This is a genomic window from Pseudonocardia sp. HH130630-07 (genome assembly GCF_001698125.1).
GTDB lineage: Bacteria > Actinomycetota > Actinomycetes > Mycobacteriales > Pseudonocardiaceae > Pseudonocardia.
In genome coordinates this window covers 5690409-5748079 of record NZ_CP013854.1, presented here as the reverse complement: position 1 = coordinate 5748079, position 57671 = coordinate 5690409, and the positions used below count along the sequence as shown (strand labels likewise).

The 57671-nt window shown below is 74.3% G+C and carries 44 protein-coding genes (1 of these 44 only partly in view); 35 read left to right on the top strand and 9 right to left on the bottom strand.

What is annotated here, in order from left to right:
• The 3 genes in view from AFB00_RS27120 to AFB00_RS27110 are tightly spaced (each overlapping or abutting the next) and all read right to left on the bottom strand, a layout consistent with a single transcriptional unit that may run on beyond the window.
• Nucleotides 1–1311, bottom strand: partial view of a hydantoinase B/oxoprolinase family protein gene (locus AFB00_RS27120; RefSeq protein WP_068799537.1) — the 5' portion only. 438 nt of this gene lie to the left of the window's left edge; the window shows 1311 of its 1749 coding nt (coding positions 1–1311); it begins with the start codon at nucleotides 1309–1311; its stop codon lies beyond the left edge, outside the window.
• Nucleotides 1304–3349 carry a hydantoinase/oxoprolinase family protein gene (locus tag AFB00_RS27115; protein WP_068799536.1) on the bottom strand — a complete coding sequence of 682 codons (2046 nt, stop codon included), beginning with the start codon at nucleotides 3347–3349 and terminating at the stop codon, nucleotides 1304–1306. Before AFB00_RS27115 ends, AFB00_RS27120 begins: the two co-directional genes overlap by 8 nt.
• A complete protein-coding gene (locus AFB00_RS27110; RefSeq protein WP_068799535.1) occupies nucleotides 3346–4533 on the bottom strand; it encodes an FAD-dependent oxidoreductase in 1188 nt (395 codons plus the stop codon). Before AFB00_RS27110 ends, AFB00_RS27115 begins: the two co-directional genes overlap by 4 nt.
• A 98-nt stretch (nucleotides 4534–4631) precedes the next feature.
• Between AFB00_RS27110 and AFB00_RS27105 the strand changes: the two genes are divergently transcribed.
• The 4 genes from AFB00_RS27105 (at nucleotide 4632) to AFB00_RS27090 (ending at nucleotide 8525) form a co-directional block, all read left to right on the top strand.
• A complete protein-coding gene (locus AFB00_RS27105) occupies nucleotides 4632–5540 on the top strand; it encodes a MurR/RpiR family transcriptional regulator (protein ID WP_068799534.1) in 909 nt (302 codons plus the stop codon).
• Nucleotides 5537–6694 carry an NAD(P)/FAD-dependent oxidoreductase gene (locus AFB00_RS27100; protein ID WP_156819741.1) on the top strand — a complete coding sequence of 386 codons (1158 nt, stop codon included), beginning with the start codon at nucleotides 5537–5539 and terminating at the stop codon, nucleotides 6692–6694. Before AFB00_RS27105 ends, AFB00_RS27100 begins: the two co-directional genes overlap by 4 nt.
• Before the next feature lie 94 nt (nucleotides 6695–6788).
• Complete coding sequence (locus AFB00_RS27095) at nucleotides 6789–7391, top strand: GNAT family N-acetyltransferase (protein WP_068800721.1); 603 nt, start codon at nucleotides 6789–6791, stop codon at nucleotides 7389–7391.
• 120 nt (nucleotides 7392–7511) lie between these two features.
• Entirely contained in the window at nucleotides 7512–8525 is a 1014-nt protein-coding gene (locus AFB00_RS27090) for an alpha/beta hydrolase fold domain-containing protein (protein ID WP_068799533.1), read from the top strand.
• A 47-nt stretch (nucleotides 8526–8572) separates the two neighbouring features.
• On the opposite strand, the gene AFB00_RS27085 is transcribed toward AFB00_RS27090, so the two are convergent.
• Nucleotides 8573–10063 (bottom strand): aldehyde dehydrogenase, encoded by a 1491-nt coding sequence (locus tag AFB00_RS27085; protein WP_068799532.1) that lies wholly within the window; start codon nucleotides 10061–10063, stop codon nucleotides 8573–8575.
• 225 nt (nucleotides 10064–10288) lie between these two features.
• Between AFB00_RS27085 and AFB00_RS27080 the strand changes: the two genes are divergently transcribed.
• The 11 genes from AFB00_RS27080 to AFB00_RS27030 all read left to right on the top strand — a co-directional run bounded on the left by AFB00_RS27080 (nucleotide 10289) and on the right by AFB00_RS27030 (nucleotide 21338).
• Nucleotides 10289–11164 carry an ABC transporter permease gene (locus AFB00_RS27080; protein ID WP_197519672.1) on the top strand — a complete coding sequence of 292 codons (876 nt, stop codon included), beginning with the start codon at nucleotides 10289–10291 and terminating at the stop codon, nucleotides 11162–11164.
• Nucleotides 11165–11229: 65 nt separating this feature from the next.
• Complete coding sequence (locus AFB00_RS27075; RefSeq protein ID WP_068799531.1) at nucleotides 11230–12120, top strand: ABC transporter permease; 891 nt, start codon at nucleotides 11230–11232, stop codon at nucleotides 12118–12120.
• A complete protein-coding gene (locus AFB00_RS27070) occupies nucleotides 12117–13691 on the top strand; it encodes an ABC transporter substrate-binding protein (RefSeq protein ID WP_068799530.1) in 1575 nt (524 codons plus the stop codon). Before AFB00_RS27075 ends, AFB00_RS27070 begins: the two co-directional genes overlap by 4 nt.
• Complete coding sequence (locus AFB00_RS35200) at nucleotides 13684–14514, top strand: ATP-binding cassette domain-containing protein (RefSeq protein ID WP_068799529.1); 831 nt, start codon at nucleotides 13684–13686, stop codon at nucleotides 14512–14514. Before AFB00_RS27070 ends, AFB00_RS35200 begins: the two co-directional genes overlap by 8 nt.
• Nucleotides 14511–15302 (top strand): ATP-binding cassette domain-containing protein, encoded by a 792-nt coding sequence (locus tag AFB00_RS35195; RefSeq protein WP_068799528.1) that lies wholly within the window; start codon nucleotides 14511–14513, stop codon nucleotides 15300–15302. The genes AFB00_RS35200 and AFB00_RS35195 overlap by 4 nt, the downstream gene beginning before the upstream one ends.
• A complete protein-coding gene (locus AFB00_RS27055; protein WP_068799527.1) occupies nucleotides 15299–16429 on the top strand; it encodes a C45 family autoproteolytic acyltransferase/hydolase in 1131 nt (376 codons plus the stop codon). Before AFB00_RS35195 ends, AFB00_RS27055 begins: the two co-directional genes overlap by 4 nt.
• Nucleotides 16426–17565 carry a CaiB/BaiF CoA transferase family protein gene (locus AFB00_RS27050; RefSeq protein ID WP_197519671.1) on the top strand — a complete coding sequence of 380 codons (1140 nt, stop codon included), beginning with the start codon at nucleotides 16426–16428 and terminating at the stop codon, nucleotides 17563–17565. Before AFB00_RS27055 ends, AFB00_RS27050 begins: the two co-directional genes overlap by 4 nt.
• On the top strand, nucleotides 17562–18311 hold the full coding sequence (locus tag AFB00_RS27045) for an IclR family transcriptional regulator (RefSeq protein ID WP_083275861.1): 750 nt from the start codon (nucleotides 17562–17564) through the stop codon (nucleotides 18309–18311). Before AFB00_RS27050 ends, AFB00_RS27045 begins: the two co-directional genes overlap by 4 nt.
• Nucleotides 18312–18326: 15 nt before the next feature.
• Nucleotides 18327–19457, top strand: a complete 1131-nt coding sequence (solA, locus tag AFB00_RS27040) for an N-methyl-L-tryptophan oxidase (protein ID WP_068800718.1) — start codon at nucleotides 18327–18329, stop codon at nucleotides 19455–19457.
• Nucleotides 19454–20929: an amidohydrolase gene (locus AFB00_RS27035; RefSeq protein WP_068799526.1), complete on the top strand. Its 1476-nt coding sequence runs from the start codon at nucleotides 19454–19456 to the stop codon at nucleotides 20927–20929. The genes solA and AFB00_RS27035 overlap by 4 nt, the downstream gene beginning before the upstream one ends.
• Nucleotides 20930–20969: 40 nt before the next feature.
• A complete protein-coding gene (locus AFB00_RS27030; protein WP_068799525.1) occupies nucleotides 20970–21338 on the top strand; it encodes a cupin domain-containing protein in 369 nt (122 codons plus the stop codon).
• Nucleotides 21339–22124: 786 nt separating this feature from the next.
• Here AFB00_RS27030 and AFB00_RS27025 read toward each other — a convergent pair.
• Both AFB00_RS27025 and AFB00_RS27020 read right to left on the bottom strand, forming a co-directional pair.
• Nucleotides 22125–22355 (bottom strand): DUF397 domain-containing protein, encoded by a 231-nt coding sequence (locus tag AFB00_RS27025; RefSeq protein ID WP_068799524.1) that lies wholly within the window; start codon nucleotides 22353–22355, stop codon nucleotides 22125–22127.
• A gap of 26 nt (nucleotides 22356–22381) precedes the next feature.
• Nucleotides 22382–23161 carry a DUF5753 domain-containing protein gene (locus tag AFB00_RS27020; RefSeq protein WP_231974096.1) on the bottom strand — a complete coding sequence of 260 codons (780 nt, stop codon included), beginning with the start codon at nucleotides 23159–23161 and terminating at the stop codon, nucleotides 22382–22384.
• Nucleotides 23162–23589: 428 nt separating this feature from the next.
• Here AFB00_RS27020 and AFB00_RS33595 point away from each other — a divergent pair, with 428 nt between their 5' ends.
• Nucleotides 23590–23853 carry a hypothetical protein gene (locus AFB00_RS33595; protein WP_068799522.1) on the top strand — a complete coding sequence of 88 codons (264 nt, stop codon included), beginning with the start codon at nucleotides 23590–23592 and terminating at the stop codon, nucleotides 23851–23853.
• 269 nt (nucleotides 23854–24122) lie between these two features.
• On the opposite strand, the gene AFB00_RS27010 is transcribed toward AFB00_RS33595, so the two are convergent.
• Nucleotides 24123–26093, bottom strand: a complete 1971-nt coding sequence (locus tag AFB00_RS27010; RefSeq protein WP_068799521.1) for a M13 family metallopeptidase — start codon at nucleotides 26091–26093, stop codon at nucleotides 24123–24125.
• 98 nt (nucleotides 26094–26191) lie between these two features.
• On the bottom strand, nucleotides 26192–27703 hold the full coding sequence (locus AFB00_RS27005; RefSeq protein WP_068799520.1) for a PucR family transcriptional regulator: 1512 nt from the start codon (nucleotides 27701–27703) through the stop codon (nucleotides 26192–26194).
• Nucleotides 27704–27776: 73 nt separating this feature from the next.
• Between AFB00_RS27005 and AFB00_RS27000 the strand changes: the two genes are divergently transcribed.
• From AFB00_RS27000 to AFB00_RS26920, 17 genes are all read left to right on the top strand, one after another.
• Nucleotides 27777–28883 carry a DUF917 domain-containing protein gene (locus tag AFB00_RS27000; RefSeq protein WP_068799519.1) on the top strand — a complete coding sequence of 369 codons (1107 nt, stop codon included), beginning with the start codon at nucleotides 27777–27779 and terminating at the stop codon, nucleotides 28881–28883.
• Entirely contained in the window at nucleotides 28880–30460 is a 1581-nt protein-coding gene (locus AFB00_RS26995; protein ID WP_083275857.1) for a hydantoinase/oxoprolinase N-terminal domain-containing protein, read from the top strand. Before AFB00_RS27000 ends, AFB00_RS26995 begins: the two co-directional genes overlap by 4 nt.
• Entirely contained in the window at nucleotides 30460–32052 is a 1593-nt protein-coding gene (locus tag AFB00_RS26990) for an ABC transporter substrate-binding protein (protein WP_068799518.1), read from the top strand. Before AFB00_RS26995 ends, AFB00_RS26990 begins: the two co-directional genes overlap by 1 nt.
• A 4-nt stretch (nucleotides 32053–32056) precedes the next feature.
• Nucleotides 32057–33067, top strand: a complete 1011-nt coding sequence (locus AFB00_RS26985; RefSeq protein WP_231974095.1) for an ABC transporter permease — start codon at nucleotides 32057–32059, stop codon at nucleotides 33065–33067.
• A gap of 4 nt (nucleotides 33068–33071) precedes the next feature.
• Nucleotides 33072–34817: a dipeptide/oligopeptide/nickel ABC transporter permease/ATP-binding protein gene (locus AFB00_RS26980; RefSeq protein WP_068799517.1), complete on the top strand. Its 1746-nt coding sequence runs from the start codon at nucleotides 33072–33074 to the stop codon at nucleotides 34815–34817.
• Complete coding sequence (locus tag AFB00_RS26975) at nucleotides 34814–35611, top strand: ABC transporter ATP-binding protein (protein WP_068799516.1); 798 nt, start codon at nucleotides 34814–34816, stop codon at nucleotides 35609–35611. The genes AFB00_RS26980 and AFB00_RS26975 overlap by 4 nt, the downstream gene beginning before the upstream one ends.
• Nucleotides 35612–35641: 30 nt before the next feature.
• Nucleotides 35642–36505 carry an alpha/beta fold hydrolase gene (locus AFB00_RS26970; protein WP_068799515.1) on the top strand — a complete coding sequence of 288 codons (864 nt, stop codon included), beginning with the start codon at nucleotides 35642–35644 and terminating at the stop codon, nucleotides 36503–36505.
• A 117-nt stretch (nucleotides 36506–36622) separates the two neighbouring features.
• The gene (locus AFB00_RS26965) at nucleotides 36623–37816 is read left to right on the top strand and encodes an ROK family transcriptional regulator (protein ID WP_068799514.1); all 1194 of its coding nucleotides are present in this window, start codon (nucleotides 36623–36625) and stop codon (nucleotides 37814–37816) included.
• A 176-nt stretch (nucleotides 37817–37992) separates the two neighbouring features.
• A complete protein-coding gene (locus AFB00_RS26960; protein ID WP_068799513.1) occupies nucleotides 37993–39465 on the top strand; it encodes a sugar porter family MFS transporter in 1473 nt (490 codons plus the stop codon).
• A gap of 13 nt (nucleotides 39466–39478) precedes the next feature.
• Entirely contained in the window at nucleotides 39479–40477 is a 999-nt protein-coding gene (locus tag AFB00_RS26955) for a carbohydrate kinase family protein (protein WP_068799512.1), read from the top strand.
• On the top strand, nucleotides 40474–42840 hold the full coding sequence (locus AFB00_RS26950) for a glycoside hydrolase family 65 protein (protein WP_068799511.1): 2367 nt from the start codon (nucleotides 40474–40476) through the stop codon (nucleotides 42838–42840). Before AFB00_RS26955 ends, AFB00_RS26950 begins: the two co-directional genes overlap by 4 nt.
• 513 nt (nucleotides 42841–43353) lie before the next feature.
• A complete protein-coding gene (locus AFB00_RS26945; RefSeq protein WP_083276167.1) occupies nucleotides 43354–45999 on the top strand; it encodes a Pls/PosA family non-ribosomal peptide synthetase in 2646 nt (881 codons plus the stop codon).
• The gene (locus AFB00_RS26940) at nucleotides 45996–48512 is read left to right on the top strand and encodes a non-ribosomal peptide synthetase (RefSeq protein ID WP_068799509.1); all 2517 of its coding nucleotides are present in this window, start codon (nucleotides 45996–45998) and stop codon (nucleotides 48510–48512) included. Before AFB00_RS26945 ends, AFB00_RS26940 begins: the two co-directional genes overlap by 4 nt.
• Before the next feature lie 29 nt (nucleotides 48513–48541).
• Nucleotides 48542–49516 carry a TauD/TfdA family dioxygenase gene (locus AFB00_RS26935; protein WP_068799508.1) on the top strand — a complete coding sequence of 325 codons (975 nt, stop codon included), beginning with the start codon at nucleotides 48542–48544 and terminating at the stop codon, nucleotides 49514–49516.
• Nucleotides 49516–50544, top strand: coding sequence for a 2,3-diaminopropionate biosynthesis protein SbnB (sbnB, locus tag AFB00_RS26930; protein WP_068799507.1), 1029 nt, complete (start codon nucleotides 49516–49518; stop codon nucleotides 50542–50544). Before AFB00_RS26935 ends, sbnB begins: the two co-directional genes overlap by 1 nt.
• A 31-nt stretch (nucleotides 50545–50575) precedes the next feature.
• Nucleotides 50576–51619 carry a 2,3-diaminopropionate biosynthesis protein SbnA gene (sbnA, locus tag AFB00_RS26925; protein WP_068799506.1) on the top strand — a complete coding sequence of 348 codons (1044 nt, stop codon included), beginning with the start codon at nucleotides 50576–50578 and terminating at the stop codon, nucleotides 51617–51619.
• Complete coding sequence (locus AFB00_RS26920; protein WP_068799505.1) at nucleotides 51619–53721, top strand: hypothetical protein; 2103 nt, start codon at nucleotides 51619–51621, stop codon at nucleotides 53719–53721. Before sbnA ends, AFB00_RS26920 begins: the two co-directional genes overlap by 1 nt.
• Nucleotides 53722–53835: 114 nt before the next feature.
• On the opposite strand, the gene AFB00_RS26915 is transcribed toward AFB00_RS26920, so the two are convergent.
• Nucleotides 53836–54564: a MerR family transcriptional regulator gene (locus AFB00_RS26915; RefSeq protein ID WP_068800715.1), complete on the bottom strand. Its 729-nt coding sequence runs from the start codon at nucleotides 54562–54564 to the stop codon at nucleotides 53836–53838.
• Nucleotides 54565–54844: 280 nt separating this feature from the next.
• Between AFB00_RS26915 and AFB00_RS26910 the strand changes: the two genes are divergently transcribed.
• On the top strand, nucleotides 54845–56689 hold the full coding sequence (locus AFB00_RS26910) for a glycoside hydrolase family 2 protein (RefSeq protein WP_068799504.1): 1845 nt from the start codon (nucleotides 54845–54847) through the stop codon (nucleotides 56687–56689).
• A gap of 61 nt (nucleotides 56690–56750) precedes the next feature.
• On the top strand, nucleotides 56751–57575 hold the full coding sequence (locus AFB00_RS26905; protein ID WP_068799503.1) for a CBS domain-containing protein: 825 nt from the start codon (nucleotides 56751–56753) through the stop codon (nucleotides 57573–57575).
• Nucleotides 57576–57671 lie beyond the last annotated feature (96 nt).

The window sequence follows — 57671 nt, the reverse complement described above, 5'->3', positions numbered from 1 at the left end:
CAGGTAGCGCTCGGCGAGCAGCGGGTACTCCGCCTCCAGCGCCTCGATCGGCAGGTTCGAGGAGTTGGTGACGTGCACCTGGACCGCATCGAGCCCGTCCAGCTCCGGACCGGCCCCGGAGCCCCCGGCGATCACCTCGGGATAGACGTAGAACCCGTCACCCACCCCGGAGAAGTTGATGTAGGTGATGCTGGAGTGGCTGCCGGCCGGGATCTCCGGCACGGCCGTGGCCAGTGCGGCGAACACGACGTCGGCGACCCGCTGGCAGGCGTCGGTGCGGGCGGCGACCGGTGCCGGTTCGCGCGGGTTGACCAGGCAGCCGACCGGCGCGGTGATCGTCACCGAGTCGAAGAACCCGCCGTTGGCCGGGATGCCGGGGTCCAGCGCGGCCTTCAGCGCGTAGTAGACGGTCGCCTCCAGCGCCGAGCGCACCACGTTGATGGCGACGACGGCCTCGCGCCCGGTGCCGGTGAAGTCCAGCGCGATCCGGTCCCCGGCCACCGTCACCGCGACGGCGACCGGGATGGGGCCCAGTTCGGCGTCGTCGGCGTCGAGGAAGTCCTGGGCGCGGTAGGTGCCGTCCGGGATCCGGGCGACCGCGACGCCGAGCCGGGTCGCGGCGTAGCCCAGCATGTCCTCGCAGGCGGCCTCGACCGTGCCGACGCCGTACTTGGTGCACAGCTCGACCAGGCGGGTCCCGCCGAGCCGCAGCGCCGAGGTCTGCGCGAGCAGGTCACCGCGGCGCTCCTCGGGCAGCCGCGAGTTGAGCAGCACGAAGGCGACGATGTCGGGCAGCACCTCGCCGCCGGTCGCGAACCGGACCAGCGGGATCCGCAGGCCCTCCATGAAGATCGACGTCGAGTCGCCGGAGTTGGAGCCGGGGACGTGCCCCCCGACGTCGCTGTGGTGGGCGATGTTGGCGGTGAACCCGACCAGCCGCGGGCCGTCGGCCCCCTCGGTGAACACCGGCGCGACCATCGTGATGTCCGGCAGGTGGGTGCCGCCGCCGGAGTAGGGGTCGTTGGTGATGTAGACGTCGCCGGGCGCCAGGGAGTCGCGGTACTCCGGGGCGACGAGGCGGCGGACCGCGCCGACCATGGAGCCCATGTGGATCGGGATGTGCTCGGCCTGCGCGACGAGCCGGCCGTGCCGGTCGAACAGCGCCGTCGAGCAGTCGGCCCGTTCCTTGATGTTGGTCGAGTAGCTGGCCCGGCGCAGCGCCATGCCGATCTCGTCGGCGATGGACAGCAGCACGTTGGAGATCACCTGGGCGGTGATCGGGTCGGGGCGGTCGCCGGTGGTCTCACGCATCGGTGCCCACCTCCACGTGCAGCACGCCGAAGGAGTCGACGGTCGCACCCGAACCGGGGGCGAGGACGACGGTGGAGTCCATCTGCTCGACGACGGCGGGGCCGTCGAGCCGGTCGCCGTGCATGAGGCGGCTCCTGTCGTAGACGGGGGTGTCGGTGCTGCGGTCGGCGAACACGACGGCGCGGGTCTCGCGCAGCGCGCGGGCCGGATCGCCGTCGCCGGTGGGCAGCGTGTCCGGGGTGGGCGGGACGGTCCGCTGGCCGGCGGTGACGGTCGCGTTGACCACCCGGATCCCGGCGTCGGCGTGGTGGAAGCCGTAGGTGCGCTCGTGGGTCGCGTGGAAGTCCGCGGCGACGCCGGGCAGCACCGTGGCGTCGAGCCGCCCGGGCGGGAGATCGACGTCCAGCTCGAAGTTCTGCCGGCCGTAGCGCAGCGCCAGGGTGTAGACGGTGCGCCGGTCGTCCGGGTCGACGCGTTCGAGCTCGAACCACTCCCGTGCCTGCTCCGCCAGCCGGTCCAGGGCGGCGTTGACCTCGGCGAGCGCGTCCTCGGTGAGCGGGGCGAGCACCGACTGGACGAACGTGGCCCGCACGTCGCTCACCAGCAGGCCGAGCGCGCAGAGGGTGCCGGGGTGCGGCGGCACGAGCACGGTGCCGACGCCGACCTCGCGGGCGACCTCGACCGCGTGCAGCGGCCCGGCGCCACCGTAGGCGACCAGCGCGTAGTCACGCGGGTCCTCGCCGATCTCCACCGAGACCGCTCGCACCGCGCGGGCCATGTGGCTGTTCGCGAGCCGGACGACGCCGGTCGCGGCGCCGGCGACGTCGAACCCCAGCCGCTCACCGACCCGGCCGACGACGGCGTGCGCGGCGTCGGCGTCGATCGGCATCCCGGCGCCGAGCCCCTCCCGCGGGTTCTGCCGCCCGAGCACGATGTTCGCGTCGGTCACGGTGGCCCGGTCGCCGCCGTGGCCGTAGGCGGCCGGGCCCGGCCGGGCACCGGCGCTGCGCGGGCCGACCTGCAGCGCCCCGGCGTCGTCGACGTCGGCGATCGAACCGCCTCCGGCGCCGACCGTGTGCACGCTGGCCGACGGCACCCGGACCACGTAGCCCTCGATGCTGCGCTCGGCGGTGGTGACCGCGCGCCCGCCCCGGACCAGGCAGACGTCGGTGCTGGTCCCGCCCATGTCGAAGGTGATGACGTCACGGTGCCCCGCCAGGTCCGCGATCCACGCGGCACCGGCCACCCCGGCGCTCGGACCGGACAGCAGGGTGGTGACCGGCCGCCGGGACACCGAGTCCGGCGAGACCAGGCCGCCGTTGGACTGGATGATCCGCGGGGCCACCGGGATGCCGAGCGCGGCGGTGCGGTCGGCGAGATGGGTGACGTAGCGGTGCATCCGCGGCCCGACGAACGCGTTGATGACCGTCGTCGACATCCGCTCGAACTCGCGGAACTCCGGCGCGACCTCGCTGGAGCGCGAGACGTAGATCCCCGGCAGTGCCGCGGCGATCGCGTCGGCCAGCGCGCGCTCGTGACGGTCGTCGCGGTAGCTGTGCAGCAGGCAGATCGCGACGGCGTCGACGCCGGCCGCGCGGACCTGCCCGACGACCCGGGCGATCTCGTCGCCGGTCAGCTCGCGCAGCACCTTCCCGCCGGCCCCGACCCGCTCGGCCACCTCGAAGGTGAGCGCCCGCGGGACGAGGATCCGCGGCTTGCGGCCGGTGAGGTCGTAGAGCGACGGCCGCTTCTGCCGGGCGATCTCCAGCAGGTCCCGGAAGCCCTCGGTGACGACCAGCGCCGCCGAGGAGCCGTCGAGCTCCAGCAGGGTGTTGGTCGCCACCGTGGTGCCGTGTCCGAGGTAGCGGACGGCACCGGCCGGGGTGGCGGTGTCGGTCAGGACGCGGTCGACGCCGTCGCGCAGGGCCAGCGACTGGTCCTGCGGGGTGCTCGGCAATTTGGCGATGTGGAAAGCGCCGTCGTCGTCGATCGCGGTGACGTCCGTGAAGGTGCCACCGACGTCCACGCCGATCCTCATGTGTGGTCCTCTCGCAGGGGTGGTGGTGCCGGCCGGGCCGTCGCGGCCCCGCCGGGTGCACGGGTGAGCGGGTGGTCGGTGGGCAGCGGCGTCCCGCCGAGTGCCAGGTCGACGGCGATCCGGCCCAGCGCGGGCGCGCTCTTGAACGCCTGCCCCGAGCCGCCGCCGAGGACGACGACGCCGGGTGACCCGGGTGCCGGGCCGAGCAGCGGTCGCAGGTCGGGGGTGTAGCTCTCCACGTAGGGCTCGCGACGGCACCACCGGGGGTCGAGCGCCGGCAGGTGGTCCCGCACCGCCGCGGTGACACGGTCGGACAGGGCGTCCTCGATCCGCAGCCCGGTCCGCTCGGCCCGGTCCACGACCTGCTTGCGGGCGTGCAGGTTCACCTTGACCCCGCGCCCGTCGACGGCCGGGAAGAAGGACAGGTCGCCGTCGCCGCCGCTGCGGCGCAGGCCGGCCGGGAACCGCTCCGGTGCGGTCGCGGCCGGATCGCCGGAACCGGCGAACCAGTGCGACACCGCCCGGCGGCGCTCGATCTCCGTGGCGAGCGCGGGGACCAGCTCGTCCAGCCACGCCCCGACGGCGACCAGCACCCGCCCGGCGCGGACCGGGTCGCCACCGGTGCGGTGCACGACGACGCCACCGCGCTCGGCGACGAGCCCGGTGACCCGGGTGTCGGTGTGCACGGTAGCGCCGCCGGCCCGGGCGTCGGCGACGGTCGCCCGGACCGCGGCCGGTGCCCGCAGCAGCGCACCCGCCGGGTCGAACAGGGCGACCTCACCGGGGCCGAACCGGTGCTGCGGCCAGCGCTCGGCGGCCGCGGCGGCCGCCAGCACCTCGAGCCCGACCCCGGACGCACGGGCCGACGCGATCGTCGCGGCCAGGTCGGGATGGTCCGGGTCGCCGATCGTCAGCGTCCCGCACGGGTGCAGCAGCGGTTCCGGGGAGCGGGCCGCGAGGTCCTGCCAGACCTGCAGGGACTCCCGCAGGGCCGGTACCCACTCGGCGCCCTCCTTGTAGGCGAGCCGGAAGATCCGGGTCCGCCCGCCGGCGGCGCCGTCCTCGTGGCCGGGCGCGGGCCGCAGCTCCAGGCCGACCGCGTCGATCCCGCGGCGCGCAGCGGAGCGCAGTGCGTGTGCCCCCAGCGGTCCGAGACCGATGACGGCCAGCTCGTGCTGGATCATGCGACTCCTGTTCGTCGTCCTTGACGGTAGTGAATACTGCAGGCGAACGTTTGAAGTAGTCAATACGACAGCGTTACGGATCGGGGGATCGGCGAAACATGGACGACACGGGCGAGCAGGACCTCGCCGAACGGATCAGGCAGCGGGCACCCGGGCTGCCGCAGGCGCTCGGGAACGTGGCCGCGTACTGCCTGCGGCACCCGGACACGGTCTCGACGTCCTCGGCCGCCGAGCTCGGGACCGCCACCGGGACCAGCGACGCCACCGTGGTCCGGACCGCCCGCGCGCTCGGCTACCCGGGGGTGAAGGAGATGCGCCGGGCCGCCGCGGCGCTCATCTCCTCGCGCACCGACCCCGGGGCGGTGATGGCCCGCCGGATCGCCCAGGTCTCCTCGGCCGGATCGCCGTTCGACCGGGTCGTGCGCGACACCCTGCACGGGGTCGAGTCGCTGGCCGAGTTCATCCCGGCCGGGCAGTGGGAGGCCGCGGTCGACGTCCTGGCCGCCGCGGACCGGCTGCTGGTCTACGGGCTGCCGCCGGTCGGCTTCGTCGCCGAGCACCTCGTCCTGATGCTCGGCCGGATCGGCCGCGCCGCCGTGGCCGGCTCGGCGACCGGTCTCGCGCTCGCGGACCTGCTGCTCTCGACCGGCCCGGTCGGCGCCGCGGTGGTCTTCGCCCCGGTACGGCAGTTCCCCGAGGTGACGACGGTCGTGCGGCACCTGCGCGACGACGGGATCCCGTGCGTGCTGGTGACCGAGGCGATCGACATGCCGATCGCCGCGGAGGTCGAGCACGTGCTCGTCACCCCGCGGACGTCGCTGGACACCGCGGGGGAGTCGACCCTGCCGCTGGTCGTCGCCCAGGCCCTGCTGATGTCGCTGGCCGCCCGGGACCGGGACGGCGCCGCGGCGACGATGGAGCGGCTGCACGCACTGCGCGACCGCATCGCCGACGACGCCGGGTCCCGGCGCCGCCGCCCGACGACGAGCAACGGAGGCACACCGTGACCACACGGACGACAGGGCCGGGACACGTGGTGGTCGTCGGGGGCCGGATGACCGGCTCGGCCGTGGCGGCCTCGCTCGCCACCCGGGGGGTGGCCGTCACCGTCGTCGACGCCCCCGACCCGCTCGGTGACGCCACCGCCGCGTCCTACGGCTGGATCAACTCGCACAAGAAGCACCCGGAGAGCTACCACGTCCTCAACTCCGCCGGTCTGGAGCACTTCCACGGCGTCCTGGCCGGGGTGCCCGGGGTCTTCCGGGCGACCGGGCACGTCGAGATCGCCGGTACCGACGAGCACGTCGCGAGCTTCGAGCAGCGCTCCCGGCGGCTGCAGGGGCTGGGGTACGGCGTCGACGAGCACGAGCCGGCCGACCTCGCCCGGCTGGTCCCCGGCCTGGCGGTGCGGGCGCGGCTGGTGCGGGGCTTCCCGCGCGAGGGCATCGCCGCCCCGGACCGGCTGGTCGCCCACTTCACCGCGACCGCGGTCGCCGCGGGCGCCCGGACCGTCGGGGCCCGGGTGGACCGGGTGCACCGCGACGGCGTCGTGCTCACCGACGGCACGACGATCGCGGCCGACGCGGTGGTGGTCTGCGCAGGTGTCGCGACCGGTGCGGTCACCGCCACCGCCGGTCTGGAGGTGCCGACCGTCGCGGCGGAGACCGGCAACGTCGTGATGGGGTACATGGCCACCACCGCGCCGACCCCCGCCGCGGTCGACCGGATCGTCACCACCGACGGTCTCAACCTGCGCCCCGAACCCGGCGGCGGCATGCGCCTGCAGGCGCTCGGCCTGGACGGCGACTGCGACCCGGACCGCGCACCGTTCGACGTTCCCGCGCACGTCACGGACGCGTTCTCCGAGCGCCTGGCCGAGGTCCTCCCCGCCGCGGCCGGGACCCCGCTGCAGGTGCGGATCGGCCGCCGGGTCATCCCCGGTGACGGGTTCCCCGCCGTCGGCCCGGTCGACGACGACGCCCGGATCTGGACGCTCGTCACCCACAGCGGGGTCACCCTGGGGCCGTGGCTCGCCGAGCGGCTGGCCGAGGAGATGCTGGGCGCCCCGCCGGACCCGCGCCTGGCGGGCTACTCCCCGCGGCGTTTCCGCGCGTCGACGGGCGAGGCGCCGGCCGCGCCGCGGGCTCCGGGCGACCAGTGACCGGGTGCCGCTCCCGACCGTGCCCGCCGCGACCGGACGCGCCACGCCGCACGACCCGCTCGCGCCGGGCCGGTCCCGGGGCGAGGATCCCCGCATGAGCCAGGCGACGCTGCGCACCGGACGGCTGGTCCTGGCCCCGCTGGCCGAGCGCCACCTCCCGCACGAGATCGAGCTCGACGCGGACCCCGAGGTCATGCGTCACCTCGGCCCGCCGCGCACCCGCGAGGAGGTCGTGGCGCGGCACCGCGAGCGCCTCGCCGTCGCGGCGCGCACCCCGGGGCTCGGTTTCTGGGCCGGCCATCTCGGCGGCGCGAACGGTGCGAGCAGCGGGAACGGCGAGGAGGGCGAGTTCGTGGGGTGGTGGATCCTCGAACCTCCCGAACGGGCCGGGCACGGCCACGACCGGGCCGTGGCCGAGATCGGCTACCGCCTCCTGCCCCGGTTCTGGCGGCGCGGCCTGGCCTCGGAAGGGGCCCGCGAGCTCCTCCGGCACGGGTTCGACGACCTCGGCCTGAGCCGGGTGTTCGCCGAGACGATGGCGGTGAACGAGGCGTCCCGCGCCACCATGCGCTCCATCGGGCTCAGCCACGTCCGCACCTTCCACCCCGGCTGGGACCATCCGCTGCCCGGCAGCGAGCACGGCGAGGTCGAGTACGCGACGACCCGGGCACGGTGGCTCGCGTCCGGCGGCCGGTGACCCGGACGGACGGCGCCCCCGCCGGCGAGCGGGGGACCGGTCCCGCGCCCGTCGCCGGTCACCGTTGCGTGGTGGCACCCTGGCGGTGATCGTCCACGCCCGCCGACGGAGGAGCCGCCCGTGACCGAAGAGCCGACGACGTCCGTCTACCCGGACACCCCGGCGCACCCGCCGTTCGACGCGGAGCTGTCGGTGGCCCTCGACGCACGCCCTCCGCTGATGGCGGCCCCGGTGTCGGCGGCCAACCTGCAGGAGAAGCGGCAGCTGCTGCGCGACGGGGCTCTGCGCCGGGGTGCGGAGCCGGTCGACCTGACCGCGGGCGGCCTGGTCCGGGTGGAGGAACGGGTGGTCCCGGGCCCGGAGGGTGCCCCGGACCTCACGGTGCTGGTGCTGAGCCCGGCCCGGATCGACACCCCGGTGGCCGGGATCTATCTCGTGCACGGCGGCGGCATGGTGATGGGGGACCGCAGCACCGGGGTGGAGGGCTGGCTGCCCCACGTCGTCGACGGCGGCGCCGTGCTGGTGTCGGTGGAGTACCGGCTCGCGCCCGAGCATCCCGACCCGGCCCCCGTGGAGGACGTGTACGCCGGTCTGGTGTGGATGGCGGGCGCGGCCGCCGACCTGGGCGTCGATCCCGAGCGGCTGCTGATCGCCGGGGTCAGCGCGGGCGGCGGGCTCGCCGCGGGCACGGCACTGCTGGCCCGGGACCGCGGGTACCCGGCGCTGAGTCACCAGGTTCTCGTCTGCCCGATGCTCGACGACCGGTTGCACACCCCGAGCAGCCGGATGCTGGACGGCGTCGGCGCCTGGGACCGCACCAGCAACCTGTTCGGCTGGACGGCCCTGCTCGGCGAACGGCGGGGCGGGCCGGACGTCTCGGACTACGCGGCACCGGCCCGCGCGGAGAACCTGCACGGCCTGCCCCGGACCTACCTCGACACCGGTTCGTCGGAGACGTTCCGCGACGAGGTGCTCGACTACGCCACCCGGCTGTCCGGGGCCGGGGTAGGCGTCGACCTGCACATGTGGGGCGGTGCGTTCCACGGCTTCGACGGGCTCGCCCCCGAGGCCGCGCTGTCACGCGCCTCCCGGGCGACCCGCGACGAGTTCGTGCGCCGCGCGATCGCCGGGTGAGCGCCCGTCCCGCCGGCCCGGGTCCGGACCGGCGGGACGGGACGGGCTCAGCCCGGGAAGTCCGACGGCTTCGCCTCGAAGATCATCGTCTTGTTCTCCAGGTACGGGAGCAGCCCGTCGACGCCGCCCTCGCGGCCGGTGCCGGACTGCTTGAACCCGCCGAACCCGATGCCGAAGTCGGTGCGGAAGTTGTTGTGCCCCACCGTCCCGGCTCGCAACCGGCCGGCCACGGCGCGGGCCCGGTCGGCGTCGTGGGTGAACACCGCGGCGTTGAGGCCGTAGATCGTGTCGTTGGCGATCCGGATCGCGTCCTCCTCGTCGTCGGCCGGGATCACCGACAGCACCGGCCCGAAGATCTCCTCCTGGGCGATGGCCGAGGAGTTGTCGACGTTGGAGAACACCGTCGGCTCGACGAACCAGCCGCGGTCCAGGTCCTTCGGGCGCCCGCCGCCGGTGACCAGCGTCGCGCCGTCGGAGATCCCTCGGGCGATGTAGCTCTCGACCCGGTCGCGCTGGCGTTCCATGGCCAGCGGGCCCATCTGGGCGTTCGGGTCGAACGGGTCGCCGAGCCGGACCTGGGAGAACGTGCCGCCGAGGGCCTCGGCCAGCTCGTCGTGCCGCCGCCGCGGGACGACGATGCGGGTCAGCGACGAGCAGACCTGGCCGGACAGGAAGCACTCGGCGCCGGACAGGCTGGCCGCGGCCTCGGCGAGGTCCATGTCGTCGAGGATCACCGCGGCCGACTTGCCGCCCAGCTCCAGGGTGTAGCGGCCGATGCGCTCGCCCAGGATCGAGGCGATCCGCCGCCCGGCGGCGGTGGACCCGGTGAACGCGATCTTGTCCACGCGCGGGTCGCGGACCAGGGTCTCGGAGACCTCGCGGTCCGCGGTGAGCACGTTGAGCACGCCGGCCGGCAGTCCGACCTTCTCCGCGATCTCGGCCATGATGTACGGCGCGCCGGGCGCCTCGGGCGAGGCCTTGAGGATCACCGTGCACCCGGCGAGCAGCGCCGGGGCGAGCTTGTAGGCGATCAGCGTCATCGGCGCGTTCCACGGGATGATCGCGCCGACCACCCCGACCGGCTCGCGCGAGATCATCCCGTACTTCCCGCCGGCCGTCGGCGTGGCGGCCTCGGTGAAGGCGAAGGTGTCGGCGAGGTCGGCGTAGAAGGAGTACGCGTCCGGTACGCCGCCGAGCATCCCCTGCGCGACGCCGTGCAGGATGCCGGACTCGCGCGGCCAGACCTGGGTGATGTCGTCGGCCCGCTCACGCACGGCGGCGCCGATGGCACGCAGGTACTCGGCCCGCTGGGCGTGGGTCAGGCTCGGCCACGGGCCGCTGTCGAACGCGGCCCGTGCGGCGGTGACGGCGCGGTCGACGTCGGCGTTCTTCGCCTCGGGGACCTGGTAGTAGACCTGCTCGGTGGCCGGCTCGATGACCGAGATCCGGTCGCCGGACGACGGCGCGACCCACTCGCCGCCGATGTAGAAGGAGTCGAGGCCGGTGATCGGCGCCGTCCTGTCGCTGGTGATGCTCATCGGGTGTCGGACCTCCGCTGGTCGCCCGTCGCTCGTGACCGTTCCGGTTGCCTTCCGAGCGTGACAGGACGGACACGACTCCGCTACCGCGAGGTTTATTTGGTCAGGTAGCCGCAGATGCGGTTCTTCGTGGCCGGCCACGGGATCGGCCCATTGACCGGCCGTCGTCGCGCGTCCTAGCTTGTCTGTAAATACGGAGGGCGAGGCATATATATGGACGCAACGGTGCGTTTCCTGGCCGGACGGGTGCTGGCGTCGGCGCTCGTGCTCGTCCTGCTGTCGCTGCTCGTGTTCCTGATGGTCCGGTTGATCCCCGGTGACCCGGCCGCGCAGTACTTCAGCGCCGGTGACCCGGACCCGGCCCAGGGCGCCGAGGTCCGCGCGATGCTCGGTCTCGACCAGCCGTGGCCGGTGCAGTACGCGGAGTGGGCCGGCCGCCTGCTGACCGGTGACTTCGGCCGGTCGATGGCCCAGCCGGTCGACATCAACGCGATGCTGGCCGAACGGCTCCCGGTCAGCCTCACGCTGGCCCTGGTCGCGACGCTGTTCGGCGTCCTGGCCGGGGTGCTCGGCGGGGTCGTCTCGTCCTGGCGTGCCGGGTCGCTGGTGGACGTCTCGATCCAGTCGCTCGGGTTCTTCGCGATCGCCGTGCCCGGTTTCGTCCTCGGCACCCTGCTCATCGCGCTGAACTCCTTCAGCGCGCAGCTCCCGATCGTCGGGTTCGGCTTCTTCGAGGGGCAGCCGGCGACGCAGGCGCTGACCCTGCTCGTCCCCGCCGTCCTGCTCGGCCTGCGCCCGGCGGCGATCATCTGCCGCTACACCCGCAACACCCTGCTCGACACCTACGGCGAGGACTTCACCCGCACGGCGCGGGCGAAGGGCATCGGCTCGGTGCGGCTGGTCACCCGGCACTCGCTGCGCAACGCCATGATCCCGGTGACGACGGTGACCGGGATCGAGCTGGGCGCGCTGGTCGGCGGCACGATCGTGATCGAGGCGGTGTTCGGGCTGCCCGGGATCGGCTCGATGCTGATGTCGGCCGTCAACTCCTCGGACTACCCGACGATCCAGGCCGCGGTGCTCGTCATCGGGGTGGTCTAACTGGTCGTCAACCTCGTGATCGACCTGCTCTACCCGGTCATCGACCCGAGGGTGCGGGTGGCGGCATGAGCCGGGCCGTGGGTTCCCGCCGGCTCCCGGCGATCCTGCTCGCCGGCCTGGTGCTGCTGCTCGTGCTCGGGCTGACGTCCGGCGTGGTCGCGCTGCTCGGCCAGGACGCGTCCCTGCGGATCTCCGACGACGCGTTCGCCGATCCCTCGGCCGCACACTGGCTGGGCACCGACAACCTGGGCCGCGACCGGTTCGCGCGGCTGTGCATCGCCACCGGGTCGATGCTGGTGTCGTCCGCGTCGGCGGCGCTGGTCGCCGCGGTGATCGGGTCGGTGCTCGGCATCGTGGCGGGCTACGCGGGCGGTGTCGTGGACGCGGTGATCATGCGGCTGGTCGACCTGCTGCTCGCGATCCCGTCGATCCTCACCGCGCTGATGGCGGGGGTGACCCTGGGGGAGGACCGTGCGGCCGTCGTGTTCGCGATGGCGGTGATCCTCAGCCCCGGCTTCGCCCGGGTGATGCGCAGCAGCACGCTGTCGCTGCGCTCGCGGGACTTCGTCGTCGCCGCGGAGATCTCCGGGGTGTCCCGGGCCCGGATCGCCGCGACCCACATCCTGCCGAACAGCACGACGCCGCTGCTCGCCCAGTTCGCGTCGGTGGCCTCGGTCGTGGTGCTGCTGGAGTCGGTGCTCAACTTCCTCGGGCTCGGTGTCACCCAGCCGCACCCCGCGGCCGGGCTGATGATCAGCGAGTCGCGCCGCTTCCTGCAGACCGAGCCGTTCATGCTCGTCGAACCGGCGATCGCGATCCTGCTGGTCGCCGCCATGTGGAACCTGCTGGCCGACGGCCTGCACGCCCGGATGTCGCCGAAGACCGTGCTCGGTGTCCCCGGCGGCCGGTCCCGGCACGTCGTGCTGGGCGCCCGGGTGGGGGAGGGGAACCGATGACCCGCAGCGGACCGTCCCGGCGCGAGGTGCTGGCCGGGATCCTGGGACTGGCCGGGGCCGGGTTCGCGGCCGGGTGCTCCGGTGCCGGCGAACCGCCCGCCGGCGCCGGGTCGACGCTGTTCTACGCGATCGACGCGCAGCCGGCCGCCGGTGGCGTCGACCCGTTCCGGGCGTCGAACCTGCCGTCGCGACGGGTGCTGTCGCTGGTCTACGACTCGCTGCTGAGCCGGGGGCCGGACGGCCGGGTCGCCCCCGGTCTCGCCACGTCGTTCACCCACCGCGACTTCACCGAGTTCACCTTCCGGATCCGGCCCGGGGTGCGGTTCGCCGACGGCACGCCGCTCACCGGCGACGACGTCGCCTACACCCTGCGCGCCGTCGCGGGGGGCACCAGCGAGGCGAAGCTCTACCTCGGCGACGTCGAGTCGATCCGCGCGACCGCGACCACGGTGACGGTCGCGCTGGGCAGCCCGAACCCGGCGCTGCTCAACTTCCTGGCCGACCCGAAGGCGTGCTTCGTCGTGAACGCCCGTGCCTACGACGCCGCCACCGACGAGCAGCGCCAGCGCACCTCGTTCGGCACCGCGGCCTTCACCCTCGGCACCTGGTCGGACGGCAACTACCTGCACCTCGACCGCAACCCGCGGTACTGGGAGACCGGCCGTCCGCGGATCGACCGGATCGCCATGCAGGTCGTGCCGGACGAGACGACCCGGTTGTCGCTGGTCCAGCAGCAGACCGTGGACATGGCCTGGTTCGCCGACGCGCAGCTCGCCGTGCAGGCCGAGGCGCTGAGCTACCGGCGGGCCGATCCCGTCCCGACCCAGGGGATCAACGTCTACGTCAACCCGACCTCGGGGCCGCTGGCGGACCGCCGGGTCCGGCAGGCAGTGTCCTGCGCGCTGGACCGCCGCCAGCTCATCGACGTCGCGATGCAGGGCGACGGCGCGCTGTCGTTCGCCTCTGCCCCGGGCACCCCGGGCGTCGCCGACCCGAGCGTGGACACCCCGTTCCACCGTCGCGACGTCGAGCGGGCCCGGCAGCTGCTGGCCGCGTCGGCGCACCCGTCGCCGTCGGTGGCCCTGTCCTACTTCAGCGACTCGGTGACCAACCAGCAGCCCGTCTACGCACTGATGCAGCAACAGCTCGCCGACGCCGGGATCGACCTGGTGCTCCGGCCGACGCCGCTGGCCGCGATGTCGCCGGTGTTCACCTCGGGCGCCCCGTTCACCGACCTGGCCGCCGTGCCCTGGTCCTACCGGTCGGACCCGGCGTTCTACTTCACCTCGTTCCTGGCGGAGTCCGGGGCGCTCAACCACTGGGCCGGCAACCCGGACGCCGAGCGGGCCCGCCGGTTGCTCGCCACCGCCATGACCACGACCGACGAGACCGCCCGCAGCGCGCTGTTCGACCAGCTCAACCGGGAGGTGGCGGAGAACGTGCTGATCATCGTCCCGATGTGTGTGCCGGAGCGGGTCGAGGTGTGGCGCCCGGACGTGGTGGGCGGTTACGTACCCGATCCGCTGGTGACGCGCAGGAACCTCAAGGAGGCGACGGTGGCACGTGGCTGAGGCACCGGTACTCGACATCCGCGGGCTCACGGTCCGCTACGGCGCCGGCGCGGTCGTCGACGACGTCGGGCTGACCGTCGGCGCCGGGGAGGTCGTCGGGCTGATCGGGGAGTCCGGCAGCGGGAAGACGAGCGTCGCGCTGGCCTGCCTGGGCCTGCTGCCCGACGGCGCCGACGCCACCGCGGACCGGTTCGCCGTGGCGGGGCACGATCTCGTCGGGCTGCGCGAGCGCGAGCTGCGCCGGATCCGCGGCCGGCGGATCGCGATGATCTTCCAGGAACCGATGTCGGCGCTGAACCCGTGCCTGAGCGTCGGTGCCCAGCTCGCCGAGGCGGTCCGGCACGAGGGACTGCGCCCGCGGGCCGCGCGTGCCCGCGCCGTCGAGCTGCTCGACCGGGTGCGCATCCCGGAGCCGGACCGGCGCGTCCGCCAGTACCCGCACCAGCTCTCCGGCGGCCAGCGCCAGCGCGTCGTGATCGCGATGGCGGTGGCCGCACGCCCGGACGTCCTGGTCGCGGACGAGCCGACGACCGCGCTCGACGTCACCGTGCAGGCCGACATCCTCGACCTGCTCGCCGAGCTGCGCACCGAGTTCGGGATGGGCATCCTGTTCGTCTCGCACGACCTCGGCGTGATCGCCCGGATCTCCACCCGGGTCCTGGTCATGCACCGCGGCCGGATCGTCGAGACCGGCGCGACCACCGACGTCCTCACCGCGCCCCGGCAGCCCTACACGCGCTGGCTGCTGGCGAGCGTGCCCCGGCCCGACACCCCGGCCCGCACCCCGCTGCCGGTCGGCGGACCGGCGGGGACGGACCGATGACCGCGCCGTTGCTGCAGGTCCAGGACGTCGGGCACCGCTACGGCCGCGGGTCGTCGGCGGTCCGGGTGCTCCGTGGGGTGTCCGCCACCGTCGAGGCCGGCCGCACGCTGGGTGTGGTCGGCGAGTCCGGGAGCGGGAAGACCACGCTGGCGCGGATCGTGATGGGGCTGGAGACCCCCGCGGAGGGCACCGTCCGCTTCGGCGGGACCGCGCTGGAGCCGCGCTCGCACCGGGCGCTGCGGGGCCGGGTGCAGATGGTGTTCCAGGACCCGCACCAGTCGCTGGACCCGCGGTTCCGCATCGGGCGCAGCATCGCCGAGCCGCTGCGCGCGTTGCGCAGGCCCCGGGCCGAGATCCGGGAGCGGGTCCGCGCGATCCTGGTGCGGGTCGGGCTCGGGGCCGACGACGCGCGCCGCCACCCGCACGAGTTCTCCGGTGGCCAGCGCCAGCGCATCGCGATCGCCAGGGCACTGGTGACCAACCCGGAGCTGGTGATCCTGGACGAGCCGACGTCGGCGCTGGACGTGTCCGTGCAGGCCCAGATCCTCAACCTGCTGCTGGACCTGCAGGAGGAGTACCGGGTCGGCTACCTGTTCATCTCGCACGACCTCGCCGTCGTCCGGCACGTCTCGCACGAGGTCGCCGTGCTCGTCGGCGGGGTCGTGGTGGAGCACGGTGACGCCGACGCGATCCTGCGCCGGCCCGCCCACGAGTACACGCAGCGACTGATCGCCTCCTCGCCGTTCCTCCCGGAGACGACGAGCCGACCGCAGGAGGACACCCCGTGACCCAGCCCGGCCTGATCAGCGTGCGCGGCACGTACCCGTCGATGGGCGCCGACTACGGCCGCGCGGCGCGCCCCGCGATCGAGGGCAACCTGGAGTTCTACGGCCGCATCTGGCGCGACCGGGCGGGGCTCTCCGACGCCGACCTGCGGCACTGGGGCGAGGTGTTCGCCGGGCAGGTCCGCGCCTACGACGCCGAGACCGCGGACCTGGTCGACGGCGTCGCCGAGGGCTCCGGCCTGGACCGCCGGCTGGTGTACGCGCTCAACGCGAAGCTCGAACTGCTCTACGGCAGCGGCTACCAGGAGTGCGCGTGCACGTCGCTGGCCGTGCTGGGGTCGCGGACCGCGTCCGGGCACACCCTGCTGGCCCAGAACTGGGACTGGCACCCCGACGTCGGCCCGAACACGGTTCTGCTGTCGACGACCGACACCGAGGGCTTCGGCGTGCTCACGCTCACCGAGGCCGGCCAGGTCGCCAAGTCCGGGCTGAACACCGCCGGGATCGGCGTCTGCGCGAACCTGCTGGTCTCCGACCGCGACACGGCCGGGCCGGGCGTCCCGTACGCGGTCCTGCTGCGCGGGGTGCTGCAGTCCCGCCGGATGTCCGACGCGATCCGCGCGGTGACGGCGCCGCCGCGGGTCGGCTCGGGCAACGTGCTGATGGCGGCCCGCGGCGGGGAGGCGATCGACATCGAGATCGTCCCGGACGACTTCGGGCACCTGCTGCCGCGGGACGGCCTGATCACCCACGCCAACCACTTCGAGTCCGACGTGGTCCGCCGGGTCTCCGCCGGCGACGTCACCCGGGCGACGGCGCGGCTCACCCTGCTGCGGCCCACCCGGGTCCGGCACCTGCTGGTGGACGCGCTGGAGCGCCGCTCGGTCGGTCCCGCGCTGGTGCACGAGGCGCTGAGCGACCACTTCAGCTACCCGGACGGGGTCTGCCGGCACGTCGACCCGCGCGTCGCGTACCCGGACCGGGTCGTCTCGGCGTACTCGTTGATCATGGATCTGGACGACGCGACGCTGCGGGTGACCCCGCACCCGGTCTGCGAGAGCCCCACCGCGACCTACGCGCTCGCCGCGGACGGCGTCGTGACCGTGGCCGGCCCGGAGCCGGCGCCGTGAGCGCCGGCCCGCTGGCCGGGGTGCGGGTCGTCGAGCTGGCCAGCACGTTCATGGTGCCCTACGCGACCGAGCTGATGGCGCAGATGGGGGCCGGGGTGACCAAGGTCGAGCCGCCCGGCGGGGACATCGTGCGCTGGGTCGGGGACCGCACCGGGCGGGGTCTGGGACCGGTGTTCATGAACGCCAACCGGGGCAAGGCCAGTGTCGTGCTGGACCTGCGGGACGACGACGGCCACCGGCGGTTCCTCGAGCTCGTCGACGACTGCGACGTGCTGGTGCACAACCGCACGCCGCGGTCGGTCGCGGCACTGGGCATCGGGCACGCCACCCTCGCCGCGCGCAACCCGCGGCTGGTGACCTGCGCGGTGCGCGGCTACGGGCAGGAGGGCCGCTACCGGGACCGGCCGGCCTACGACGACGTCATCCAGGCCGCGTCCGGGCTGGCGGCGACCCAGACCAACGGCGGCGAGCCCGGCTACGTCCGCACCCCGGTCGCGGACAAGACGACCGGGGTGTTCGCGCTGTCGGCCGTGCTCGCCGCACTGCTGGAGCGCGAGCGGTCGGGCAGCGGCCAGGCCGTCGAGGTGCCGATGTTCGAGTGCATGGCCGCGTTCACGCTGTTCGAGCAGCAGGGCGGGCACGTCCACGACCCGCCGCGCGGCCCCACCGGGTACGCGCGCACCGCGGCCGCGCACCGGCGGCCCTACCGCACGGCCGACGGCGTCCTCGGCGTCACGGTCTACACCGACGAGCAGTGGCGCCGCTTCTTCGCCATCGTCGACCGCCCGGACCTCGCGGCCGATCCCCGGTTCGGGTCGATCGGGGGCCGGACCGAGCACGTCGACGAGCTGTACGGGTTCCTCGCCGAGGTGCTGACCACGCGCAGCACCGCGGAGTGGACGCGGACGCTGGTCGCCGCGGGCATCCCGGCCATGCCGATGCAGGCCCCGGCGGACCTGTTCGACGATCCGCACCTCGCCGACGTCGGGTTCTTCCGGACGGCCGACCAGCCGGGGGTGGGCCGGGTCCGGTACGCCCGGTTCCCGATCCGGTTCTCCCGGACCCCCGCCGAGGGCCCGGGCACGACGAGCGAGCTGGGCGGCGCGGTGCCGCCCGCCGACGAGACGAAGGGGTGAGCACGATCGACTCCCGTACGACCGGTGCCGGGCAGTCCGAGCACCGGACGGTGGCCCGCACCGCGCGGATCCTGGAACTGGTGTCCGAACGGCCCGGCGCGCTGCGCCTCGCCGACCTGACCGAGCGTCTCGCGGCACCCCGGTCCTCGGTGCACGTGCTGGTGCGCGGGCTCATCTCGGTCGGCTACCTGGTCGAGGCCGACGGCCGCTACTCGATCGGTTACCCGCTCGCGGAACTGGTCCGGCCCAGCGAGTCGGGGCTGGTGGAGCTGCTGGGCCCGGAGCTGGACGCGTTGCGGGACCGCACCGGCGAGACCGTCACGCTGGGGCTGTTCGCGGGGGAGAACGTCGTGTACCTCGCCTGCTCCCAGTCCCGGCACTCCGTGCGCTACGTGCCGGAGCTGCGGGTCCGCCGGCCGCTGCTGCCGACGAGCATCGGGAAGCTGCTGCTCGCGACCTGGCCGCAGGACCGCCTGCGCGCCCACCTGCAGGTGCACGGCACCGGTGACCTCGACGCGGACCTCGCGACGGTGGCGACGGTGCGGGCACAGGACCGGGCGTTCAACCGCGGGGAGTCGCTGACCGCGGTGACCGCCGTCGCGCGGCCGCTGGAGGTGGCCGGACGGCGGATCGGGGGCATCAGCGTCGGCGGGCCGAGCGGGCGGGTCGCCGACGACATCGAGCAGATCGACGACGCGCTCGCCGGGGTCGTCCGCGACGACGTCCGGCGCGTGCTGTCCGGCTGAGGAATGGGGAACCGCATGGAGAAGTTCGACGTCGCCGTCGTCGGCATGGGAGCCCTCGGCAGCGCCACCGCCTACCACCTGGCCCGCCGGGGCGCCTCCGTCGTCGCGTTCGAGCAGTTCGAGCTCGGGCACACCCGTGGCGCCTCGCACGACACGTCCCGGATCGTGCGGACGTCCTACGGCAAGCCGCACTACGTGCGCCTGGCGACCTCGGCCTACCGGGACTGGGCGGAGTTCTCCTCCGTCGCCGGCGAGGACTTCGTGACGGTCACCGGCGGCGTGGTCTTCTGCCCGGTCGACGGGCCCTACGACGCGGGCGACTTCACGGCGAGCCTGGACGCCGTCGGCGTCCCGCACGAGCTGCTCGACCCGGACCGGGTGACCGCACGCTGGCCGCAGTTCCGGATCCCCGACGGGGTCGAGACGGTCTACACCCCGGACACGGGCATCGTGCACGCCGCCCGCTCGGTCGCCGCGTTCCAGATGCAGGCCCGGCTGCACGGCGCGGTGGTGCGCGACCGCACGCCGGTGGAGGCGATCGATCCCGGCGGGGCCGGCGTCGTCGTGCGGACGGCGCACGGGCCGGTGCGGGCGCGCAAGGTCGTGCTCGCCACCGACGCCTGGACCGACGCCCTGCTCGCCCCGATCGGCGCCGGCGTGGACCTGGTCCCGATGCAGGAACAGGTCACCTACTTCGCGCCGGCCGATCCCGCGGCGTTCGACCGCACCCGTTTCCCGGTCTGGATCTGGGAGGACGAGCAGTGCTTCTACGGCTTCCCGACCTACGGCGAGCCGACGGTCAAGGCGGCCCGGGACCGGTCGGACAACCTGATGACGCCGCAGGAGCGCACCTACGTGCCGTCGCCGGAGCTGCTGGCGGAGCTGTCGTCGTTCGTGGGGGCGACCGTGCCCGGCGCCGGACCGCCGCTGCGCACCGTGACCTGCCAGTACGCGGTGACGCCGGAGCGCCGGTTCGCCATCGGCCCGGTGCCGGGGCATCCGGACGTGCTGCTCGGCCTGGGCGCCGGGCACGCCTTCAAGTTCACCCCGGCGATCGGCCGGATCCTCGCCGAGCTCGCCGTCGACGGCGGCACCGCGGACGACGTCTCGGCGTTCGCCGTCGACCACGTGCGGAGTGCGGCGTGACCGGGCTGGAGCTGCGCAACGCGCGGTTGCTGGGCGGCGGTGAGCCGGTCGACGTCCGGATCGACGGCGACCGGGTGACGGCCGTGTCCCCCGCGGGTGCGGGGGAGGCACCGGCGGGGGAGAGCGTCGACCTCTACGGTCGCGTGCTCGCCCCGGGACTGTGGGACGCCCACGTCCACTTCACCCAGTGGACGATCCAGCGCTCACGCTTCGACCTGTCCGGGACGGCGAGCGCGGTGGACGTGCTCGACCGGGTGCGTACCGAGCTGGGCCGCGGCGGGCACCCGCCGGGCGCGATCGTGACCGGCTACGGGTTCCGGGACGGCACCTGGCCGGACGTCCCGACGCTGCGGGCACTGGACGAGGTCACCGGGTCGGCACCGGTCGTCCTGGTCGCGGCCGATCTGCACTGCGCATGGCTGAACTCCGCCGCCGCGACCCGGCTCGGCGCCCGCCCGGACGACTCGGGGATGCTGCGCGAGTGGGACTGGTTCGCGGTCGGCCCGACGCTGGCGGCCGCATCGCCCCCCACGGTCGCGGCGTACCGGGAGGCGGCCGAGGCGGCCGCGCGCCGCGGTGTCGTCGGCATCGTCGAGTTCGAGAACACCGACAACCTGGCGCAGTGGCCGGAGCGGGTCGCGGCCGGGGTGGACAGCCTGCGGGTGGAGGCCTCGGTGTGGCCGCACCGGCTCGACGACGCGATCGCCCGCGGCCTGCGCACCGGGGACGCCGTCGAACCGCTCGGCCTGGTCACGATGGGCCGGTTGAAGGTGGTGGTCGACGGGTCGCTGAACACCCGCACCGCCTTCTGCTGGGACCCCTATCCCGGGCTGGACCGGCACGCGGCGCACCCGTGCGGGGTCGCCAGCGTCTCGCCGGAGCGGCTGCGTGAGCTGCTCGTGCAGGCCGACGCGCACGGGATCGGTGGAGCGGTGCACGCCATCGGGGACCGGGCGAACACCGAGGTCATCGACACCTTCGGCGAGCTGGGCATCCCCGGCGTGATCGAGCACGCGCAGCTCGTGCGCGCCGACGACTTCGCCCGGTTCGCCCCGCTGGGCCTGGTCGCGAGCGTGCAGCCCGAACACGCGATGGACGACCGCGACGTCGCCGACCGCCACTGGGCGGGCCGCACCGGGCGGGCGTTCGCCTACGCGTCGCTGCACGCGGCGGGGGCGACGCTGCGGTTCGGGTCGGACGCGCCGGTCGCCGTGCTCGACCCGTGGTTCGCGATCGCCGCGGCGACCACCCGCAGCCGTGACGACCGCACTGCCTGGCACCCCGAGCAGCGGGTGTCGCGCGACGTCGCGCTCGCCGCGAGCATGCGCGGCCGCACCCGGGTCGAGATCGGTGACGTCGCCGACCTGGCGATCCTCGACGCCGACCCGCGCACGGTGCCCGACGACCGGCTGCGCGGGCTGCCCGTCTCCGGGACGCTGGTCGGTGGTCGCTGGACCTGGCGCGAGCGCTGAACCGGTCGCCGGCCGTACCGAGCACGGAACAGGAGACACCATGGCACCCACGGTCTTCCCCGGGACGACCCGCGGCGGCACCTCGACCAGCCGGACCTTCGTCGCCCCCGCCGCCGGGGGCTGGACGGGCGTGGCGCTGACGGAGTGGCAGCTCACCGCGCAGGAGTGGATCGACGAGCACCCGCACGACGAGTTCAACTACGTGATCGAGGGGACCCTGATGGTCTCCTGCGACGACGTGACGGTGCAGGCCGACGCCGGGCAGGTGGTGCTGGTCCCGGCCGGATCCCGCGGCCGGTACTGGGCGCCCGGGCACGCCCGGATGCTGGCGGTCTACGGCCCGAACCCGGAAGGACGGCCGACCACGATCGTCGGACTCCGCGACCTGGACGGCGACGACCGGGCCTGACCGGCGTCGGCCGGTCCGACCGGCGTGTGGAACGCCGGGCGCGCGCGGTGGCCGAACCGCGACGCCGGGTACCGGCGGGGCATCCGGCGCCCACGGGTACGCGGGCGCGTCCCGGCCGCACGCACACCCCCGACCCGCCCGGCGCCCGGCGTTCCGCACCCGCACGGGGGAGCGACACTCCGGCGTGGGGTGCACGGTCGGCGTGCCGTGCGCGGCGGGGACACGGGCCCGGTGTCGGCCCGGCGGAATCCGGCGCGTGTGTACGCGACGACGCCCGCAACGATCCGGCTGGTCCGGATCCCCGTGCCGAGATGCACGTCAGCGGGGTCCGGGAGCGACAGCGGCCCGCTCACGTGCATCTCGGCACGACGAGCCGCGGGGTGGGTCCGGCGTTCGGCTCCCGCGGTCCCGTGAGGCACCTGGCTGCCGTGCGGTACGGGTCTGCTGCGGTGCGCCCGGCTCCCGCGGGACGCCCGGGTCCTGCACCGCGCGGCTCCCGGCCCGCGCCGACCCGTGGTCGTGCGGCTCCCCGGCCCTCGTCCGGCACCGGACCCGGCGTGCCGCACCCTCCGCACGGGCGCGGCGCGCCGGAGCGGGGTGCGGGACCGGCCGCGGGGTGCCGGCTGCCCCCGTCGGCGCCCGCGGACGGGCCTGGCGTGCCGAGGACGCCGAAGGGCGCCGGGGCGTCGCCGCGGGGAACAGGCCCCCGGGTGTGCCGGGTGCGCGACGGGCCCGCGGGGCCCGAGGAGACCGGGACCGCCGCGACGGTGTCATCGGACCCCGGTGTCAGCCGGTGACGTGGTCGAGTTCGCCGGACGTGCAGGCACGCAGGAACGCCGCCATCCGGTCCCGCGGCAGGAGCAGGAATCCGGCCTGTGGGTTCTTGCTGTCCCGAACGGCGATGCGCCCGTCGTGTGCGGTGGCGAGTTCGACACACTCGCCACCGGAATTCCCGCCGCCTCCGGAGAAGCTGCTCTTCCTCCACACGAGACCGGCAACGAGATCATCTCGGGACACGACCCTGGCACCACCTTACGGAGAACTCACTGGATGAGCCTCTGACCTGCTGATTCGATGAAAGCGGCCGACAAATCTGGAGTCATCGCCCGGTCGGTCAGGCTACCCCACCGAAGAGTGAGATCACGGACCGCGTCGCGATCCTCGAGATAGGCGGCGCCGGTCGGGGCCTCGGTGTATCCCATGTCCGGGATCGGGTCCGGGAGCGTGAGAATCGAGAACGGACCTTCGAGCGCGGGGCTGGCGCCGACCGACTTCGGCAGGATCTGGACAGTCGTGCTCGGGGACTCTGCGGCCTCGATGAGGCGGCGGATCTGTTTGTGCATGGTCCGGGGCGAGTCGATCGGGCGTTCCAGCACTCCTTCGTCCAGGATCACGTGCAGCTGGGGTGGCCGGGCCCGGGTGAGGATCTGCTGGCGGACCATGCGCGCGGCGACTCGACGTTCGACCTCGTCCTCGGACAGCTCGGGGGTGATGCCCGAGATGAGTCCTCGTGCGTACTCGGGCGTCTGGAGCAGACCGGGTATCACCAATGTCTGGAAGTGGCGGCAGGCGACCACGACGCTCTCCCAGTCGACATAGCGGTGGAACTGCGGCGGCAGGCTGCGGCGGATGTCGGCGATCCAGCCCCGGTCCCGTGGGGCGCTCGCCAGCCCGATGAGCCGGTTCCGCACCTCGGGATCGGTGACGGCGTAGATGTCGAGCAGGACCTCGGCCTCGCGCGGCTTGACGGCCTGCTCCCGGTTCTCGATCCGGGACAGCTTCGGCCGGGTCCAGTTCGCGCCGGCCTCGCGCAGCGCCGTCACGACCTGGTCGTGGGTGAGCCCGGCCTCCTCCCGCAGCTGTCGGAGCGCGGCGGCCAGCTGCCAGCGCCGGACGATGGACGGGCCCAGATCCCCCTCGGACACGGCAGCTCCAGTGCGTCGTTCGAGTGACAATGAACGTTCAGATTACCCGTGAACGTGCGTTTGTGACATGGTTTGCGCGTTCCCAGTGCGAACGCCCGGCGATGCTAGCGCCGACCGTCCGCCCGGCGGATCGGCGCCCCGCCGATCCGCGGCCCACCAGCGCCCGAAGACTCGACGAGGAGCCGACGCATGCCGGACCGAGACCGTCCCCGGAGGGTGCACCGCACCCCGTGTCCGTCGTCCCGGCTGCGTCCCGTGTGCTCCGGTCGGCGGGCGGTGGTTCCGGCCCGTCCGCCGACCGGCCTCCACGCCGCGGGCGACCCGCGGTGAGGGGGCGCCGGGGCCGGCCGCGGCTGGTCGTCGTGACCGCGCTCGCCCCCGACCGGCGGGTGCTCCGGCAGTGGGAGCTGACCCTCGACCGCGGCCGCCGGGTGCCGCTCCCGGACGGCACCGGGGCCGTGCACATCAACGACCCCGCGATCGACGACCGGGTCCGGGTGGAGCCGGGCGCCCGGGCGCGGGGGAGCGGGCGGCGCCCCGAGCGGCTCTGGGTCGTGCTGCTCCGCCGTCGGACCCGGCCCCGGCCGTGACCGCTCCGCGGTCCATGTGTGGGTGCCGGCACGGGCGGGTACGCGCAACGCAAGCGTGGTTCCAGAAGCGGGACGTCGTGACCTTCCCGATCTGCCGAGGAGCTACCCCATGAAGAACCTGATCCTGCGCGCCCGGCACGCGGTGCGTGACCTCAACAAGTGCCACGACCGCATGTACGGGCGCCGCGTCCGCTAGCCCGCCCGGCCGGACCGCCGGGACCATCGCGCCCGTCCGGCACGTGCCGGACGGGCGCTCCCGGCGGATGCACTCACCAGATCCGGACGCGCTCCCCGGGCGCCAGGTACATCGCGTCGTCCTCGGTCACGCCGAACGCCTCGTGGAACGCGTCGAGATTGCGCACCACGGCGTTGCACCGCAGGTCCGGCGGCGAGTGCGGGTCGGTCGCCAGGCGCCGGACCGCCTCCTCGTCGCGGGTGCGGGCCCGCCAGATCTGCGCCCAGCCGAACAGCACGCGCTGCGCTCCGGTCAGGCCGTCCAGCTCCGGTGGCTGCCGGTCCTGCTGGGCGATCGAGTACGCCTGCAGCGAGATCGTGAGCCCGCCCAGGTCGCCGATGTTCTCGCCGACCGTCAGCGCCCCGTCGACGGTGTGCCCGGGCAGCCCGCGCGGGGAGAGCGCCGAGTACTGGTCGATCAGCCTGCGGGTCCGGGCGTCGAACTCCGCGCGGTCCTCCGCCGCCCACCAGTCGGTGAGGTGGCCGTCGCCGTCGTAGCGCGAGCCCTGGTCGTCGAAGCCGTGGCCGATCTCGTGACTGATCGTCGAGCCGATCCCGCCGTAGTTGGCGGCGTCGTCGGCCTCGGCGTCGAAGAAGGGCGGCTGCAGGATCGCGGCCGGGAACACGATCTCGTTGAGCCGCGGGTGGTAGTAGGCGTTCACCGACTGCGGGGGCAGCAGCCACTCGTCGCGGTCCACCGGGCCGCCCAGCTTGGAGTACTCGTGGTCGTGGCGCCACGCGGCGGCCCGGCCGACGTTGCCGAGCAGGTCGGCCGGGTCGATCTCCAGGTTCGAGTAGTCCTTCCACCGGTCGGGGTGGCCGACCTTCGGGGTGAACTTCCCCAGCTTGTCCAGGGCCCGCTCCCGGGTGGCTGCGCTCATCCAGTCCGAGTCCGTGATGGCCCGGCGGTAGGCCTCGACGACGGTCCCGACGAGCCGTTCGATGCGCTCCTTGGCCTGCGGCGGGAAGTGCCGGTCGACGTAGATCCGCCCGACCGCCTCACCCAGTGCCGCCTGGACCAGCCCGACGCCGCGCTTCCAGCGCTCGGGCAGCTGCGGGGTGCCGGACAGGGTGCGGCCGTAGAAGTCGAAGTCCTCCTCGACCAGCTCGGCCGACAGGTGCTCGGCGCACGACGAGGCCACCCGGATCGCCAGCCACGCCTGCCACTGCCCGATCGGCCGCTCCGCCCACAGCCGTGCGGCGGCCGCGACGAACCCGGGCTGGCGGACGATCAGCTCGTCGAACGCCGACGCCGGGACCGTCAGTCCGCTCTCCCACGACGCCCAGTCGAACCCCGGCGCACCGCGGTGCAGCTGCTCGCGGCTCATGAGGGTGTAGGTCTTCTCCGCGTCACGGTTGTCGACCTGGCTCCAGGAGGCCGCGGCGAGCGCGGTCTCCAGGTCCATGACCGTCTCGGCGACCTGCTGCGGGTCCGGGAGACCGACCAGCCCGGCGAGCCGTCGCAGGTGCCCGGTGTAGGCGTCGCGGACGTCGGCGTGCTCGTCGGAGCGGTAGTAGGCCTCGTCGGGCAGGCCCAGCCCGCCCTGGTCGAGGTTGACCAGGTAGCGCGACGAGTCCTTCAGGTCGGTGGCGACGAACTCCCCGAACAGCGCCGCGCGCCCGTCGCGCTGGTGGCGGCCCAGCAGTGCCGCCAGCCCGGCCCGGTCGGTGGTGCCGCGGATCTCCTCGATCAGCGGGCGCACCGGCCCGGTGCCGAGCTCCTCGGCGCGGCCGGTGTCCAGGAACGACGTGTACAGGTCACCGATCTGACGCGCCGGTCCGTCGTCGCCCGGCCCGCCCGCGCACTCCTCGACGATCGCGCGCACCTGCTCCTCGGCGCGGTCGGCGAGCATCCGGAAGACCCCGTCCTGCGAGCGATCGTCGGCGATCTCGTGTGTCGCCAGCCAGCGCCCGTTGACGTGGGCGAACAGGTCGTCCTGGGGGCGGACGGTCTCGTCGACCCAGCTCAGGTCCAGCCCGGAGCGCATGGACTCGGTATCACTCATCAGGCAACGCTAGGCGGTCCGTGCGGGCCCCGCCCGGTCACCGGCGCACGTCACTCCGGCCACCGTCGCGGAGCCGTGCGCCGGGGGAGCGGCCCTGCTCAGCCCGGCCGGACGACCAGACGCAGCCGGCACGCCAGCTCCACGGCGAACCGGGTGTCCGGGTCGTCGAGATCGAGGTTCAGGGTCTGCTCGATCCGCCGGATCCGGTAGTTGACCGCGTTCGGGTGCAGGGTGAGCACGGCCGCGGCCCTGGCCAGGGAGTTACGGGTGCTCAGGTAGGCCAGCAACGTGCGCACCGCGACCCCGGACCGCTCGGCGCCGAGCCCGTCCAGCGGCGCCAGCAGGTCGTCGAGCAACGACCGGCTCAGCGGCGACGCGGAGAAGTCGAGCAGCACCCGGCGCAGACCGGTCACGTCGGTGACCACGACGGTCCCCAGCCGGCCGGCGGCGACGGCGGACTCGGCGGCGATCCGGGCCTCCGCCGCCGACTGGCGCAGCCCGGGCGCTCCGGTCTGCGGGGTGCCCAGCCCGACGGTGAAGGTCCAGCCCGGGCCGGTGGCGGCGCTCGCCAGCGCGACGAACCCGTCCACCACCTCGCGGAGCCTGCGCTGGTGGTCCGGGGCGCCGGGCTCCTCGGAGACGATCATCAACAGGTCGTCGTGGAAGCCGACGACGTGCCAGGACTCGGCCGCGTGCGGGCCGGAGCGGTCGTCGACGAGCTGCAGGGCGCGCAGCTCCAGCGCCGCGAGCTGGGCCGCGGACGGGCTCCGCCCGCCGTCGTCGCGGTGCCGGGGGCTCACCCACGCCACGGAGTGCGACAGCCCCACCGGCAGCCCGGCGCGGGCGGCGTCCACGCCGAGCGCGTCGATCCGGGACGACTCGGCGACCAGCAGCTCGATGACCAGGTCGGCGCGGGACCGGACCGGGCCGAACCGGTCCTGGGACTCCCGGGCCGACGCCCGGGACAGCACCGCGGCCACCACCGGCAGCGCGACGTCCGCGGCCGGGTCGCCGTGTGCGGCGACCAGCCGGCCGACGGGCACCTCGCCGATGCAGACCGCGTCGGTGTCGGTCCACCGCACGGCCGGGTCGTCGAGCACCTCCAGCCGGACGCCCAGGGCCGAGGATGCCGCACCCAGCACCGCCGTCCGCACGTCCGGCGGTCCGGCCTCGGCCGCCGCGCGGACCCGCTCGATCGCGTGCTCCGCCCGGGAGAGCGCCTCGGCGGCCCCGCGCCGGACGAACCGGTCGACCAGGACCGCGAGTTCCGACGCCGGCCCGTCCGCACCGAGGACGGGCAGGCCCGCGCGCCCGGCCAGGGTGCGGGCGGTCTCGGCCGGCGCGACCGGGGGGACGAACACGACCCCGGCCACCTCGGCGGCGATGCACCGGCGCAGGGCGATGTCGACCTGGTAGGCGCGCAGCGGCGGCCCGCCGGCGGACGGGTAGGTGACCACGAGGTGCCCGCGCGTCGCGGTGGCGAGATCGTCGACCGCCCGCATCTCGACGCCCTCGACGACGACGCCCGCCGGCTCCCCGGTCAGCATCCGGATCCCGTAGCGCTCGGCCCGCCCGAGGACCACCTCCAGCGTCACGGGCTCCTGTGCCATCGGCACAGTTTGCCCGGAACCCTCGGTCCATGGGCACATTGTCGTGGTCCGGGTCACTTCCTAGCCTCGCTGCATGGGCACCACGGCGGCCGCGGACCCGCGGCGCATCACCCGCGCGGACGTCGCGCCGCTCGCGGCCGGGGCCGCCGTCTTCGGGACCGGCGGCGGGGGCGCGGTGCACACCGTGCAGCTCGCCGTGGAGTCCGCGGTGGCCGAGCACGGACCGGTCCGGCTGCTGGACGTCGACGAGCTCGGCCCGGACGACCTGGTCATCACGATGTCCGCGATCGGCGCCCCGTCGGTCGGCATCGAGATGCTCGGGGCGAGCGCGCAGGCACCCACCCTGCTGGCGGAGGTGCAGCGGCTGCTCGACCGTCCGGTGACCGCGATCATGGCGGCCGAGATCGGCGGCAGCAACGGCGTCGCGCCGGTCGGCTGGGCCGCGTCCTCGGGCCTCGCGGTGCTCGACGCCGACGGCATGGGACGGGCCTTCCCCAAGGGCACGATGATCTCGATGAACGTCGCCGGGCTGCCGAGCGGGTTCGCGGTGAACGCCGACGTCGTCGGCAACGTCGCGGTGTTCCGGACCGTCGACATGGCGTGGCTGGAGCGCCACGCCCGCGCCTTCACCGTCGCCGCGGGCGGCATCGCGCTCGGCGCGCACTATCCGCTCACCGCCGAGACGGCGAAGGGCGCGGTCATCGAGGGCACCGTCGGGCGGGCGATCGCCGTCGGGCGGCGCCTGCTCGGCTCCGCCGACCCGGTCGCCGACGTCGCCGCGGAACTCGGCGCCGCCGTCCTCGCCTCCGGCAAGGTGATCGACATCGAGCGCATCACCGAGGGCGGCTTCACCCGTGGGTCGGTCACCGTCGAGGGCGTCGGCCCCGACCGCGGGCGGCTGCTCCGCATCGAGATCCAGAACGAGAACCTGGTGGTGATCGAGGACGGCGCGGTCACGGTCAGTGTCCCCGACCTCGTCACCGTGGTCGACTCCGAGACCGGCCACGCCATCTCCACCGAGCTGCTGCGCTTCGGGCAGCGGGTCAGCGTGCTCGCCTGGGCCTGCGACCCGTTGTGGCGCACAGCTCGCGGGATCGAGCTGACCGGCCCGCGCGCCTTCGGCTACGACCTCGACTACGTCCCGTTCGACGGGGCCCGGGCCGCCGGGGCGCTGCGGTGACCGGGCGGGCGCGCGAGCTGTCGGTGGGGATCGACGTCGGGGGGACGAACACCGACGCGGTCGTGCTGGACGGCGACGACACCGTGCTGGCCTGGACCAAGCAGCCCACGACGGCGGACGTCACCGGCGGGGTCCGGGCCGCGCTCCGGTCCGTGCTGGGCGATCTCGGCGGACGCCGCGCCGAGGTCTCCCGGGTGATGCTCGGGACCACCCACGCGACGAACGCGATCGTGCGCCGCCGCGACCTCGGCCGGATCGCGGTGGTGCGGCTCGGCGCCCCCGCCTCCGGCCACTACCCGCCGCTCGTGGGCTGGCCGGACGAGCTGCGCGCGACCGTCCTGGCCGGGTCGCTGCTCGCCGGTGGCGGGCACCTGGTCGACGGGTACCCCATCTCCCCGCTCGACCCCGACGGCATCCGGCGCTTCCTGGACGGGCTCGCCGGCCGGTTCGACGCCGTGGCGGTGTGCGGAATCTTCGGTCCGTCGTTCCCGGACCAGGAGCTGGAGGTCGCCGCGCTGGTGCACGAGCGGGCCGGGGTGGACGTACCGGTCTCGCTCAGCCACGAGATCGGGCCGCTCGGGCTGCTGGAGCGGGAGAACGCGACCGTGCTCAACGCCGCCCTGCACCGGGTCGCCCGGGACGTGACCGGCGCGCTGGTCACGGTCGTCGCCGAGGAGGGGCTGGACGCCGCGCCGTTCTTCGCCCAGAACGACGGCACGCTGATGACCCTGGACCACGCGGCCCGCTACCCGGTGCTCACGATCGGGTCCGGGCCGGCCAACTCGATCCGCGGCGCCGCCCGGCTGTCCGGGGCCGACGACGCGATCGTCGTCGACGTCGGGGGGACCACCAGTGACCTCGGCGTGCTGAACGGCGGTTTCCCGCGGGAGTCGACGCTGCCCCGCGAGATCGGTGGGGTGCGGACGAACTTCCGGATGCCGGACGTGCTGAGCCTCGGGGTCGGCGGCGGCACCGTCGTCGACACCGGGCGCGGGGCGCTGCTCACCGACTCGGTCGGCCACCGCATCACCACCGAGGCGCTGCTGTTCGGCGGCCCGACCGCGACCCTGACCGACGCCGCCGCCCTGGCCGGCCCCGGTCCGGTCACCGGCCGCACGCTGCCCCCGCTCGACGGCGCCGACGGTGCGGCCCTGCGCGCGGCGCTGGAGGAGGCGCACGACCGGATCGGATCGGCCGTCGAACGGATGTCGCTCGGCCGGGTCGGGCTGCCGCTGGTGGTCGTCGGCGGTGGCGGGTTCCTGGTGCCGGACCGGGTGCCCGGGGCCGGTGCGGTGGTGCGTCCCGACCGCGGTGACGTCGCGAACGCGGTCGGAGCGGCGATCGCGCTGGCCGGTGGTCGTGCCGACCGGATGTGCGAGGTCGCCGACCGCGCCGCCGCCATCGACGCCGTCAGCAGACAGGCGGTGGACCGCGCGGTGCACGCCGGGGCCGATCCTCGCCTGGTCGAGGTCGTCGACGTCCTGGAGACGCCGGTGTCCTACAGCGCACGCCCGACGCTGCGGGTGTCGGTCAAGGCAGCCGGCCCGCTCGCCCGGACCGAACGGAGGGACACCTGATGACCCGACAGCTCCGGAGGACGGCGGCCGCGGCGGTCGTCTCGGTCGCGGCGCTGGTCCTGGCCGCGTGCGGCTCGTCCGGCGACCCCGGCGGGGATCCGGGGCAGATCGTGTCCGGCGGGACGTTCACCGTCGCGCTCAACGACGACCCGGGCAGCCTCTCGCCGTTCACCGGGGTCTCGCTCGTCCAGCGCGGCCTGGTGCGCTACGGCTACGAGTCGCTCGCCTACATCACCCCGGAGGGCGAGATCGTGCCGTGGCTCGCCGCGAGCTGGGAGCAGAGCCCGACGTCGGTCACCTACACCCTCAAACCGGGTATCACCTGCGCCGACGGGAGCCCGTTCACCGCACGGACGGCCGCGGCGAACATCGCGTACCAGGCCGACCCCGCGAACGGGACGTTCGGGCACGGGTCGTCGGTCGCGGCGGGGACGACCGCCACGGCGCAGGGGGACACGCTCACCGTCACCAGCGCCACGACCAACCCGTTCCTGCTCGCGGGCACCGGCGCGGTCGAGATGGTCTGCCAGGCCGGGCTGGACGACCCCGGCTCGCTGACCGACCGCACGAACGGCACCGCGCTCTACGCGCTGAGCTCCGCCACCCCGGGTGCCTCGTACACCTACACCAGGCGGGACGGCTACACCTGGGGCCCCGGCGACGTCACCAGCGAGACCGCCGGGCTGCCGGATGAGATCGTCGGCCGGGTCGTGACCGACGAGGGGACGGCGACGAACCTGCTGCTCTCCGGCGAGCTCAACGCCGCGTCCATCGCCGGGACCGACCGCAGGCGGATCGAGGCCGCCGGGCTGGACTCGGTCGGCGTGCTGAACCCGATCGGCGAGATGCTGTTCAACGAGCGCCCGGGCCGGCCGACCTCCGACGAGCGGGTGCGCCGGGCGCTGACGCTGGCCCTCGACCGCGCCGCGGTCGGGGAGCTCGTGACCGACGGCGAGTACGTCGAACCGGTCTCGCTGGTCAACAAGACCCCGCTGTCCTGCGTCGCGGGCGGCCCACGCTGGCAGCTCCCGGCGACCGACCTCGCCGCGGCCGGTGCGCTGCTCGACGAGGCGGGCTGGATCCCCGGCCCGGACGGGCGCCGGGCCAGGGACGGCGAGCCACTGACGATCCGGTTCCTCTACGACGGTGGCACCCCGTCGCACGGGGCCGCCGCCGAAGAACTGCAGCAGGAGTGGAACGCCGTCGGCGTCACCACCGAACTGGTGGCCGAGGACCCCGCCGGCTGGTCGACCGACCTCTACCAGAGCTACGACTGGGACACCGGGTTCATCCAGCTGACTCCCGGCAGCCCGGTCGTGCTGAGCCTGTTCTTCCTCGGTGAGACCTCGGAGAACGGCGGCTACAACTTCATGGCCGTCGACAACCCGGAGTACGAGGCGCTCGCGCGGCAGGCGGCCACGGCACCGTCGGCCGAGCAGGCCTGTGGGCTGTGGCAGCAGGCCGAGGCCGAGCTCGTCGACCGGGTGGACGTGTTCCCGCTGGCCGAGACCCGGTCGCCGACCTACATGCGCGGCGCCACGTTCGAGATGCCCGGCTCGATCACCCCGACCTCGATCCGGATGCGGGGCTGACGCCGTGACCGGCCCACCGGCGGCACCGGTGACCCCGCCGCCCGCGGTGGCCGGACGGGTGGGCCGCGGGTCCCCGCGCGCGGCGTTCCTGCTGCAACGGCTGGCCCGGGCCGGCATCTCGCTGGCCGTGGTGCTGGTAGCCGTGTTCTTCCTCGTTCAGCTCGTACCCGGTGACCCGGTACGCGCGGCGCTGGGACCGACGGCGCCGCCGGAGTCGGTGACGGCACTGCGCGTGCAGCTCGGTCTCGACCTGCCGGTCGGAGAGCAGTTCGTGCGCTACCTCGGTGGCCTGGTCACCGGGGACATGGGGGTCTCGGTCACCTCGCAGCGTCCGGTCACCGCGATCCTGGCCGAGCGCCTGCCGACCACGCTGCTGCTCGCGGTGGTGTCGTTCGCGATCGCCGCCGTGGGGGCCTTCCCGATCGGGGTGGCGACCGCCGTCTCCGCGTACGCCGGGCGGCGCCGGACGCTCGACCTCGCGGTCTCGGGATTCCTGGGCGTCCTCGTGGCGATCCCGAACTTCCTGCTCGCGGTGCTGCTGATCGCGGTCTTCAGCGTGGGCCTCGGCGCGCTGCCCCCGGCCGGCTGGGGCGGACCCGCCGAGCTGGTGCTGCCGGTCGCCGCGCTGGCCGTCGGCCCGCTCGCGTACCTGGCCCGCCTGGTGCACGTCGAGATGCTGCGGGTGCTGGCCGCGCCGTACCTCACGACGGCGCGCAGCAAGCGCCTGCCGGGCCGGCTGCTGCACGCCCGCCACGCACTGCCGAACATCGTGACCGCCAGCCTCACCGCGGGCGGGGTGGTCCTGACCAGCCTCGTCGCCGGGACGGTCCTGGTCGAGACGGTGTTCGTGATCCCGGGGATCGGATCGACGATCGTGTCCTCGATCGCCACCCGCGACTACCCGCTGATCCAGGGCCTGGTGCTCGTGTACGCCGCGCTCGTGCTCGCCGCGAACCTGCTGATCGACCTCGCCCTGGCCGCGCTGGACCCACGCTCGTCGATCGCGGAGGGATGAACCGGTGCCGACGACGTCCGCGCGGCTGAGCCGCACGCTGATGACCCCGCAGGGCCTGTTCGTCGTGGTGGGGCTGCTCGCCGTGGTCGTAGTCGCGGTGTTCGCGGAGCCGCTGCTCGGTGCGGCCGCGACCGAACGCAACATCGCCGAGCGTCAGTCACCGGCGAGCCCGGAGCACCCTTTCGGCACCGACGAGCTCGGCCGCGACCTGCTGGCCCGGGTGCTCGTGGCCACCCGGCTCTCGGTGCTGCTCACCCTCGGTGCCACGGCGATGTCGGTGCTGGGCGGGGTGGTGCTCGGCGTGGTCGCGGCGCTGCTGCCGCGGGTGCCCCGGCGGGTGGTCGGCGGGTTCATCGACCTGCTGCTGTCGTTCCCCTGGCTGCTGCTCGCGCTGTTCTTCTCGGTGATCTGGGGCGCCACCGCGACCGGGGCGATGTTCGCCGTCGGGCTGGCCGGGGTCCCGGTGTTCGCCCGCCTGGTGAACACCCTGGCGTCCTCGGTGGCGAGTGCGGAGTACGTGCACGCGGCCCGGATGCTGGGCAGCTCGCCGCTGCGCACGGCCGCCCGGCACGTGCTGCCGAACATCGTGCCGCCGCTCGTGGTGAACACCGCGATCCACGCCTCGGTCACCCTGCTGTCGTTCGCGGCACTGTCCTTCCTCGGACTCGGCGTCCAGGCACCGGAGTACGACTGGGGCCGGTTGCTGGAGGAGGGGGCCCAGCGCATCTACACCGAGCCGATGGCGGCGGTCGGGCCCGGCATCGCGATCGTCGTGACCGGGGTGGTGTTCGCCCTGCTCGGTGAGCTGCTCAGCGAGCGGCGCGGCCGCGGGCGGGTCGTCGCGCCGGGCCGTGGGTCACGGGACGGGGCTCCGGCACCCGCCGCACCGGGGGAGCCCGCGGTGGTCGACGTCGCCGGCCTGCGGGTCGCGTTCCGCGGTGCCGACGGTGCGCCGGTGGAACGGGTGCACGGCGTGGACCTGCGGGTCGGCGACGGCGAGGTGGTCGGCATCGTGGGGGAGTCGGGCTCCGGCAAGTCGGTGACCGCGATGGCGGTCGCCGGCCTGCTCGGCCCGGACGCGCTCGTCACCGCCGGGCACCTGCGCTTCCGCGGTATCGACATGACCCGCGCACCCGGACCGGCCGAGCGCCGGACGCTCGGGCTCGAGCAGGCGATGATCTTCCAGGACCCGCAGAGCTCGCTGAACCCCGCCCTGCAGGTCGGGCTGCAGCTGCGCGAGGCGAGCGAGACGCACGCCGGCGACTCCCGCGCCGCGACCCGGCGCCGGGCCGTGGAGAAGCTCCGGCTGGTGCGCATCGACGATCCGGAGCGCCGCCTGCGGCAGTTGCCGCACGAGCTGTCCGGCGGCATGCGCCAGCGGGCGATGATCGCGATGGGCCTGATGGGGTCGCCCCGGCTGATCGTCGCCGACGAGCCGACGACCGCGCTGGACGTGACCGTGCAGCGCCGGGTCCTGCGGGCCCTGCGCGACGCCCGACGCTCCACGGGGGCCGCGATCCTGCTGATCTCGCACGACATCGCACTCGTGAGCGGGTTCTGCGACCGGGCCGTGGTGATGCGCGAGGGCGTCGTCGTCGAGGAGCTGGACGCGCGCCGGCTGCACGAGGCCCGGCACTGGTACACCCGCGGGCTCATCGCCTGCGTACCGGATCTCGGCACCGACCGGGACCGGCCGCTGCCGGTGCTCGCCCCGCCGGAGCCGGGCCCACTCGCGGAGACCCGGACGTGACCGCCCTGGAGTTCCGCGACGTGCACGTCACCTACGGCCGCGGCCGCGCGGCCCGCCCGGTCCTCGACGGCGTCGATCTCCTCGTGCGGCCCGGCACCACGCACGGTCTGGTCGGCGAGTCGGGCTCGGGCAAGTCCACCCTGGCCAGGGCCGCCGTCGGTCTCGTCGGCGTCCGGTCCGGTTCCGTCCTGCTCGACGGTGCCGACCTGACCGTCCGGTCCGCCGGCACCCGTGCCGCCCGCCGCCGGGTCCAGCTGGTGTTCCAGGACCCGATGGCGGCGCTCGACCCCCGGATGCCGGTCGGTGCGTCGGTCGCGGAGGGACTCCTGGCCACCGGCGCCCGGCCCGGCCGCGCGGAGCGGGAGGAGCGGGTGCGGACGCTGCTCGACCGGGTGCACGTCGACCCGCGACGGGCGGGCGAGCTGCCGGTCTCGTTCTCCGGCGGGCAGCGCCAGCGGATCACCATCGCGCGCGCACTGGCCGCCGATCCCGCCGTGCTGATCGCCGACGAGATCACCTCGGCGCTGGACGTCTCGGTGCAGGGCGTGGTCCTCAACCTCCTGCGCGAGCTGCAGGACGAGCTGGCGCTGACCATGCTGTTCATCTCGCACAACCTGGCGGTCGTGCGCTACGTCAGCGACGAGGTGACGGTGCTGCGGGCCGGCCGCGTCGTCGAGCACGGACCGACCGCCTCCGTGCTCGACGCGCCCGCCGATCCGTACACCGAGGAGCTGCTGCGCGCCGTGCCGGTCCTGGGCCGGCCGTTGGACCTCGACGACGACCCCGGCCGCTGAGGCCGGGCCGACCAGGGAGGAGCACCGACCGTGCCGTACGCGAGGGCTGACGGGATCGAGATCCACTACGACGTGACGGGCCCGCCGGCGGCGCCGACGGTCGTGCTCCTGGCCGGGGGCGGGGCCCAGCTGGTCGCGTGGCACGAGGCGCTGGTGGCGCTGCTGGTCGCCGAGGGCCTGCGGGTGGTGCGGCTCGACAACCGCGACACCGGCCGCTCGCAGCGCTTCGGCGGCCCCGCCGACGTCGACGGCGGCTACGAGCTGTCCGACATGGGCGACGACGTCGTGCGGGTGCTCGACGACCTGGACGTGGCCGCCGGTCACCTCGTCGGGCACTCGATGGGGGCGATGATCGCGCAGTCGGCGGCGATCGACCATCCCGCGCGGGTCCGCAGCCTCGGGCTGCTCAGCTCGATCCCGGGCCGCGACCCGCGCTACGTCCTGCACGGCGACCGGCCCGAGCTGCGGGTCGCACCACCGCGCCGGAGCAGGGCCGAGGCCGTCGACGCCGCCGTCGAGTCCTCCCGGCCGTCCGGGACGCCGCGCTACCGCTGGCAGCACGAGTGGCTGCGCTGGGTCGCCGGGGAGGCCTACGACCGCGGCTACGCACCGGACGGCTACGCCCGGCAGTGGTCGGCACTGCGCCGGGCGCCGGACCGGCTGGACCGGCTGCGGGAGGTCACCGTCCCGACGCTGGTCGTGCACGGCCGCGACGACGATGTCCTGCACTGGTGCGCGGCGGTGGACATCGCCGAGGCGATTGCCGGATCGGAGCTGCAGATCCATCCCGACACCGGTCACCTCCTGCCGTGGGAGCTGTGGCCGGTGCTGGTGGCCGGGGTGGCCCGGACGGTGCGCCGCGGCGAGGAGCGGGCGGCCCGCCGGGACCCGTGAGGCCGGGCCGCTCCGGGTGGACGTCCGGCACACTCTGTGTTCAACTCTCGAACATGGAGCGTGCCGCTCCACGATCGAGACGCCGGACGCCCCGCCCGGCGTGACAGGAGGCCCGGCATGCCCGACCCGTCCCCGGCCGACCGCCCCGGCTCGCAGGCCGCGCTCCGCCGTGCCAACCGGGACCGGGTACTGGCCGGGCTGCGGACGGCGGGGGAGGCGCCGACCCAGGCCGATCTCGTCCGCCGGACCGGCCTCGCGCCGGCCACCGTCTCCACGATCGTCCGTGACCTGCGGCGGGACGGCCTCGTCACCGTCGCCGAGGTGGGCCGACGGCGCCGGGTCCGGCTGCGGGCGGGGGCCGCAGGCGTCGCGGTCGGCGTCGACTACGGGCACCGGCACGTGACCGTCGCGACGGCGGGCGCCGACGGGCTGATCACCGCCGAGCGCCGCGCGGAGCTGGCGCCCGGCCTGCCGGCCCGGGACGGCCTGGCACTCGCGGCGGGCCTGCTGGGAGAGGTGCTGGCCGAGCTCGGCGCCGGGATCGACGACCTGGCCGGGATCGGTATGGGGCTGCCGGCGCCGATCGACACCCGGACCGGCGGGGTCGGCTCGCTCACGATCCTGCCGACCTGGGTCGGGTTGCCGGCGGCCCGGCTGGCCGCGGAGGCGTTCGGCCGGCCGGTGGTGGTCGACAACGACGCCAACCTCGGCGCCCTCGCCGAGCAGCGGTGGGGTCGCGGGTCCGGGGTGGACGCCCTGGTCTACCTGAAGCTCTCCGAGGGCGTCGGAGCCGGGTTGATCATGGACGGGCGGCTGTACCGCGGCCCCGCCGGGACGGCCGGCGAGATCGGGCACACCACCGTCGACGAGTTCGGGGCGCTGTGCCGGTGCGGGAACCGGGGCTGTCTGGAGACGCTGATCGCGGCCCGGCACGTGGCGGACCTGCTGCGCCCGCTGCTCGAGCGGGACGTGGCGATCGGCGAGGTCGTCGCGCGGGCCCGGGCCGGTGAACGCGCCTTCGCCCGGGTGATCAACGACGTCGGCCTGCGGGTCGGGGCGGCGATCGCCGACGTCTGCAACATGCTCAACCCGCAGATGATCGTCGTGGGGGGCGAGCTGGCCCAGGCCGACGACCTGCTGCTGGAACCGATCCGGCAGGTGGTCTCCCGGCGGGGGATCCCGAGCGCGACCGACCAGGCGCGGCTGACCACGGCCGGGCTCGGCGCGCGGGCACACGTACTCGGTGCGGCTGCTGTCGCCCTGGAGGGGGCGAACCACATCCCATCGTCGTTCGCCGAACGAACGGTATAGCGAGTTTCCGGCGAGAGGTTGTGCACACAACGAACCCTGGTTAACGTCACCCCCACGCCGCGGTGACCGTTCTCCGACCGCGGTCATCCGACTCACGGCCACGTCTCCGAGCGGTGTCGCCGACGGCGAACCCGTTCGATCCGTGCTGCCCGTCTGCGGCCGAAGGGGTCCCGCGCATGAGCGAACACGGTCCGATCAGTGAGGAGCCGTCGATCTTCGACGGCGACGACGAGAGCAGCGGGAGGGGAGTGGTCCGGATCGCGTCGGTCGCGGCGCTGGGCGGCCTCCTCTTCGGCTACGACAGCGCCGTCATCAACGGCGCCACCAGTTCCATCAAGGAGATCTTCGCGATCAGTGAGGCCGCGCTGGGCTTCGCGGTGGCCTCGGCGCTGCTCGGGGCGGCGCTCGGTGCGTTCCTGGCGGGCCGCATCGCGGACCGCATCGGCCGGCTGCAGGTCATGAAGATCGCGGCGGTGCTGTTCTTCGTGAGCGCCATCGTCACCGGAATCGCGCCGAACCTCGAACTCGTCATCATCGGGCGGGTCGTCGGTGGATTCGGCGTCGGTATCGCGTCGGTCATCGCGCCCGCCTACATCGCGGAGACCTCGCCGGCCCGCATCCGGGGCCGGCTCGGCTCGCTGCAGCAACTGGCGATCGTCGGCGGGATCTTCCTGTCCCTGCTGATCGACTGGGTGCTGGCCGAGCTGGCGGGTGGCGCGAGCGAACCGCTCTGGTTCGGGCTGGAGGCCTGGCGCTGGATGTTCCTGTGCATGGCGGTCCCGGCCGTCGTCTACGGGGTCCTGGCCGGCACGATCCCGGAATCGCCGCGGTTCCTCATCGCCCAGCAGCGGATCCCCGAGGCCCGCAAGGTCCTGACCGCTCTGCTCGGCGAGAAGAACCTCGAGATCACGATCGACCGGATCCGGGCGACCACGACCGACGGCGCGGCCAAGCCGTCCTGGCGGGACCTGCGGCGGCCCGGCGGCGGGCTCTGGCCGGTCGTCTGGATCGGGCTGTTCCTCTCGATCTTCCAGCAGGCCGTCGGCATCAACGTGATCTTCTACTACTCGAACGACCTCTGGCAGGCGGTGGGCTTCGAGGAGAGCGCCTCCTTCGGCATCAGCGTCTTCACCTCGGTCGTCAACATCGCGACGACCCTCATTGCGATCGCGCTGGTCGACCGGATCGGGCGACGGCCGCTGCTGCTGATCGGCTCGGCCCTGATGACGGTCGCGCTCGGTGCGATGGCCGTCTGCTTCGCGACGGCGGGGACCGACGCCGCGGGTGACCTCGAACTGACCGGCGCGGCCGGCCCGATCGCGCTGGTCGCCGCGAACCTGTTCGTCATCGGGTTCGGCATGTCCTGGGGCCCGGTGGTGTGGGTGCTGCTCGGGGAGATGTTCCCGAACCGGATCCGGGCGGCCGGCCTGTCGCTGGCCGCGGCCGGCCAGTGGACGACGAACTGGCTGATCACGGTGTCCTTCCCGTCGCTGGCCTCCTTCTCCCTCGGCTTCGCCTACGGCCTGTACACGCTGTTCGCGGTGCTCTCCCTGCTGTTCGTCGTGCGGTTCGTGAGCGAGACGAAGGGACGTTCGCTGGAGGACATGGAGGCCGGGATGCGCCCGGCGCCCGAGCCCGGCACCGCCTGAGGGGAGGTATGTCATGACCGACCGGTCCCATCGCACGGTCGCGGTGCTCGGCCCGATCCCCCGCGACCACGTCACCACCCACCGCGGCGAGGTGTTCGACTCCTACGGCTGCGTCACCTACACGACGGCGGCCCTGGCGGCGCTGCTCGGCCCGGACGACCGGGTCGTCCCGGTCGTCCACGTCCGCAGGGAGGACCAGCAGGTGATCGAGGACCTGCTCGGCGAGCTCGGCAACGTCGACCTGTCCCTCGTGCGGTCGCACGCCGACCGCGGCGATGTCATCGACCTGACCTACCTCGACCAGAACCGGCGCGAGGAGCTGCAGGCGGGCTTCATGCCCCCGATCACCGCAGAGGACGTCGCACCGGTGATCGGTGCCGACGCGTTCGTCTGCGTGCCGATCACCGACTACGAGGTGCCCGTGGCCACCCTCGCGCACCTGCGGCAGCACGGCACGGGGACGATCCTGCTCGACGGCCACGGGCCCACGGTCAGCGTCGCGCCGGGCGGCCGCCGGACCCGGCGACTGTGGATCGACCGCGACCAGTGGCTGCCGCACGTCGACATCCTCAAGATGAACCTGGAGGAGGCGGGCCGCAGCTGGTTCCCGTCCCCGGGCGGTGACCCGGCCGCGGTCGGGGCGCCGCTCCCGCGTGCGGAGCTGCCGAGGTTCGCCGAGCACTGCATCGACCGGGGAGTCCGGGCCGTCTGCGTGACGCTCGACGAGGACGGCTGCGCCCTGTACGAGCGGGGCCCCGACGGCGCGGTGCGGGAGCACCTCGTCCCGCGGATCGAGGTTCCGGACGTCGTGGACACCACCGGGTGCGGGGACTCGTTCGCCGCCGGTCTCGCGTACGGCCACCTGCAGTTCGCCGACTTCGTGGCCGCGGCGCGGTACGGCAACGCGATGGGCGCGCAGCGTGCCTCCGGGCCGGGCCTCGACGTCTACCTCGATCTGGAGCGGACGGCACGGCAGGTGCGGTCCGCCTACGGTCCGGCGGTCGTCCGATGAGCGCACCGGATCCCGGGTGGGCGCTCGTCGAGCGGGGGTTCGACCCAGCCGCGGCCGGCTACCACGAGACCGTCATGACGGTCGGCAACGGCCGCGTCGGGACCCGGGGTGCCCTGGAGGAGGGGCACCTCGGCGCGCTCTCCGGCACCTACCTCGCCGGGGTGTACGACGCACACGACTCGCCGGTGGTCGATCTCGTCAACGCCCCGGACTGGCTCGACACCCTGGTCCGCGTCGACGGGATGCGGCTCGACGTCGACTCCTCGGAGATCGTCGAGCACGAGCGGGTGCTGGACCTGCGGACCGGGGTGCTGCACCGCAGCACGGTGTTCGCCGATCCCGCGGGGCGTCGTACCCGGCTGCGCACCTCGCGCACGGCGAGCATGGCCGACCGCGACCTCTGCCTGCTGCAGATCGAGGTGACACCGCTCGACCACGACGCGGAGATCGTGATCGAGACCGGCGTCGACGGCCGGCGGCGCAACCTCGACCGGCTGCCGCACTACCCGGACGGCCTCGACCTGCCGCCGGCCCGGCGGTGGGACAAGTGGGCCCGGTCGACCCACCTCGCGATCGTCGACCGGGGGTTCTCCGGCGACGGCACGGCACACCTCGTGACCGGCACGATCGACTCCGGGGTCCGGATCGCGTACTCGGCCGCGGTCGTCCCGGAGCCCTCGGCGGACGGCGGAAGCCGGCTCACCGACCACGAGCAGCTCACCGACCACGAGCGGGTGGCCGACCGGCTGGTCTTCCGGGCCGGGGCCGGGGCTCCGGTGAGCGTGCACAAGTTCGTGGGGATCGCGACGTCCCGCGATCCCGGGCAGCGCGACGCCCCGCTCGCCAGGGCCACCGCGACCGTCGTCCGGCACCGCGGGGCGGGGGTGGACGCCGTGCGCCGGACCAGCGCCGCGGTGTGGGCACGTCTCTGGCTGGACAGCGAGGTCCGCGTCCAGGGGCACGACAAGGACGCGCTGGCCCTGCGGCTGGGTGTCTACCACCTGCTGATCGCCGCGAACCCGGACGACCCGACCGTCAGCGTCGGGGCCAAGTCGCTGTCCGGTGAGGGCTATCGGGGTCACGTGTTCTGGGACTCGGAGATCCTGCTCCTGCCGTTCTACCTCTACACCCAGCCCCGCACGGCCCGCTCGCTGCTGGCCTACCGGCACCACACGCTCCCCGGTGCCCGCGTGGTCTCGGCGGAGAACGGCACCCGCGGTGCCCGGTTCGCGTGGGAGTCCGCGGACACCGGGCGGGAGGAGTGCCCGCGCTGGACACCGGACGGTACGAGCCGGTTCTGGACGCGGGAGGAGGAGCTGCACGTCTCCGCAGACGTGGCGCACGCCGTCGACCAGTACGTGGCGGTCACCGCCGACGAGCAGTTCCTGCTCGCGGCCGGGGCCGAGATCGTGTTCGAGACCAGCAGGTTCTGGGCGTCCCGGCTGGAGGAGGGCGCCGACGGCCGCTTGGGCCTGACGAACGTGATGGGACCCGACGAGTTCCACAGCCACGTCACCGACAACGCGTTCACCAACCGGATGGTGGCCCGGCACCTGGAACAGGGGGCTGCGCTGCACCGGCGGCTCGGTGCCACCGCTCCGCAGCGGCTCGCCGAGATCGCGGACGAGATCGGGCTCTCGGGCGCCGAGGTCGACGGGTGGGTCGCGGCCGCCGCGCGCGTCCGTCCGCCCGTGCAGCTCTCCTCGGGGGTGATCGAGCAGTTCGACGGCTACTTCGGACTGCGCGAGCTGCCGATCGAGAGCTGGGACGACAACGACATGCCCCGGTACCCGGCCGGCTACCACCACTTCAACCTGGAGGACACCACGCTGCTCAAGCAGCCCGACGTCCTCATGTTGATGTACCTGCTGCCCAGGGAGTACCCGGTCGAGGTGCAGCGCACCAACTTCCGCTTCTACGAGGAACGGACGCTGCACAAGTCCTCGCTCAGCCCGGCGATCCACGCGGTCCTCGGGCTCCGGGTCGGCGACGCGGAGTCGGCAGTGCGCTACTTCGAGCGTTCGGCCTACGTGGATCTCGACGACAACCAGGGCAACACCGCGGAGGGCATGCACATCGCCGCCGCAGCGGGGACGTGGCAGATCGCCGTGCACGGTTTCGGCGGTATGCGTGCGCTGTCCGACCGGCTCTCGTTCGACCCCCGGCTCCCGGCGCGCTGCGAGCGGTTGCAGTTCAGCGTGTACTGGCGCGGCGACATCGTGGAGGTGGACCTCGGCCACGCGGAGTGGATCTTCACTCTGCGTGCCGCGCCCTCGACGAAGGTCGAGATCGTCGTGGACGGGGTCCCTGTGGTCCTGGTCGCCGACGATCCCTGCACCGTCACCCCGGGCGGCGTGCGGTGAGGGGATCCGCCGTCCGGGGCGGGTGCCTCCGAGTCGGAGGCACCTCGGGCTGAGGAGCCGGCGGCAGCAGCCGCGTCGGGCCGGGTGTCGGAGCCCGCCCGGCCGGCCGGGTCCCCAGCCGGTCGGCCCTGCGACTGCTGCCGCCCCCGCGTGCGCCACCGGGACCGCCGACCCGGTGGCGCACCGGCATGTCCGGACGTCCCGCCGGTTCTTCCGGTGGCACAACGGATCCCGGCGGCCCACTCGATTCCGGTAGTAGTGATGTGCGTCACACCCGGTCGTGGTGTGAACCGATTCGGGGGCGCGTCCCGAATGCACTGGCATAGGTCGCAGGGCGATGTGACCACGGGACCGCGGCAGGGGAGGGCCGCGGCGCCCGATGCTGCCGTGGGTCGACGGACCCCCTTTCCGTTGGTCTGTGCGGGTGGCCGAATTTCCAGTCCCGTAACACGGAGAAAGTCTGTGACGATGCCGACCGACACACACGCGGATCCGGCCGGGGAGGTGATGACGATGTCCGTCGATCAGGCAACGGAACGTGCGCTCACCGCGCCACCGGTGATCGTTCCGGAAGAAAGCGTGGAGGACGATCTCTGTGCGGTGATCGGCGAGATGATCGGATTCCCGGTCGCGCCGACCGATCATTTCTTCACCGACGTCGGCGCGGACTCGATGGTGCTGGCCCGGTTCTGCGCCCGGATCCGCCGCCGCCCCGGGCTCGGGCACGTGTCCATGACCGACGTCTACGCCCACCCGAGCGTGCGTGAGCTCGCCGCGGCGCTGGCCGTGTCGGCTCCGCCGGCGCCGGCCGCCGCTCCGGCCGACGGGACCACCGAGGAGCCCGCAGCCGGTCCGCCCGCCGCGCCGCGACCGGCGTCGACCGCGGCCTACCTCTGGTGCGGTGCCGCCCAGCTGCTCACGTTCGTGGCGTTCACCCTCGGCTACGGGACGGTGCTCGGTACCGCGTACCTCTGGATCGCGGGCGGGTCCGGCCTGCTGGAGTTCTACCTCCGCTCGCTCGCCGCCGTCGCGATCGCCTTCACCGTGTTCGCCGTGCTGCCGATCGCCGCGAAGTGGGTGCTCGTCGGCCGCTGGACCGAGCGGGAGATCCCGCTGTGGGGGCTCGGCTACTTCCGGTTCTGGCTCGCCAGGACGCTGGTCCGGACCAACCCGTTGCTCCTGGTCGCGGCCGGGTCGCCGCTGCTGCCGCTGTACCTGCGTGCACTCGGAGCGCGGATCGGCCCGGGCGTCGTGATGCTCTCCCGGGTCGTGCCGGCCTGCCCCGACCTGCTGACGGTGGGTGCCGGTGCGGTCCTGCGCAAGGACTCGATCCTGACCTGCTACCGGGCCGAGCCCGGCCTGATCCGGACCGGCCGGGTCACCGTCGGTGCGGGTGCCGTGGTCGGTGAGACCACGGTGGTCGACATCGGTACCGAGATCGGGGACGGGGGCCGGCTGGCGCACTCGTCGTCGCTGCACACCGGGCAGACGATCCCGGCCGGGCAGACCTGGTGGGGCACCCCGGCCCGGCCGGGCGGCGGCGATCCCGGCGGCCCGTCCGCCGCACCGAGCGGCCCGGTCCGCCGGTTCGGCTACGGCCTCGGCCAGCTGGCCACCCTGCTGCTGGTCTGGCTGCCGCTGGGATCCGGCGTCGTCGACGCGGCGCTGCTGCGGATCCCGGCCCTGCAGACCGTGCTCGGTGACGGTTCCGCGCAGCTCGGCTCGCCGCTGATCTACCTGGAGACGCTCGCGGTCTCCGGCGGGGTGTTGCTCGGCGGCATCCTGGCCGCGCTGTTCGCGACGACCCTGCTCGCCCGGGTACTGACGCTCGGGACTGTGGAAGGCCGCCCCTACCGCCTCTACGGATTCCGCTACACGCTGCACCGCACGATCATCCGGACGACGAACATCAGATTCTTCACCTACCTGCTGGGGGACAGCTCCTACATCGTCGGATATCTGCGGATGATCGGTCACGATCTCCGTCGCCGCCCGCAGACCGGGACGAATTTCGGCACGGCCGTGAAGCACGAGACGCCGTTCGCGAGCTCGATCGGCACCGGGACCATGGTCGCCGACGGTCTGTCGATCATCAATGCGGACTATTCGGACAGTGCATTCGTGATCAATCGGACACGACTCGGTGCGAACAGCTTCCTCGGGAACCGGATCGCCTACCCGTCCGGAGCGCGGGTCGGTGACGACTGCCTGCTCGCGACCAAGACCCTGGTGCCGACCGACGGCCCGGTCCGCAGCGGCGTCGGCCTGCTCGGGTCGCCGCCCTTCGAGATCCCCCGCACGGTGCGCCGGGACACCGCGTTCGGGCACCTGGAGACCGGGCTCGACCTGCACGAGCGGCTGCGGGCCAAGAACCGCTACAACCGCCGCTCGATCGGTCTGGCACTGCTGGTCCGGTGGGGCAGCCTGTTCGGCATCGCGATGCTGACGGTCGCGATGGCCGACCTGCTGGTCCCGCTGGGGCCGGTGATGGTCGGCATCCAGCTGCTGATCTCGCTGCTGTTCACGATGGTCTACACGTCCGTGGTCGAGCGTCTCGCCACGCTCGGCCGCCCGCTGCGGGGCCGGTTCTGCTCGGTCTACGACCCGTACTTCTGGTGGCACGAGCGGTACTGGAAGCTCGTGATCCAGGGCTGGGACCGGATGCTGGCGGGCACGCCGTTCAAGAACGTGGTGTCCCGGGCCCTCGGTGTCCGTGTCGGCCGGCGGGTGTTCGACGACGGCTGCGCGCTGACCGAGCGGACGCTCGTCACGATCGGCGACGACGCGGTCCTCAACGCCGGGTCGGTGATCCAGTGCCACTCGCAGGAGGACGGCACGTTCAAGTCCGCGCCCATCGTCGTGGGGCCCGGCGCCTGCCTCGACATCGGCTCGTTCCTGCACTACGGCTCCGTGGTCGGCCGGGGCGCCCGGATCGGTTGCGACGCCTTCCTCATGAAGGGCGAGGAGGTCCCCGACGGCGCCTTCTGGGAGGGCAACCCCGCCCGGGCGGTCGCGGCCCCCGTGAGCGCCGCCCCCGCCCAGCCCGCCCCCGCCCAGCCGGCCCCGGCATCGCCCGCACCCGCACAGCCCACCGCTGCGCTGCCCGTCGTTGCGCCGAGCACCGCATCCGTGACCGTGAACGGAGAGACCGCACGATGACCCGCACGCTCACCGCCACCACATCCGGCAACCGGACACACTGGGACCGGGTTCTGCAGGCCGGTGGGGCGACTCCCGCCCCGCGCTGGACCGCCCGTCCCCGCCCCGGCACCGCGACGCACACCGAGCACGTGGCGCCCGGCGCGCTGGACGCCGTGCTGCTGGCCACCGGCGCCGCGCCGGACGCCGTGCTGCTCGCCGTGCACGCCGCCGTCGTCGCCGGGCTCGCCGGGGCGGACGAGGTGACCGTCGGGGTACCGGCCACCACCGGCGGGGACGCGCTGCCGCTGTCGCTCGACGTCACCGGCACCTGGGGCGACCTGGTGCGGGACGCCGGTACCGAGCTCGCCGGCCTGCGCGGTGACCCCGGCGTCGGCCTCGCCGACCTGGCCGGGTCCGCCGCCGGGCTGGGCGTCGCGGTACCGGAGTACGGCACCGTCCTGGACCCGGGCGACGAGGCCCCGGACGGGACCGCGACCCCGGGGGCGCTGGGCCGGTCCGGGCCCCGTGGTGTCGCACCGGCTCCGGGGATCGCGTTCCGGGTCGGCACCCGCGACGGCGTCGTCCGGCTGACCCACCGGCTCGACCACCTCGACCCGGCCGCGGCCGCCCGCATCGCCGGCTACCACGCGACCGCGCTGGAACTGGCCGCCGACCCGCAGGCCGCCGTCCGGGCCTCGGCGCTGGTGGGACCGGCGGAGCGGGCCCTGCAGCTCGACGAGATCGCAGGCCGGCCCCGGGAGCTGCCGGACCGGCGGGTGCACGAGCTGCTCGCCGAGCGGGCCGCGACGCACCCGGACGAGATCGTCGCCGAGCACGCCGGCTCGGTACTCACCCGGTCCGGGCTCGACGCCCGGGTGAACCGGGTCGCCCGCACCCTGCTCGCCCGGGGTCTGGAGCCCGAGGACGTCGTCGCCGTCGTCACCGAGCGGGATCTGGACTGGCTGGTGGCCGTGCTCGCCGTCTTCCGGGCCGGTGGCGCGTACCTCCCGGTCGAGCCGCACTTCCCGGCGGAGCGGATCGCCCGGACCCTCGGCCGGGCCGGGTGCCGGTGGGCGCTGACGACCCCCGGGGCCCGCGCGACGCTCGACGAGGCGGCGACCGGCGCGCTCGTGCTGACCGTCGCCGAGGCGGCCGCGGGCAGCGACGACGCCTCGGCGCCGGACGTCGCGGTGCCCGCCGACGCGCTCGCCTACCTGTACTTCACCTCCGGCTCGACCGGCGAGCCGAAGGGTGCGATGTGCGAGCACGCCGGGATGCTCAACCACCTGCTCGCCAAGATCGAGGACCTGGAGCTGACCGCCGGCTGCGTGGTCGCCCAGACCGCACCGCAGTGCTTCGACATCTCGCTGTGGCAGCTCGTCGCGGGCCCGCTGGTCGGCGGCCGGACCCTGCTGGTGGAGCAGGACGCGATCCTGGACGTGCGGCGCTTCGTCGACACCCTCGCCGAGCACCGGGTGAACGTCGTCCAGCTGGTGCCCAGCTACCTGGAGGTCGTGCTGACCTACCTGGAGCAGCACCCGGTGGCCCTGCCCGACCTGCGGATGGTGTCGGCGACCGGGGAGGCACTCAAGAAGGAGCTGGTACAGCGCTGGTTCCGGGTGCGCCCGGACGTCCCGCTGGTCAACGCCTACGGGCTGACCGAGACCTCGGACGACACCAACCACGCCGTCCTGCGCTCGGTGCCCGACGGCGACCGGGTGCCGCTCGGCCGCCCGGTGCCGGGGGTGCGGGTGTACGTCGTGGACGCCGACCTGGCGCCGGTCCCGCTCGGTGCGCCGGGGGAGATCGTGTTCTCCGGCGTGTGCGTCGGCCGGGGGTACGTCAACGACCCGGACCGCACCGCCGCCGCGTTCGGCTCGGACCCGTACCGCCGTGGGGAACGCCTCTACCGCAGCGGTGACCACGGCCGCTGGCGTCCGGACGGCCAGCTGGAGTTCCTGGGCCGCCGGGACAACCAGGTGAAGATCCGGGGTTTCCGGATCGAGATCGGCGAGATCGAGAACGCGCTGCTGCGGGTACCGGGGGTCCGGGACGCCTGCGTCGTGGTCGCCGAGGCCACCGGCGGTCCGCAGCTCGTCGCCTACCACGCCGGTGACGGCCCGGACCAGGACACCGTCCGTGCCACGCTGGCCGGGAGCCTGCCCGCCTACATGGTGCCGCCGGTGGTGCACCGGCTGGACCCGCTCCCGGTGACGGCGAACGGCAAGATCGACCGGAAGGCGCTGGCCGCCCGCGCCGCGGCCGGGGACGAGCCGGTACCGGCCACCGGGGCCGCGCCGGCACCGGCCGTGACACCGGCCCAGGAGCGGGTGCTGGCCGCGGTGACCCGGGTCCTCGACCTGCCCGACGGCACCGTCTCGCCGGCCGACCACTTCGTCGAGCTCGGGGGGAGCTCGCTGTCCGCGGTCAAGCTCGTCATCGCGCTGGACCGCGCGGTCACCGTCCGTCAGGTGATCGATCATCCCGTCCTCGCGGACCTGGCCGGGTTGCTCCCGGACCCTCCGCACTGAGAAGTCACACCACCACCCGGGGGAGAACCATGACCGGATCACTGCTGGGGGTGCAGCTGCACCCCGGACACCCGCCCGTCCTGGACACCGGAGCGAGCGGTTCGGCCGCCGACTGGTGCGAGCGCCACGAGGACGCACTCGGCGACCTCGTCGACGAGCACGGAGCGGTACTGGTGCGCGGCCTCGCGCTGCGCACCGTCGCCGACGTGGCCGGCGTCGCCGCCCGGCTCGGCGGCACGGCCTACACCGAGCGGGAGGCGGTCGCGGCCCGCACCGTGCTGGCCGACGGCGTCCACTCCTCGACCCCGTGGCCGGCGCGCCAGCCGATGTGCGCCCACCACGAGCTGTCCTACGTGCTGGAGACGCCGGCGACGCTGCTCTTCGCCTGCCTGCGCGCACCGCAGACCGGTGGCGCGACCCCGCTGGTCGACACGGCCCGGGTCGTCGACGAGCTGCCCACCGGCCTCGTCGACCGGATCGAGCGGGACGGCTGGCTGCTGATCCGCAACTACGGCGAGGAGATCGGCGCGTCCTGGCAGCAGGCGTTCGGCACCGACGACCGGGCCGAGGTCGAGCGGTACTGCCGGGCGAACGCGATCGGCACCGAGTGGAACGCCGAGGGCGGCCTGCGCACCCGGCAGCGGCGGCACGGGGTGCTGGAGCACCCGGGTACCGGGGAGAAGGTCTTCTTCAACCAGATCGCCTTCCTCTCCGAGCACGCCATGGATCCGGAGGTCCGCGAGTTCCTGGTGGAGGTCCACGGCCCGGACGGGCTGCCGTTCACCACGCGCTTCGGCGACGGGACGCCGGTACCGGCCGACGTCGTCGAGGCGATCAACGACGCCCACGAGCGGCACACCGTGCGCGAGCCGTGGCAGGACGGCGACCTGCTCGTCGTCGACAACCTGCGGGTGGCGCACGGCCGCGATCCCTACACCGGCGAGCGGGAGGTCGTGGTCGCGATGGCCGACGGCGTCACCGTGCCGGCCCCCGAGGAGAGCTGATGGAGATCACGGTCCCGCCGTTCGCGGTCGTCCCCGGCGCGCAGGTCGCGCAGGCGCTGGCCGGGCGGGAGAAGGAGATCGTGGAGCTGGTCGAGGACACCTACCGGGTGCACGCGTCGGGGGCGACGGTGAACCCGCCGTCGTACTTCCTGCGCTTCCCGGACCGGCCGTCGTCGCGGATCATCGCGCTGCCCGCCTCGCTCGGCGGGGAGTCCGGCGTGGACGGGATCAAGTGGATCTCGAGCTTCCCGGGCAACGTCGAGCACGGCATCCCGCGGGCGTCGGCGGTGCTGATCCTCAACGACCCGCTCACCGGCTACCCGTACGCCTGCCTGGAGAGCTCGATCATCTCCGCGACCCGGACCGCGGCCTCGGCCGCCTCGGCGGCGGACCGGCTCTCGGCGGACCGCGCCCGGCCGCGCCGGGTGGGATTCGTGGGCACCGGGCTGATCGCGCGCTACATCCACACCTTCCTGGCCGGGACCGGATGGAGCTTCGACGAGGTCGGGGTCTTCGACCTCTCGCCGGAGTCCGCCGCCGGGTTCGCCGGGCACGTCTCCCGGACGGTCCCGGGCTCGGCGGTCACGGTCCACGACTCGGCCGAGTCGCTGGTGCGCGGGTACGACCTGGTGGTCTTCGCGACCGTCGCCGGGACCCCGCACGTGCACGACCCCGGCTGGTTCGACCACCACCCGCTGGTGCTCAACGTGTCCCTGCGGGACCTGTCGGCCGAGGTCGTCCTGGAGTCGTTCACCGTCCTCGACGACGTCGAGCACTGTCTCAAGGCGGACACCTCACCGCACCTGGCCGAGCAGCGGACCGGCAACCGCGACTTCGTCGCCGGGACCCTCGCCGAGGTCATGGCCGGCACGCTGGCGGTGCCCGCGGACCGCACGGTCGTGTTCTCCCCGTTCGGTCTCGGCGTACTGGACCTCGCCGTCGGGCGCTACGTGCACGAGCGCGTGGCCCGTTCCGGCGAGCTGCACACGGTCGACGACTTCTTCCACGAGCTGAGCCGGCACGGCTGAGCGGCGCACACCCCGAGAGGAGAGGTCACGGATGACCGTCATCTCCGCCCCCGAGCAGTTCAACACCGACGACCTGTACGTCGACCTGGCCACGACCCTCGGCCGGTCGCTCTACCTCAAGTGCGAGGGTTTCAACTTCGCCGGATCGGTCAAGCTCAAGGCCGCACTCGGCATGGTCACCGAGGCGGAACGGTCCGGTCGGCTGCGGCCGGGATCGGTGCTGGTCGAGTCGTCCTCCGGGAACCTCGGGGTCGCGCTCGCCATGATCGCCGCCAGCCGGGGCTACCGATTCGTGTGCGTGACCGACCCCCGGTGCAACCCGGCGACGCACCGGCTGATGCAGGCGCTGGGAGCCGAGGTCCGGGTCGTCGACGCCCCGGACGTGGCCGGCGGCTACCTCGCGACCCGGATCGCCCTGGTCCGGTCCATGGTGGACTCCGACGGCCGCTACGTCTGGCTCAACCAGTACGCGAACCCGGAGAACTGGGGCTCGCACACGGTGACCACCGGGCCCCAGATCGAGGCCGCGTTCCCCGGTCTGGACGTGCTGTTCGTCGGCGCCGGTACGACCGGCACCCTGATGGGCTGTGCGCGGTACTTCCGGTCCCGGCCCGGGCGGGTCCGGGTCGTCGCGGTCGACGCGGCCGGATCGGTCACCTTCGGCGACCGGGCCGCCCCGCGGATGATCCCCGGGCTGGGGACCAGCGTCCGGCCGCCGATGCTGGACGAGGGGTACGTGGACGACGTCGTCCACGTGGCGGAGCCGGACACCCTGGACGTCTGCCACCGGCTGGCCCGGCGCGGGTTCCTGTTCGGCGGATCGACGGGCACCGTGGTCGCCGGGGCACTGGCCTGGCTCGCCCGGCACGGCGACGAGGCGATCACGGCCGTCGCGCTGGCCCCGGACCTGGGGGAGCGCTACCTCGACACCGTGTACAGCCCGTCCTGGTTGCGGGAGCACTTCGGCGCCGACGTCGCCGCCGGGACCCCCGGTGCGTTCGGGGGCAGGCCGGCGTTCGCCGGCACCGGCCGGGACGCTGCGTTCGAGATGCCGCTGCAGGCGGTGCGGTCCTGATGGCCCGCACCGTGCGTGCACCGCGGGTGCCGCAGCGTCCCGCGGCGGACGCCGCGCCCCCCGCCGCGGACAGCGAGGACCGGCCCAGCCCGGTGCCTCGCTCGCAGGCCGCTCCGGAGCCGTCGCCGGCGGCCGGTGACGCCCGGAAGGCCGGTCGCCGTCGCCGGGCCTCGCTGAAGGTCCCGGCCCGGTCCGCCGAGGACCGCACCCCGACCGGGTCCGGTGCCCGGCCTCCGGGCACCGGGTCGGCGGGCCCGGCCGCGGATCGGGGGGTGGCCGGTGTGCCACCGACCGACCCGGACCGGCCCGGCACGGACCGGCCCGACACGGGCTCCTCGGGCTCCACGCCGTCGGGTTCCGCGCCGTCCCCGGCTGCGGCGTCGCCGGGCACCGCATCATCGGACACCGCGTCGGCCGGTGCAGGCCCGACCGGTGCCTCCGGCCCGGCCCGGCCCGCCGCCGGTCCGGACGCGGCGCCGCGCAACGGCGCCCCCGGCCGGCCCGGCCGCAGCGTCCCGCGGAACGGCACGACCGTCCGGCGGAACGGGGCGGCACGACCGGCCCGCACCGGACGGGACCCGGGTACCCCGGAGGCCGGCCCGCCGCGGACGGCAGCGGGTACCGCGGCCCACCGCAGGCCGCCGGAGCTGCCCGCATCGCTGCGGATCGGCCCCGTGACACCCGGTCCCGGCGGCCGCCCCCCGGCGCACGCGCGGGTGGCGCTGACCGTCGACCGGCCGGGAGGAGCGTCGACCGGGGCCCCCGGCCGCCTCCCGGTGCCGGCCGCACCGCCCCTCCCGCCCCGCGCGGGCACCCCGGTACCGGACGAGCTGCCCGGGACCCGGGCGCGGGGCGCCGGGCGGGGCCGGAACGGTCCGCTGCGCGAGGCCGGTGCCGTGCTGGCCCGGCGTCGGCGTCCGCTGCTCGTGCTGGCGCTGCTCGCCGCCGTGGCCGGCGCCGCGACGGCATGGGCGGTGCCGCCGCCGGTGGTCGCGACGGCGTCGGTCCAGGTCGCCACCGTCGGCACGGCCGACCCGGCGGGTGCCACCGCCAGGGCACTGGGCGCGGCGACCAACGCCGCGTTCACCGCCCGCGTCGCCGAGCTGTCCGGGGCGGCCGGCGCGGAGGCGGCGGAGGACCTGTCCGTCACCACACCCGCGCCGGGTGTGGTCCGGTTCCGGGTGAGCGGCTCCGATCCGGCGGTGGCCACCGCCGTCGCCGACGACGCCGTCACCGCGCTGCGGGAACGGGTCGCCACCCTGGACCGGGCCGTCACCGCGGCCGGGACGGACCCGGTGCGGGCCGAGCTCGACCGGCTCACCGCGCCCCCGCCCGACGAGCTGGGGACGCAGACCCGGACGAACGGCACCACCGAGCCCGACCCGCTGGTCGACCAGTTCGGACGGGTGCTGGCCGACCGGACGGCCCAGACCACCGTGATCGTTCCCGGGCCCGCGGCCGTCGCCACGCCGTGGATCGCCTCCGGCTGGTGGATCGGTGCCGCCGGTGTGCTCGCCGGTGTGCTGGCCGGGCTGCTGGGTCTCCTCGGTGTGCTCGCGGCCCGCCGGGGCAGGCGGCTGCTGCCGGAGGCGGACCCGGCCGGAGCGTTGCGGGCCGAGATCGACGTCCCGGTGCTCGCCCCCGGGACGGCGCCGGCCGCCGTGCCGCTGCTCGCCGACGCCTACCGGACACGACTCCGGACGTTCCCGACGGTGACCGTCGTGCAGCTCACGGCGGAGCCCGCCTGCGACGTCGCGGCCGAGCTGGTGAAGGCCGCGGAGCTGGTCGGCGACCGGCGGGTGTGGGTCGACCTGACCCCGGGAGCGGCCCCGCCCGGTCCGGTGAGCGGGCCCCGGATCCGCTCGATGCGGGTCCGGCGCGCCACCCACGAGGACCTCCGCACGCTGCGCGGCTGCGGCCCGACGGTGCTCGCGGTCCAGACCGCGGGAACCCGCAGCGCCGAGGTGGCGACGACCGTCGCGGCCCTGCGCGCGGTCGGTGCCCCGCCGGTCCTGTGCCTGGTCTGGACCGGCCGGCTCCCGCGGGACCCGGCCCGCGTCCCGCTGCCCGCGGACGCCCGTACGCGCTCCACACTGCCGTGACCGGCCCGCACCCGCTTGCGGAACCGGCACGGAACCACACCGCACGACGCTCGGCCGCCGCCGGTCCGCGCCGAGATGCACGTCAGCGGGCTCCGGCGAGCGCCGGGGCCGGGATCAGGCCGAGCGGCGGATGATCCCGTCGATCCGGCGCATCACGTCGTTCTGCGCCGGGTTGTAGAACTCCTGCAGCGCCGCACGCAGCGCCGTCATCATCGCCTGCCGCTGCCGGGGCGGTGCGTAGCCCACCGGCCCCAGCTCGGGCTGGGGGCCGTAGAGCTTGCGGACGTGCGGCGCCATGCGCTCGGCGAGATCGAGCCGGGTGTCGAGATCCGCCTTCGCCGGCAGCGCGTCGAAATCGGCCGCGCACGGGTCGGAGCGCATCTCCTGCAGGTGGTCGCCGTAGTGGTCCAGCCCGTACGGCTCGAGGAACCGCGACTTCACGACGACGAGCGAGTGGTCGGCCTTCGTGAGCCCGTCGGCCTCCGGCAGCGGCGCCAGCTGCGTCGGCACGTCCGCGGGAACCGATCGCTCCAGGATGTCGGCGAGCTCGCCGCGGGCGCGCTGGAGCCGTTCGATGGTGCTCGCGAGCTCGGAGTCGAGGGACTTCAACGCGTCGGTGGGATCGTCGTCGTCGATCATCGTCGCGATCCGGGACAGGGAGAAGCCGAGCTCGGTCAGCCGCTTGATCCGCAGGATCCGGACGAGGTGGCGGATGCCGTACTGCTTGTAACCGTTGGCGCGGCGGTCGGGTTCGGGGAGCAGCCCGATCTCGTGGTAGTGCCGAACTGCACGAAGGCTCGTTCCGGCCAGCTCGGAGAGCTCGCGGGTGCTCCACCCTTCCACGGCCACCTCGATTCGTCGCGAACGATGGAAACCGACATGATGCGGCGTCACCATGCCACAAGCTCGTGGCCTCGGCGTGCGCACGAAAGGGGACCCGCTCATCCGAGCGGGGAAGCGCTGTCCCGCAGCGCCGAGCGGCGGATTGCCGGTAATGCCCGTGACCGAGCGGTGCCTGCACCGATGTCCGGACCGGACGGGCAGACTCGGGCGTCGTACCCGCGACCGTGCCGACCGGCTCGCCCCCCGTCCCGCGGGCCGCACGACCACGTCTGGAGCAACCATGCCCCGCACCGACGCCGACGTCCCCCGTGCCGAGTACCCGCGACCGTCGATGCGGCGCCCCGACTGGACCTGCCTCAACGGCACCTGGGAGTTCGAGGTCGACGCGGCCGACTCCGGCCTCGAACGGGGGCTGACCGAGCGCCCGCTGGACGGCTCGATCGTCGTGCCGTTCGCTCCCGAGTCCCGGCTCTCCGGGGTCGGCCGCACCGACTTCATGCCGGCCGTCTGGTACCGGCGGCGGTTCACCGTCCCGCAGGAGTGGGCCGGGCGCCGGACGCTGCTGCACTTCGGCGCCGTCGACCACGAGGCCACGGTGTGGGTGGACGGCGAACGTGCCGGTTCGCACCTCGGCGGCTTCGCCCCGTTCACGGTCGACCTGGGGCGCCGGTCCGGCACCGTCGAGATCGTCGTGCGGGCCCGGGACCCGCGGAGCGGACCGCAGGCCCGGGGCAAGCAGTCGACCCGGTACGACAACTACGAGTGCCTCTACACCCGCACCACCGGGATCTGGCAGACGGTCTGGGCCGAGCCGGTGCCGGACGTCTCGCTCGGCCGCCCCCGGATCACCCCGGACCTCGCGGGGGAGAGCTTCCACGTCGAGCAGCCGCTGCGCCGCGCCGCCGGGCGGCACGCCCCGTCGCTGGCCGGGGCCCACCTGCGGGTGACGGTGTCCGACGCGGCGGGCGTCGTCGGCACCGGCCGGGTCCGGGCCGACCTGGACCTCGCGCCGCGGGTCACGGTGCGGCTGCCCGCCGACCGGGTGCGCACCTGGTCCCCGGCGGACCCGCACCTCTACGCCGTCCGGGTCGAGCTGCTCGGCCCGGCGGACCGGGTGCTCGACGCCGTCGACGGCGACGCCGGCTTGCGGTCGGTGACGATCGACGGGAACGCGGTGCTGCTCAACGGCGAGCCGGTGTTCCTGCGGCTCGTCCTGGACCAGGGCTACTACCCGGACGGGCTGATGACCGCCCCGTCCGACGACGCGCTGCGGGCCGACATCGAGCTCGCCATGGCGGCCGGGTTCAACGGTGCCCGGCTGCACGAGAAGGTCTTCGAGGAGCGGTTCCTGCACCACGCCGACCGGCTCGGCTACCTCGTGTGGGGCGAGTTCGGGGACTGGGGCGCCGTGGCGGAGGGGACCGTCGCCGACGGCGAGTACCAGCGGCCCACCACGAACTTCGTCACCCAGTGGCTGGAGGTGCTCGAACGCGACTACTCGCACCCGTCGGTGATCGGCTGGTGCGGGCTCAACGAGACCCACCAGCCGATCGGGGACCACCGGCAGGTGCTCGACGACGTCACCCGGGCGATGTTCCTGGCGGCCAAGGCCATGGACACCTCGCGCCCGGTCCTCGACGCGTCCGGGTACTCCCACCGGGTCCCCGAGTCCGACGTGTGGGACTCGCACAACTACACCCAGGACCCGGCGGCGTTCGCCGAGGCGATGTCCGGCCTCGCGCAGGACCGCCCGGACACCAACCGGGGTGGCGACGGCGCGCGGTGGTCGCTGCCCTACGGCGGGCAGCCCTGGTTCTGCAGCGAGTTCGGCGGGATCTGGTGGCGGCCGGACGCCGACGCCACCCGCGACGGCAGCCGCGACGCGGACTCGTCGTGGGGCTACGGCGAGGCACCGCGCAGCGAGGAGGAGTTCCACCACCGGTTCGCGGGGCTGACCGCGGTGCTGCTGGACGACCCGCTGATGTTCGGCTACTGCTACACCCAGCTCACCGACGTGTTCCAGGAGCAGAACGGGATCTACTCCTTCGACCGGTCGGAGAAGCTCGACGTCGCGCGGATCCGGGACGCCCAGCGGCGCCCGGCCGCCTGCGAACGGCGCGGGTAGGAGCGCCCGTCGCGACGGTCGGTACTACGGTCGTTGCATGGTGTTGCGAGCGCGGGATGTCATGACCGAACGCGTCGTCACCGTGTGGGCGGACGCTCCGCTGTCCCGCGCGCAGGAACGGATGGCCGAGGCACGGTTCTCGGCGCTGCCCGTCGTCGACCGCCAGTTCTCGCTGGTCGGGATCATCAGCCTGGTCGACGTCCTGCGGCACCGGGACGACCCGCACGCGACGGTCGGCGACGCGATGACCGAGCAGGTCGTCACGGTCCAGGGGGCGACGGCGCTGTCGATCGTCGCGCACCGGATGCGGGTGTACGGCGAGCTGCGGCTGGTCCCGGTCGTCGAGCGCGGGGCGCTGGTCGGCGTGATCACGCGCAGCGACCTGCTCCGTGCACGGCGCCAGGGCGGGCTGCTGCGGCGGGCGGCGCGCCGGCTGGGCGGCACCGGCCTGTCCGGGCCGCTCCCGGAGGCGATGATGCCGCGCGGCGCGGGCCGGGTCGGCGGGCGGCCGATCTCCTCGCTGCGGGTGGCGGACGTGATGACCGACGGCGGCCTGGTCGCGATCCCCGCGGCGCTCGCGCTGGACGAGGCGGCCGAGGTGCTGCTGTCCTACCGCTTCACCGCGGTCCCGGTGGTCGACGACGGCGACCACCTCCTCGGCATCATCTCCGAGGCCGACCTGATGGCCGGCTCGTCCGACGCCGGGAGCCGGACCCGGGCGAGCACGGTGGCGGGGCTGATGACCTACGACGTCGAGGTCGTCCGCCCGCAGGACCCGCTGGCCGACGCCGAGCAGCTGCTCACGGCCCGCGGTTTCCGGGTGGTCCCGGTGGTCGACGACGACGGCGTCCTGGTCGGTGTGCTGAGCCGCAGCGACCTGCTCTGAGCCGCGCCCGTCCGGGTCGTGCCCGCGGTCCGCGCCGCCGCGCCGCCGCGGCGGGGCAGCGCCGGGCGGCGTCCGGGCGTGAGCGCGTCCGCGGGC

Coding starts and splice junctions, on each gene's coding strand:
- AFB00_RS27030 (WP_068799525.1), top strand. CDS start 20,970: ATGGCACCCACGGTCTTCCCCGGGACGACCCGCGGCGGCACCTCGACC.
- AFB00_RS27075 (WP_068799531.1), top strand. CDS start 11,230: ATGAGCCGGGCCGTGGGTTCCCGCCGGCTCCCGGCGATCCTGCTCGCC.
- AFB00_RS26955 (WP_068799512.1), top strand. CDS start 39,479: ATGACCGACCGGTCCCATCGCACGGTCGCGGTGCTCGGCCCGATCCCC.
- AFB00_RS35195 (WP_068799528.1), top strand. CDS start 14,511: ATGACCGCGCCGTTGCTGCAGGTCCAGGACGTCGGGCACCGCTACGGC.
- AFB00_RS26910 (WP_068799504.1), top strand. CDS start 54,845: ATGCCCCGCACCGACGCCGACGTCCCCCGTGCCGAGTACCCGCGACCG.
- AFB00_RS27000 (WP_068799519.1), top strand. CDS start 27,777: ATGGGCACCACGGCGGCCGCGGACCCGCGGCGCATCACCCGCGCGGAC.
- AFB00_RS27070 (WP_068799530.1), top strand. CDS start 12,117: ATGACCCGCAGCGGACCGTCCCGGCGCGAGGTGCTGGCCGGGATCCTG.
- AFB00_RS27110 (WP_068799535.1), bottom strand. CDS start 4,533: ATGATCCAGCACGAGCTGGCCGTCATCGGTCTCGGACCGCTGGGGGCA.
- AFB00_RS26905 (WP_068799503.1), top strand. CDS start 56,751: ATGACCGAACGCGTCGTCACCGTGTGGGCGGACGCTCCGCTGTCCCGC.
- AFB00_RS27115 (WP_068799536.1), bottom strand. CDS start 3,349: ATGAGGATCGGCGTGGACGTCGGTGGCACCTTCACGGACGTCACCGCG.
- AFB00_RS26940 (WP_068799509.1), top strand. CDS start 45,996: ATGACCCGCACGCTCACCGCCACCACATCCGGCAACCGGACACACTGG.
- AFB00_RS27005 (WP_068799520.1), bottom strand. CDS start 27,703: ATGGCACAGGAGCCCGTGACGCTGGAGGTGGTCCTCGGGCGGGCCGAG.
- AFB00_RS27095 (WP_068800721.1), top strand. CDS start 6,789: ATGAGCCAGGCGACGCTGCGCACCGGACGGCTGGTCCTGGCCCCGCTG.
- sbnB (WP_068799507.1), top strand. CDS start 49,516: ATGGAGATCACGGTCCCGCCGTTCGCGGTCGTCCCCGGCGCGCAGGTC.
- sbnA (WP_068799506.1), top strand. CDS start 50,576: ATGACCGTCATCTCCGCCCCCGAGCAGTTCAACACCGACGACCTGTAC.
- solA (WP_068800718.1), top strand. CDS start 18,327: ATGGAGAAGTTCGACGTCGCCGTCGTCGGCATGGGAGCCCTCGGCAGC.
- AFB00_RS27085 (WP_068799532.1), bottom strand. CDS start 10,063: ATGAGCATCACCAGCGACAGGACGGCGCCGATCACCGGCCTCGACTCC.
- AFB00_RS26945 (WP_083276167.1), top strand. CDS start 43,354: ATGTCCGTCGATCAGGCAACGGAACGTGCGCTCACCGCGCCACCGGTG.
- AFB00_RS26920 (WP_068799505.1), top strand. CDS start 51,619: ATGGCCCGCACCGTGCGTGCACCGCGGGTGCCGCAGCGTCCCGCGGCG.
- AFB00_RS26935 (WP_068799508.1), top strand. CDS start 48,542: ATGACCGGATCACTGCTGGGGGTGCAGCTGCACCCCGGACACCCGCCC.
- AFB00_RS27010 (WP_068799521.1), bottom strand. CDS start 26,093: ATGAGTGATACCGAGTCCATGCGCTCCGGGCTGGACCTGAGCTGGGTC.
- AFB00_RS26960 (WP_068799513.1), top strand. CDS start 37,993: ATGAGCGAACACGGTCCGATCAGTGAGGAGCCGTCGATCTTCGACGGC.
- AFB00_RS27105 (WP_068799534.1), top strand. CDS start 4,632: ATGGACGACACGGGCGAGCAGGACCTCGCCGAACGGATCAGGCAGCGG.
- AFB00_RS26950 (WP_068799511.1), top strand. CDS start 40,474: ATGAGCGCACCGGATCCCGGGTGGGCGCTCGTCGAGCGGGGGTTCGAC.
- AFB00_RS26965 (WP_068799514.1), top strand. CDS start 36,623: ATGCCCGACCCGTCCCCGGCCGACCGCCCCGGCTCGCAGGCCGCGCTC.
- AFB00_RS26990 (WP_068799518.1), top strand. CDS start 30,460: ATGACCCGACAGCTCCGGAGGACGGCGGCCGCGGCGGTCGTCTCGGTC.